Origin of the sequence: Saccharothrix lopnurensis (assembly GCF_042658445.1) — a bacterium.
GTDB classification, from domain to species: domain Bacteria; phylum Actinomycetota; class Actinomycetes; order Mycobacteriales; family Pseudonocardiaceae; genus Actinosynnema; species Actinosynnema lopnurensis.
Genome location: NZ_JBHSQO010000035.1, coordinates 1 through 57106, shown reverse-complemented (window position 1 = coordinate 57106; position 57106 = coordinate 1). Strand labels below are relative to the sequence as shown.

Genomic DNA, 57106 nt, shown 5'->3' with positions numbered 1-57106 from the left:
CCGCACCCCGTCCCGGGGTTCGCCGGAGCCGAGGGCGATCAGCAGCACCGCGGTCGAACCGGCGGCCACGACCGCCAGCCCGATCGCCCAGAGCGTGATCGCCCTGGTCGACAGCACCCGGTGCTCCACCCGTCCAGCTCAGCGAACCCCCGCGGCCGCGTCAACCACCCGTGCGGGGGTCCCGGGCGCCCGTCGCCGCACCGTGGCCGCGGCCATGCCCAGCACCACCAGGCCCGCCCCGGCCAGGCGCACCGCCGTGGTGGTCTCGCCGAGCAGCAGCCACCCGGACAGCATCCCGGTCACCGGCACCAGCAGCGCGAACGGCACCACCGCGCTCGCCTCGTACCGGCGCAGCAGGAAGTTCCACAGCCCGAAGCCGAGCAGCGTCGACACCCACGCGATGAACAGGACCGCGCCCACGCCCGTCCAGGTCAGCGCCCGCAGCGCGGCCAGGTCCGCCGCCGCGCCCTCGAACACCAGCGACAGGCCCAGCAGCGGCGGCACGGCCAGCGCGCTCACCCACACGATGAAGTTCAGCTGGTCCGGCGGCTGCGCGCGGCGGGTGGCCACGTTCGCCAGGCCCCACGCCACCGCGCCCAGCACCACGAGCAGGAACGCCGACAGCGGGCCGCCCACCCCGTAGTCCAGGGCGATGACCACGATGCCGACCGCCGCCACGGTCATCCCGACCAGCTGCGCGGGCCGCGGCCGCTCGCGCAGCAGCACGGCCGCGAACAGCACGGTGAAGAACACCTGGCTCTGGAGCACCAGCGACGACAGGCCGGCCGGCATCCCGGCGGCCATGCCCAGGAACAGCAGCCCGAACTTGGTCACGCCCAGCGCCAGCGCCACCGCCACGACCCAGCGCCACGCCACCTTGGGCGCGCCGACGAACAGCAGCGCGGGCACGGCGGCGACCAGGAACCGCAGCGCGGAGAAGAACAGCGGCGGGAAATTCCACAGGCCCACCTTGATGACGACGAAGTTGATCCCCCAGATGGTGACGACGAGGACCGCGAGGGCGACGTGGCGTGGCTTCACACCGCTCACCCTCGACGCCACGACCGTTAAGCACCAGCAATTAATCCTCACGCTTGTCGTTTAGCATCGCTGCATGTTGGATCTCGGCAGGCTGCGCGCCCTGCACGCGGTGGCCACCCACGGCTCGGTCGGCGCGGCGGCCACCGCGCTCAACTGCACGCCCTCGGCGGTGTCCCAGCAGATCGCCAAGCTGGAGCGGGAGACCCGCACCACGCTGCTGGAGCGCCGGGGCCGGGGCGTCGCCCTCACCGACGCGGCCCACCTGCTGGCCGGCACCGCCCGCCAGGTGCTGGCGCTGGTCGAGCACGCGGAGGTGGCGCTGGAGGAGCAGCGCGGCGAGGCGGTGGGCCAACTGCGCGTCGGCGCGTTCCCCACGGCCGCGCGCGGCCTGCTGCCCGCCGCGCTGGAGGCGCTGTCCCGGGACCACCCGCGGCTGGACGTGCGCGCGGTCGAGCTGGACCCGCCGGACGGGCTGGACGCGGTGGCGCGCGGCGAGCTGGACCTCGCCGTCACGCACGACTGGGTCAACGCGCCGCTGCCCGTGCCCGAGCCGGTGTCGCGGACGCGCCTGGGTGAGGACGTCGCGGACGTGCTGCTGCCCGCTTCGCACCCGCTGGCCGACCGGGCGGCGGTGACCCCCGAGGACCTGGCCGGGGAGCGGTGGATCTGCCAGCCGGAGGGCACGATCTGCCACGACTGGCTGGTCAACACCTTCCGGAGCGCGGGGCGGGAGCCCGACCTGGCGCACCGGGTCGCGGAGTACGAGACGCAGCTGGCCCTGCTGACCAGGGGGATCGGCGTGGCGCTGCTGCCGCGGCTGGGTCGGAGCGCGCTGCCGGGCACGGTGCGCGCGGTGCCGTTCGTGCCCACGCCGACCCGCCGGGTGTTCGCCGTCTGGCGCACCCGGGCGGGCCGCCGACCCGCCGTCACGGCCGCCCTCACGGCCCTGCGCGCGTGCTGGGAGCAGCGCGACACGGCGTAGAGGCGGCGTGAGGCCGTCGAGCCGGGCCGGAGCCGGTTCCGGGGCCGCCGGTCCTTCCCCGCGGCCCCGTCACGCCGGGAGTTCGGCCCCGTCACGCCGGGAGTTCGGCCTCGTCGCACCGGGAGCGCGGTCCCGTCGCGCCGGGACCGCGACCTCATCGGGTCGGCCCGCGGTCAGCCCCTGTGGCGTTCGAGCAGGTCCTCCAGGAACCCGCCCGCCTCGGCGGCGGCCCGCGCGGCGTCGCGGTCGCGCACGGCGTCGAGCAGGCCGGCGTGCGAGACGTGCTCGTCCTCGTGATCGGTCTCCACGGTGGCCGTGATGCTGGCCCGGACCGCCTCGGTCAGGCCCTGGTACAGCTCGGCGAGCAGGGTGTTGTGCGAGCACTGCACCAGCAGCACGTGGAACGCGGTGTCGCGCTCGACCAGCCGGGCCCAGTCCTTCGCGGCCAGCGCCTCGTCCCGCTGGGCCAGCAGCTCCGCCAACCGGCCGAGCTCCTCCCCGGTCCGGTGGACGGCGGCCAGGCGGGCGCCCTCGACCTCCAGCGTCCGGCGCACCTGGAGCACCTCGCGCAGCTCCGTCCCGCACATCCGGCGGACCGCGCCGGACAGCTCGCTGGTGGCGCGGACGAACGTGCCGTCACCCTGGCGGACCTCCAGCAGCCCGGCGTGGGACAGCGCGCGCACGGCTTCCCGCACGGTGTTGCGGCCCACGCCCAGGGCGGTCACCAACTCGGGTTCGGGCGGGATGCGGCGACCGACCGGCCATTCACCGGCGGTGATCGCTCCCCTCATCTGGTCGATCACCTGGTCGACGAGCCCGGCCCGCCGAGTAGTGGCCAATGGCACAGGTCCATCCTTTCATCCGAACATCCCATGTCTGCAATAGTAAGCCGCGTGACGCTCCAGCAGACCCAGCCCGACCTGTCACCGTCGATGGTCCACAGTGCCACCGAACACGGTGCCGAGGCGACGATCGCGGCCCATCCTGCTGGTGATGCTGCCGGTCCCGGGGGCCGGAGCAGGCGGGTTGCCCTGGTCGGCAGCACCCTGTTGGCGATCGGCGTAGCGCTGGCCGCCGCCAACCTCCGCCCCGCGGTCACCAGCCTGGCCTCCGTGCTCGGCGACGTGCGCGCCTCGCTGGGCGTCTCCACGGCCTGGACCAGCCTGCTGACGGCCGTGCCGACGCTGTGCTTCGGCGTCGCCGCGTTCCTCGCGCCGTGGCTCGGCCGCCGCCTGGGCATGGCCCGCGCGGTCGGCCTCTCCCTGGCCGTGCTGACCCTCGGCCTGGTGCTGCGCGTGGTCAACGGCCCGTCGACGGTGCTCGGCGGCACGTTCATCGCGTGCGCGGGCATCGCGGTCTGCAACGTGCTGATCCCGGTGGTGGTGAAGGACTCGTTCCCGACCCGCGTGGGCCTGGTGACCGGCGTCTACACCGCCGCCCTGGCCGCCGGCGCGGCGCTCGGGGCCGCCCTCACCCCCGGCCTGGAGTCCCTGCTCGGCTCGTGGCGGCTCGCCGCGGGCGCCTGGGCGACCCTGTCGCTGGCCGCCCTGCTGATCTGGCTGGCCGGCGCCCGGCACGGCCGCGAGGTCCGCGCCGCCGCCGCGCCCGCCGCGGTCGGCCGGTCCCTGCTGCGCAGCCCGCTGGCCTGGGTGATCACCGTGTTCTTCGGCCTCCAGTCGCTGCTGGCCTACACGGTGATGGGGTGGTTGCCGCAGATCCTGGTCGACGCCGCCGGCGTGGACCGCGCCACGGCCGGACTGCTGCTGGCCGTCACCATGGTGCTGGGCGTGCCGGTGAGCCTGGTCGTGCCGCCGCTGGCCGCCCGCCGGCCCGGTCAGTCCGGCCTGGTGGCGGTGCTCGGCGCGCTGTCGGTGCTCGGCGTGCTCGGCCTGGCCGTGGCCCCCGCCGCCGCGCCCGCCCTGTGGGTGGTGCTGATCGGCGTGGGCATGGGCATGTTCCCGCTCGCGCTGGTGATGATCTCGCTGCGCACCTCGTCCGGCGCGGACACCGCGCGGCTGTCGGCGATGGCCCAGAGCATCGGCTACCTGATCTCCGCGGCGGGCCCGTTCGCGTTCGGGGTGCTGCGCGGGGCGACCGGCACGTGGACGACCTCGATGCTCGTCCTGGTCGGCCTGCTGGTCCTGCTGACCGCCCTGGGCTGGGTCGCGGGCCGGCCGCGCACGCTCTAGGTGATAACGCCCCACCCGGCACGCGCGATGTGCCGGTGACGGGGGAGAGGCGGAGAGCCCGGCCGTTCGAGGGGTCTGGCCGGGCTTCCGCTCCTCAGTACTCCAGCGGCAGGTTGAGCAGCGCGTTCTCGACCACCTCGGGCATACCCGGGTGGATCCAGTACTGACCGCGCGCCACCGACCTGGCGTCCTGGCCGAAGCTCATCGCCTGGATCAGCGGCTGGATCACCGTCGGCGCCTGCGGCCCGATGACGTGCGCGCCCAGGATCTCCCCGGTGCCCGGGTCGGCCAGCACCTTCGCGAACCCGGTCGTGTCCTCCATCGCCCACCCGTACGCGATCGACGCGTACGCCTGCGACCCCACCACGTACCGCACGCCGCGCTCGGCCGCCTGCTCCTCGGTCAACCCGACCGAGGCGATCTGCGGCGAGGTGAACACCGCCGCCGGCACGTGCCGGTGGTCGGCGGCGATCGGCTCGTCCGGGTGCAGCAGGTTGTGCTGCACGACGCGCGCCTCGTGGTTGGCCACGTGCTTGAGCTGGTGCTCGTTGCTGATGTCGCCCAGCGCGTAGACGCCCGCCGCGGAGGTCCGCTGGTGCTCGTCCACGACCACCCGGCCGTCCGGGTGCAGCTCGACCCCTGCGGAGGCCAGGTCCAGCAGGTCCGAGTTGGGCGTGCGGCCGACCGCGACCAGCAGCTCCTCACCGTCCACGGACACCGAGCCCTCAGGCCCCTCCAGGTGCAGCCGCACCACGCCGTCCACGCGCTCGGCCCGCACCGCCTTGTGGCTCAGCCGCACGTCCCACTTCTCCGACGCGAGCCGGGTGAACCGCTGGGCGACCTCCCGGTCCTCGCGCCGCAGCAGCAGGTCAGACCGGGCGATCAGGGTCACCCGCACCCCGAACGACGAGAACACGTGCGCGAACTCCGCGGCCACGAAACCGCTGCCCAGGATGGTCAGCCGGGGCGGCAGGGCGTCGAGGCGCATGATCGTGTCGCTGGTGTGGTAGCCGACCGACTCCAGGTCGGCCACGTCCGGCACCACCGGGCGGCTCCCGGCCGCCAGCACGAAGCGGTCGGCCGTGATGGTCTCCCCGGTGCCCGTGTCGAGGGTCCGGGGGCCGACGAACCTGGCCGTGCCCGCGAACACGGTGACGTTGGCGTTCTCCTCCGCCCGCCACCGCCGGCCGCCCTCGGAGATCGGGTCGATGCGCCCGAAGATCCGGTCGCGCACGTCGGTCCAGCGCACCCCGTCCAGGTGGGCGTCGACGCCCAGCCGCGCGCCGGAGGCGGGCGCGGCGGCCACGTCCGCGGTGTGCACGAACATCTTGGTGGGGATGCACCCGACGTTCAGGCAGGTGCCGCCGAAGACGCCCTTCTCGACGATCGCGACCCGCTGGTCGGCGAACCTCTCGTCGAGGATGGAGTTGCCGGAGCCGGAACCGATGATGACCAGGTCGAAGTGCCTCACGTCGTGCTCCAACCCGCGGCGCGGGGGACTTGTTCCCGGCCCGTCAGTGCGCGTAGGTCGGCACGAGCAGCGCCCGCGCGAGGGTGTGGAAGGCCAGGTTGAAGCTCACCACGGCGGGCGAGGCGTCGCCGTCCACGTCCAGCCGCTCCACGTCCACCGCGTGCACGACGAAGCAGTACCGGTGCACCTGGTCGCCGGGCGGCGGGGCGGCGCCGTCGAACGCGCGCGTGCCGTAGTCGTTGCGCACGTGGAACGCGCCGTCGGGCAGCGTGTCGTCGGACTCGCCCGCCCCGGTGTCCAGGGACGTCACGGACGCGGGGATGTTCACCGCGACCCAGTGCCAGAAACCCGAGGGGGTCGGGGCGTCCGGGTCGAAGCAGGTGACCACGAAGCTCCTGGTCCCCTCCGGGAACCCGGTCCAGCTCAGCTGCGGCGAGGTGTTGCCGCCCTCGTGCACCTGGGCCTGCGGCAACGCCTGCCCGTCCTCGACGTCGGTCGAGGAGACGGTGAACGACGGCACCCGCGGCAGCAGGGCGTAGGGGTCGGGGGTGACAGGGCGCTCGAGGCTCATCGGGTCCTCCCACACGTGATCTTGTCGGACCGCACGACCCTATCCCCGCGCGAACGGCCGCGCAGGCGGCGGCCGGTCAGCCGGGTGACGCAGAACACGCGCCGGCCCCGGGCCGACGCCGGCGGGCCCGCCCCATCCCCCCTCGTCCTTACCGGTCGGTGAAGTGGTGGTGAACCCCTGGCGATCGCCGGAACACCGCCGGATCCCCGACCGAGAACCCGGTGTGGAGAAGCTGAGGTCCGCGCTGGACTTCCTCGGCGGCCCCGGGCCTGTGGCGCCGGCGATCGCGCTGCTGTTCGCGGCGCCGGTCATCGACCGGCTGTTCGTGCGCCGCAAGCGGCTCGGGTACCGCGTGCTGTACAACTCGAAGATCGGCCTCGGCCCGGAGCAGCTGCACGACGGCTCCGACCCGAACCCGCCGCAGCTGCGCGAGCTGGTCCGGGTGCTGGACCGGATGAGCATCGTGGTCATCCGGATCCGCAACACCGGCAGCTACCCGGTCCACGGCGGCGACTTCACCACGCCGCTGACGTTCACCTTCGGCGACCGGGTGGTGTGGAACGCCAGGGTGTCCGAGGCCGGCAGCGAGGAGCGGAAGGCGGAGATCCGGCGCACGCTCCAGTTCTTCGGCACGGAGGCGAGCCCGGTGCGCGCGTCGCTGCCGACCGTGCGCGAGCGGATGGCGCAGCTGGTGGCGAAGTGGGGTCGGCTGCCGGTGACCGCGGAGGTGCCAGGGGAGCCGGTCTGGCACGGCGTGCGGCTGGAGAAGCTGTCGCTGGGGCGCAAGGAGAAGTTCAAGCTGCTGGTGGTGCTGCGCGAGCCGGACGGCAACCCGGACGGCGAGCTGGGCAAGGAGGTCGAGGTCGTCGGCGACCTCGGCGGCGCCGGGATCGTGCACGACGAGCGGCCGGAGCGGCTGGTGACGCTGCCCCGGCTCACCGGCGGGCTCGCGACGGTGCTGGCGGCCGTGCTGGTGCTCGTGCTGGCGTGGCCGCCGTCGTCGACGGACGCGTCCGTGGCGTGCGGGTCGGGGACGCTGCGGGTGGAGGGGTCGAGCGTGTTCATGCCGACCGTGCGGACCATCGCCGACCGGTACCAGCGGGCGTGCCCGGACGCGCGGGTCGTCACCCGGGCGACGGGCAGCATCCAGGGCGTCCGCGAGGTGGCCGGCGGCGACGCGGACCTGGTGGTGCTGTCCGACGGCAGGCAGGACGTGCCGGGCGTGCACGCGCAGCAGTTGGCGATCGTGGTCTACCACGTGGTGGTGCACGCGTCCGTCGGGGTGGACGCGATCAGCCTGGAGCAGCTGCGCGGCGTCTACTCCGGCGCGTACACGGACTGGAGCCAGCTGCGGGGCGGCGACCCGCTGCCCATCCGGGTCGTCGGGCGCGGTGGCGAGTCGGGGACGCGGGAGCTGTTCGAGCGTCGGGTGCTCGGCGCGAGCGAGAGCGCGCTGTCGTCCAACGACTGCCGGGTGAAGGACCGGGCGCCCGACGCGCCGGTGATCCGGTGCGAGCGGGACGACAACGCCGACGTGGTGCGGGAGATCGGCGCGGTGGAGGGCGCGATCGGGTACGCCGACGCCCCGTCGGTCGCCGAGGCCCGCAAGACCGACCGGCTGACGGCCCTGTCCCTGGACGGCAAGGTCTTCGACGCCGCCGCGGGCGTGGAGGCCGGCTACCCGTTCTGGACCGTCGAGTACCTCTACACCCGCACCGAGCCCGCCCCCGGTTCCGCCGCCGCCCGCTTCATCACCTACGTCCGCCAACACGAAGCCCCGCGCCTGCACCTCAAGGACGCGGGCTACCTCCCCTGCCACACCCCCGACAACCTCCCCCTCCCCCTCTGCACCCACCGCTGACCCCGCGCGAGTCGTACGTCCAGACCCCGCGAGTCGTACGTCCAGGTCGCGCGAGTCGTACGTCCAGGTCGCGCGAGTCGTACGTTCCGGACCCCCGAGTTACACGTCCAGGACCCCCGGGCTGCACGTTCGGGGGGTCCTGAACGCTGAACTCGGGGGTCCTGGACGTACGACACGACGGGTCTGGACGTACGACTCGCGCTTGGGGTTTAGGCGGCGGTGACGGTGGTGGTGGCTGTGGTGGTGGGTTCTAGGGCCAGGGTCAGGACTTCGCTCACGTCGTGGACCAGGTGGACGGTCAGGGCGTCGCGCACCTGCTCCGGCACGTCGTCCAGGTCCGGCTCGTTGCGCTGCGGCAGCAGCACGGTGGTGATGCCCGCGCGGTGCGCGGCCAGCAGCTTCTGCTTGACCCCGCCGATCGGCAGCACCCGCCCGGTGAGCGAGACCTCACCCGTCATCGCCACGTCGGAGCGCACCGGGCGACCCGACAGCAGCGACGCCAGCGCCGTCGTCATCGTCACGCCCGCGGACGGCCCGTCCTTCGGCACCGCGCCCGCCGGCACGTGGATGTGCACCCCGCGCTCGGCCAGCTCCTCCGCGCCCGCGTCGTGCGACTTCAGGTACGACAGCGCGATCTGCGCCGACTCCTTCATCACCTCGCCCAGCTGCCCGGTCAGCACGACCCCGGCCGACCCGGTGCCCTTCGGCGCCAGCGACGCCTCCACGAACAGCACGTCGCCGCCCGCGCCGGTCACCGCCAGCCCCGTGGCCACGCCCGGCACGGCGGTCCGCTCAGCCGACTCCGGCGTGTGCTTGGGCGAGCCCAGGTACCCGCGCAGCTCCGGCACGTCCACCGCCACCGGCAGCGCCGCCTCGTCCAGCGCCACCCGGGCCGTCACCTTCCGCAGCACCCGCGCCAGCGAGCGCTCCAGCTGCCGCACGCCCGCCTCGCGGGTGTACTCGCCGGCCAGCTTCCGCAGCGCCGCCTCGCTGATCGAGACGTCCTCCGGCGCCAGCCCGGCGCGCTCGACCTGCCGGGGCAGCAGGTGGTCACGGGCGATGGTGACCTTCTCATCCTCGGTGTACCCGTCGAGCCGGACCAGCTCCATGCGGTCCAGCAGCGGGCCCGGGATGGACTCCAGCACGTTGGCCGTGGCCAGGAACACCACGTCCGACAGGTCCAGCTCGACCTCCAGGTAGTGGTCCCGGAACGTGTGGTTCTGCGCCGGGTCCAGCACCTCCAGCAGCGCGGCGGTCGGGTCGCCCCGGTAGTCCGCGCCCACCTTGTCGATCTCGTCCAGCAGCACGACCGGGTTCATCGAGCCCGCCTCGGAGATGGCGCGCACGATCCGGCCCGGCAGCGCGCCCACGTAGGTGCGCCGGTGGCCGCGGATCTCGGCCTCGTCGCGCACGCCGCCCAGGGCGACCCGGACGAACTCGCGCCCCATGGCCCGCGCGACCGACTCGCCGAGCGAGGTCTTGCCGACCCCGGGCGGGCCCACCAGGGCCAGCACCGCGCCGGACCGCCGCCCGCCGACGACGCCCATGCCGCGGTCGGCGCGCCTGCGCCGCACGGCCAGGTACTCGACGATGCGCTCCTTCACGTCGTCCAGGCCGGCGTGGTCGGCGTCCAGCACGGCCCGCGCGCCCGCGATGTCGTAGGAGTCCTCGGTGCGCTCGTTCCACGGGATGCCCAGCACCGTGTCCAGCCACGTGCGGATCCAGCCGACCTCGGGGGACTGCTCGGAGGTCCGCTCCAGCTTGTCGACCTCGGTCAGCGCGGCCTGCCGCACGTGCTCCGGCAGGTCGGCGCCCTCGACGCGGGCCCGGTAGTCCTGCTCCTCGGTGGCGGGCTTGCCGTCCAGCTCGGCCAGCTCCTTGCGGATCGCGGCGAGCTGCTGGCGCAGCAGGAACTCGCGCTGCTGCTTCTCCACGCCCTCCTTGACGTCCTTGCGGATCGTCTCGGCCACGTCCAGCTCGGTCAGGTGCTCCCGGCCCCACTCGATCAGCCGCTCCAGCCGCCGCGTGGTGTCGGGCGTCTCCAGCAGCCACACCTTCTGCTCGTCGCCCAGGTACGAGGCGTACCCGGCGAGGTCGGCCAGCGCCGACGGCTCGTCGACCTGCCGCACCGAGTCGACCACCTGCCACGCGCCGCGCTGCTGGAGGATCGACGTGACCAGCGCGCGGTACTCGCGGGCCAGCTCGTGCGTGCGCTCGTCGGCGGGCGGCACGTCGGCGATCGTCGCCTCGACCCACAGCGCCGCGCCGGGACCGGTCGTGCCGGTGCCGATGCGCACCCGCTCGGTGCCGCGCACCACGGCCGCGCGCTCGCCGCCGGACAGCCTGCCCACCTGCTCTATCACGCCCAGTGTGCCGACCTTGGCGTACTTCCCGTCCAACCGCGGCACCAGCAGCACCTTGGACTGACCACCGGCGGCGGTCGCGGCCTCGACGGCGGCGCGGGCCTCGGCGCCGGCGTCCACGCCGCTGAGCCGGATCGGCACGACCATGCCCGGCAGCACGACCACGTCGTCCAGCGGCAGGACCGGCAGCGCCAACGTCTCGCCCATGATTCCTCCAAAGTTGAGTCTGACTGGCTCAACCAAGGTGAGCGGGGAATTGTTTCCGCCGGCTGTTCGCCCAGAGCGAGCAGGCGGAGAGGGGGCAGGGGGAGGGAGAGGGAGGAGAGGGGGAAGGGCGGCGCGGGGGAAGCGGCGCGGGAAGGCGGCATGGGGGAGGGGCGGCACGGGGGAGGCGGTGAGGAGGGCAGGCGGCGGAGGTAGGCGGAGGCGGAGGCAGGCGACGAGGGAGCCGAGGTGGGACGGCCTGCGGCGGGGGCAGGCCCGAGGGCGCGGCCTGCGACGGGACGGGCCCCGAGGGCGGTGCTGCGGCTTTCGGGTGCACTTCTCCGGTTGTGATCGTGTTCACCCGCCGTCACCGGCACGATGCACGGTGTGGCTACGACGGCCGGCGGCCCGGGTTCGGCGGTGCACCGCACGATCGTGGTGGTCGACGTGGAGGGCTTCGGCGACCCGCGCCGCACCCTGCCCCACCAGCTGGGCACGCGCGCCGGGCTGTACCGGGTCGTCGAGGAGGCCCTGCGGGCGGCCGGGGTGGCGTGGGAGGACTGCTACCACGAGGACCGCGGCGACTGCGTGTTCGTCCTCGTGCCGCCGGACTTCCCCAAGGGCCCGCTGGTGGAGGTGGTGCCCGGCGCGCTGGTGGCGGCGCTGCGCACCCACAACGACGCCTGCCCGCCCGAGCAGCGGGTCCGGTTGCGGGTGGCCGTGCACGCCGGTGAGGTCGCCTTCGACGGCCACGGCGCCACCTCCACCGCGCTGACCACCGCGTTCCGGCTGATCGACGCGGCGCCGCTGAAGCGGGCCCTGGCCGGTTCGCCCGGTGTGCTGGCGCTGGTGGTGTCCCGCTGGGTCTTCGACGAGGTGGTCCGCAACTCCGCGGTGCTCGACCCGACCACGTTCCGGCCCGCGCCGGTGAGCGTGAAGGAGACCCGCGACACCGCCTGGATCGCCCTGCCCGACCACCCCTACCCGGCCGACCGGGCCGCCGCGGACCACGCCGCGCCCGACCCGGCGTCCGCGCCCCACCAGCTGCCCGCCCCGCCCTCGCCGTTCGTCGGCCGCCGGGAGGAGCTGGACCGCCTGGACGCCGCCGTGGCGAACAGCTCCACGGTGGTCGTCTCCGCGATCGCCGGCGCCGGGGGCATCGGCAAGACCTGGTTGGCGCTGAACTGGTCCCACCGCGACCTCGGGCGGTTCCCGGACGGCCAGCTGTTCGTGGACCTGCGCGGGTTCAGCCCCGACGGCGAGCCGATGGACCCCGCGGTGGCGGTGCGCGGCTTCCTCGACGCCCTGGGCGTCGACCCCGGCCGCATCCCCGTCGACCCGCACGCCCAGGCCGCGCTGTTCCGCGGCCTGGTCGGCGACCGGCGGATGCTGCTGGTGCTGGACAACGCCGCCGACACCGCCCAGGTCACCCCGCTGCTGCCCGGCGGCGACACCTGCACCGTGCTGGTCACCAGCCGCAGGCGGCTGGCCGGGCTGATCACCGCCCACGACGCCCACCACCTGCCGCTGGACGTGCTGGCCGACGACGAGGCCCGCGCCCTGCTGACCCACCGGCTCGACCCCGGCCGCCTCGCCGCCGAGCCCGCCGCCGTCGCCGAGCTGATCGCCCTGTGCGGCGGGTTCCCGCTGGCGCTGAGCATCGTCGCCGCCCACGCCCACACCCGTCCCCAGCTCACCCTGACCGCCCTGGCCGCCGAGCTGCGCGACCTCGGCCTGGACGCCCTGGACGACGACGACCCGACGGCCAGCCTGCCCACCGTGCTGTCGTGGTCCCTGCGCTCCCTGACCCCCGACCAGGCCACCGCCCTCGCCCTGCTCGGCATCGCGCCGGGCCCGGACATCGGCCTGCCCGCCGCCGCGAGCCTCACCGGCCTGCCGCCCGGCACGGCCAGGGCGGTGCTGCGCGGCCTGGTGCAGGCTTCGCTGATCGGCGAGGACGCCCGCGGTCACCACCGGATGCACGACCTGATCCGCCGGCACGCCGCCGACACCGCGGCCACCCTGCCCCGGCGGACCCGGGACGAGGCCCTGCGCCGGGTGGTCGACCACTACCTGCACACCGCCCACGCCGCCGACCGGCACCTGATGGCCGACCGCGTGCCCGCCGAGCTCGACCCGCCCGAACCCGGCACCCACCTGAACCCGCCGACCGACTACGCCGCCGCCCTGGCGTGGTTTGACGCCGAGCACCCCAACCTGCTCGTGGCCCAGCGCACCGCCGCCGCCACCGGCCGGCACCGGGCCGCATGGGGCCTGGCCTGGGCCCTGACCACCTTCCACCACCGGCGGGGGCACCTGCACGACCGGCTCGCCGTGTGGCGGATCGGGCTGGCCGCGGCCGAGTGCCTGCCCGACCCCGTCGCCCGCACCCTGGCCCACCGGTACAGCGGCCGCGCCTGCGCCGACCTGGGGCGCTACGACGAGGCGGAGGAGCACCTGCGCCAGGTCCTGGTGCTGGCCGAACGCGCCGGGGACGCCGATCGGCAGGCACGGGCCCACCAGGAGTTCACCCGGCTCTGGGCGCTGCGGGGCGACAACGCGAAGGCGCTGGAGCACGCCACCCACGCCCTGCGGCTGCAACGCGCCCTGGACGACCGGGTGGGGGAGGCGCTGTCGCTCAACCTCGTGGGCTGGTACGAGGCCCTGCTGGGCGATTACGACCGGGCCCGCGAGCACTGCCGGGCCGCGCTCGCCCTCCAGCGCGAGCACCACGCCCGCGAGGGCGAGGCGATGAGCCTGGACAGCCTGGGCTACGTCGACCACCGCACCGGCCACCACGACCGGGCCGTGGAGCACTACCGCCAGGCCCTCGCCGTGTTCCGGGAACTCGGCCACAGCTACGCCGAGGCCGACAGCCTGGAGGGCCTGGGCCACCCGTACGCCGCCCTGGGCCGGGTCGACCGGGCCCGCGAGGTGTGGCGGCAGGCGTGGGAGCTGTACCGGGGCCAGGGTCGCGACGCCGAGGCCGAGGGGGTGCGGCGGCGGCTCGACGGGCTCGACCACCCGGACGGCCCGGACGGCCACGACGACCCGGACGGCCACGACTCAGCCCACCACGGCGACCCCGACGACCAGTGCGCGCCGAGGTGAGCCGCGGACCCATCCGCTAGGTTGCCGCGAAACGGGCACGAGCGTCCGTTAGGGGTTGTGCCCGTTCGGGCGACCCACGACGATCACGCCTTCGGCTGACGAGGAGATGTGCGCATGGAGCAGGCGAGCTGGGTTCCGTCCTCGGTGGACCTGAACCGGCCGAGCGCGGCCCGGATGTACGACTACTACCTGGGTGGTTCGCACAACTTCGCGGTGGACCGCGAGGCCGCGAAGTCCGTCGAGCAGATCTTCCCGGGCATGTCGGGCGCGGCGCGGGCCAACCGCTCGTTCCTGCGCCGCGCGGTGCGCCACCTGCTGGGGCAGGGCATCGACCAGTTCCTGGACCTGGGCTCGGGCATCCCGACCGTCGGCAACGTGCACGAGATCGCCCACCAGACCAACCCGGCGGTCAAGGTCGTCTACGCCGACGTGGAGCCGGTGGCGGTCGCGCACAGCACGGCGCTGCTCGCGGACAACCCGCTGGCCTGCGCCATCCAGGCCGACCTGCGCGACCCGGACTCCGTGCTGGGCAACGAGGACGTCCGCCGGATGATCGACTTCGACCGGCCCCTGGGCCTGCTGATGGTCGCGGTGCTGCACTTCGTGCCGGACGCCGACGAGCCGCACAAGGCCGTCGCGCGCTACCGGGAGGCCCTGGCGCCGGGCAGCTACCTGGCCCTCTCGCACGCCAGCTGGGACGGGATCTCGGCGGAGGGCATCGAGGGTGGCGAGCAGGTCAACGCGATCTACCGCAAGACCGACAGCCCGCTGGTGCTGCGGCCGGGCGACGAGATCGCCTCCTTCCTCACTGGGTTCGAGGTGGTCGAACCCGGTGTCGTGCCGCTGTCGGAGTGGCACCCCGACTCCGACGACGCCTACATCAGCGCGTACGCCGGGGTCGGCCGCAAGCCCTGATCGGCGGGGACCGGGCGGGGTCACTCCGGGAGGGGCCCGGTCGGTGCCACTCCGGTCGGTGCCACCCGGGTCGGTGCCACTCCGGGCTGGGTCACACCGGGCCGGGTCACTCCGGCGGGGTCAGGCGCAAATCCGGGTCGATCGGCGGCTCGCCGTCGAACGGGCCCCTCGGCAGGCCGCCCAGCGCGTCCAGGGTGATCGCGATCTCCCGGGCGTGCGGGTCGGTGCCGGTCGGCGGCACGGTGAACCAGTCCCGCAGGTCGGCCGGGACCCGGTAGCGCTCGGCCAGCTCCCGGTAGAGCGGGCCGCGCTGCTCGGCCTGCTCGGCCAGCTGCTGGTACTCGCGCATGGCCAGCCGCATCCGGATCCAGCGGTACCGGTCGGTCCGGGCGTCCTGGGTGAACCGGGTGCGCAGCAGCCTGCCCGCCTCCTCGCCCCGCCGCGCCAGGGCGAGGATCGTCTCCGGCCGCATGAACAGGTTGGTGCCGCCCTCGTCCGGCCGGACGCGGACGTGCGCGATCCGGCCCCGGTAACCGGGCAGCGCGGACTGCGCGGTGTCGCGCCAGCCGAGCAGGGTGTCCAGGATCGCGGACGCGAAGTGCTGCACGAGCCCGATGCCGCGCCACGGCGCGCCGCTGGTGGAGGCGTCCTGCTCGGGCAGCCACACGTCCCGGTCGTCGCCCGGCGGGTACGGCTGGAGGCTCAGGCCGAACGTCGGCCAGCGGGGCAGCAGCTGGTCGAAGAAGTGGATGGGGAAGTTGCTGGTGATGCCGCCGTCGGAGAACCAGTGCACGCGGGGCTCCGGCTCGGCGCGCACCAGCGGCACGGCGGCGATCAGGCCGGGCAGCGGCGTGCTCATCCGGACCGCGAGCGCCACGGGCAGGTCGCGCGGCAGGACGTGGACCGGTTCGTCCGGGTGCCGCGGGCAGCGGTGCCCGGACTCCTCGCGGCCCAGGACCTCCACGGTCCGCCGGGGCAGCACCACGCCCAGGCACGTGCGGCAGAACAGCCACGCGTCGGCCGGCTCGGTGAACGGCAGCCGGTAGGGGCGGCCCTCGGACAGGTCCGTGGTCATCAGCACCAGGGTGGTGTTCAGGTCGGCGAAGGTCAGGTCCGGCACGCCGGACAGGTCGTCGAGCCGGTCGGCGATCCAGTCGCCCAGCGGCGGCACGCCGGTCGATCTCGGCACCCCGCAGCGGCGGTCCCAGAAGTTCGCCTCGAACCGGCCGGTGCCGGGCACCAGCCCGAAGTGGACGGTGGCCGCCCTCCGGTCGAGGAACCGCTTGGCGCTCAGGCCGAAGGTGAGCGCGATGACGCTGACCAGGGCGAAGCCCAGCACGAGCCAGCACACCGCGGCGGTGGCCGCGCTCGCCAGGCTCGGGGCGGTCCACCGGGTGGCGAGCGCGACCGGCGCGAGCGGGGCCAGGAGCAGCAGCGCGGTGCCCGCGCGCCGCAGCCGGGAACCCCCGCCCCGCACCGACAGGAGCACCACCACGACCGTCACGACGACCAGCGCCGCGGCGGCGATCGCGACCAGCACCCACGTCGGCGTCGAGCCCCACCGCACGACGCGGGACCACAGCGCGGGCCCGATCAGCCACAGGACCAGCGCCAGGGCCGGCAGCAGCCGCGCCCGCCAACCGACCGCGCCGAGCAGCGCGAGCAGCAGGCAGGTCACCGGGCTGCGCCCGGTGGTGTCCCGCCGCTGCATGGAGGCCACGACGATGCGGAACAGCTTGCGCGTGTCCTCGCCGGGTTGGAACAGCTGGGCCATCCGCCAGCCCGGCGCGGCGAACCAGTCGACCAGGTCGTGGAGCTTGCGGAACCCGCCCTGCTCGCGCCCCCGCTCGGCGGCGGCGGTGAAGGCGGCCCCGATGGCGCCGGCGGACGCGCCGCCCAGCGACCGGAAGCGGTAGTGCTCGGCCAGCTCCACCACCGCCCACGGGTACACCACGCCGCTGGTGGTGCCGCCCCGCATGGTCAGGTCGCAGTACCGGTCGTGCTCCTCCGCCATGCCCCCATGATCCACCCGCCGGGGGGACGGGGCGCTAGGCCGATCGGTGGTGCTCGGCGGCGATGCGCTCGACCTCGGCCGGCGTGCCGGTCATGATCGTGCGGGCGTGCTCGGTGATCAGCTCCACCGGCCAGTCCCACCACCGGGCGCGCAGCAGGCGGGCCACGTCCTCGTCCGGGAAGCGCCGCTTCAGCACGCGCCCGGGGTTCCCGCCGACCACCGAGTACGGCGGCACGTCCGACACCACCACGGCCCCGGCCGCGATGATCGCCCCGTCGCCGATGGTGACGCCCGGCATGACCAGGCAGTCGTAGCCGAACCACACGTCGTTGCCCACGACGGTGTCCCCGCGCGTCCCCATGTCCGCGAACAGGTCGGCCGTGTGCTCCTGCCAGGCCCCGCCGAAGATCGTGAACGGGAACGTCGACACGCCGGTGTCGAGGTGGTTCGCGCCGGCCATGATGAACCGGGTGCCGCTGGCGAGGGCGCAGAACTTCCCGATGACCAGCTTCTCCGGCCCGTACCCGTAGAGCACGTTGCGCGTCTCGAACTCGGTGGCGTGCTCGGGGTCGTCGTAGTAGGTGTACTCGCCGACCTCGACGGTCGGCGCGGTCACCAGCGGCTTGAGCAGCACCACGCGGTCGGTGTGCGCCAGCGGGTGCAGGGTGGTCGGGTCGGGGACGAAGGTCAAAGAGAACTCCTTGTCGCAACTCGTGTTGCGTTAGAGTGGCACGCACGCACCCTCAACGCAACTGGAGTCGCACTTGAGCACACGACCCGGCGGCCGGTCGGCCCGCATCCGCGACGCCGTGCTGGAGGCCGTGCACGCCGAGCTCGTCGACCGCGGCTACCTCGGGATGACCGTCGAGAACGTCGCCGACCGCGCGGGCGTCCACAAGACCACCGTCTACCGCCGCTGGGGCACCGTGGACGTGCTCATCGCCGACGCCCTGGACCGCGGCCGCGACGTCGCCTGGACCGCGCCCGACACCGGTTCCGCCGAGGGCGACCTGATCGCGCTCGCCCACGAGGTCGTCGACACCTTCACCGACCCCGTGCGCAGCCGCGTCCCCATCGCCCTGGTCGCCGCCGCCCTCCAGTCGAGCCGCGCCCGGCAGGCCAAGCACGACTACTACGCCGCCCGGCACGCCGCCGCCGCGGGCATCGTGGAGAGGGCCGTCGAGCGCGGCGAGCTGCCGCCCCGCACCGACCCCGCCGAGCTGGTGCGGCAGACCTGCGCCCCGCTGTTCTACCGGGTGTTCGTGTCCGGTGAACCGCTCGACCGCGCCACCGGCGAGCGCGCGGCGCGGGCGGCGCTCGCCGCTGCCCGCGCCGGGGTGCTCTGAGGATCGTCGGGTGCCCCGAGGACCGGGAACGGGTGTTCCGAGGGGCGGGGGACGGGGTGTTCCGAGGGGTGGCGCCGGGGTGCTCCGGGGACCGGTGGCGGAGTTCCGCAACGATCCGGCCCCGCCGCGCGATGATCGGTTGTGTCGAGGACGTTGCGGACCAACGTGGTCAAGGTGCTGGGGGCGCTGGCGTCCGCCGGCGCGCTGTGCTGGGTCTTCCTCCCGCCGGCCGTGGACGTGATCGACCGGCCCCGGACCGTGGCCGAGGGCAGCCGGCCCCTGCTGGTCTTCTCCACCGAGGGCGGCGAGACCGACCACGAGCTGCACGCGCACTTCACCGGTGACGTCGGTGGCGACATCACCGCGTGGTTCGGGGTCCGGACCGTCGACGCGGACGCCACCGAGTACGAGCAGCTCGGCGTGCGCGTCACGTTCTTCGGCCCGGACCTCCCCGGCGAGGTGACCTGTCAGGGCAAACCCGTCCCGACGGCGGCGTGGGACGACCTCGGCGCCGGGGCGAGGAGCGCGTTCGCCGCGGACCGGACGAGCCGGAAGCGGGGCGCCCACCCCCGCGGCGCGCTCGCGGAGGACCCGGTCTCCGCCTCCTTCCCCCAGTGGGCGGGCACCGTGAACACGGCGGTCAAGAGGAACACCGCGGAGGACCGGAACGCCGCGGCGCTGCACTGCGTGGTGCCCGCGGCCTGGGTCTGGACCCGGACCCCGAGGCGCCTCACCGCACTGCTGCCCCAGGTCAACTACAACGGGGTCCAGGACCGGACCGACCACCAGAGCGACCTGCTGGGCAGCGTGGCGCTGAACCGGGACCCGGACTGGGTGCTGTCCGAGTCCTACCCCGAGGCGGGCGTGGACGCCTTCTCGGTGAACCAGGAGCTCACGCAGCACTGGGTGGGCAAGAAGGGGCAGGAGCACAACTTCGGCTACCTGACGCAGCCCGACCTGCTGTTCGCCGCCCGCGGTACCGACCAGGACGACGTGCGGGCGCTGACGATCGCGGGCATCGTGCTCGGCATCGCCGGGAGCCTGGTCGTGTCGGCCCTCGCCCGGCTGGTGGACGTCGTGGCGGAACTCGTCGCCCCGGAGCGCCCCACCGGCACCTGAGGCGCGAGGGCACCTGAAGGCGCGCGCCCGGGTCGGGACGAGCCAGGACCGGTCAGGTCAGAGCGCGTCCAGGAACCCGTCCACCTCGGCCAGCGCCCGCTCGCGCACCGGCCCGGCCGACAGGAACAGGTCGTGCATCCCGTTCTCCACCGTCACCACCCGCACCCGCCGCCCGATCCTCGGCGCCCACTTCCGCATGTGCGCCACGTCCAGCACGGTGTCGGCGGTCATCGCCTCGGGCGCCCACCGCTTGGCGCGCAGGTGGCTGCGGCTCGCGCACAGCACCAGCACCGGCACCCGCACGTCCAACCCCCGGTGCAGCCGGGCGTGACCGCGGCGGACCGCGCGCAGCCACCCGGCGTGCACCGGGAACGCCTCGATCGGCTTCCACGCGACGTCGAAGTCCCACTCGCCGTGGTGGTCGCGGTGGATGCTGTGGCCGTACACCGGGCCCAGGCCGGGCTTGAGCACCAGCCGGGGCGCGATCCGGCCGACGCCCCGGACCACCGCCGTACCGACCGTGCGCAACAGCCACGACTCCGCCAGGTCGAGCCACGGGCTGTTGAGCACCAGGGCGTCGAGCACGTCGTCGTCCCGCCGCTCGTGCGCCCACAGGCTGGTGATCAGCCCGCCGGTGGAGTGGCCGACCACGACCAACCGCCGGTGGCCGTCCTCCTCGCGGATCACCCGCACCGCGGCGTCGACCTCCTCGAAGTGCTGCGTGAGGTCGGTGACGAAGTTCGCCGCCTGCCCCGGTCGCAGCGAGCGGCCGTAGGCGCGCAGGTCGAGGGCGTAGAAGTCGAAGCCCCGCGCGGTGAAGTGCTCGGCCACGTGGGTCTGGAAGAAGTAGTCCGCGAACCCGTGCACGTACAGCACCGCGCCCCGGGTCGCGGGCTCGGCGCGCCGGCGCACCAGCACCGCGCCCACGTCGCCGCCCAGCGGCAGCCCGCGTGCCTCGTAGCCGCTGCCGAGCACGTCCGCCTGCTGGGCGGCCCGGCCGCCGGTCTCGTCCACGCCGCCAGTGTGCCCGGCGGTTGTCCCGTTCGGGAACGCCGACCCGTGGCACCGTGGCACCCTGGGCCGATGGGCGAGGAAATCGAGCGGTCCACCGCACGCGTGCGCTTCCCGGGCATCAGCCCCCGGGCGTACGAGCACCCGGTGGACCGGGGGGCGTTGGCGGTCCTGCGGGCGGTGCCGGGCATCGGTCCGGTGCTCCAGGCGGTGGCGGGCGCGTTCACCGAGCGCGGTGAGCGGCTGGGCCACCTGGCGTCGAGCATCCGGGTGGGGCCGAAGCAGTACCCGGCGCTGGACCGGCTGCGCCTGGAGACCGCGGCGACGCTGGACGTCGACCCGGTGCCGGAGCTGTTCGTGCGGCGCGACCCGCTGCCCCACGCGATGACCATCGGCATCGACAAGCCGTTCATCGTGCTCACCACGGGACTGGTGGAGCTGCTCGACCAGGACGGCCTGCGCTTCACCATCGGGCACGAGATGGGGCACGTGCTGTCCGGGCACGCCCTGTACCGGACGATCCTCCAGCGCCTGGTGCAGGTGCAGTACGGGATGGGCTGGATGCCCGTCGGGTACTGGGCGATCCGCGCGGTGATCGCGGCGCTGGGCGAGTGGTACCGCAAGACCGAGCTGACCTGCGACCGCGCCGGCCTGCTGTGCGTGCAGGACCCGGCCGCCGGCCTGCGGGCGCACGTGGCGATGGCGGGCGGCATGGACCTCAGCGAGGTCGACACGGCCGAGTTCCTCAACCAGGCCCGGGAGTACGAGCAGGTCGAGGACGTGCGCGACTCGGTGCTCAAGCTGATCCGCACCTGGCCGCTGACCCACCCGCTGGCGGTGGTGCGCGCGGCCGAGCTCCAGAGGTGGGCGGCGAGCGAGGAGTACCGCACCATCCTGACCGGCGACTACGCGCGCCGCGAGGACGACCGGCCGACCACGTCGTTCACCGAGGACCTCAGGGCGGCGGCCCGCTCGTACAGGGAGTCGGCGGCCCAGTCCGAGGACCCCCTGATGAAGGTCTTCAACGAACTCGGCGACGTCGTGGTGGGCACGGCGGACAAGGTCCGTAGCAAGTTCGGTGGAAATAAGGCCGAACAGTCCAACTGACTCGCCCGTTCGGGCTAACTTCCTCCTGGGTGTCCTTGACCAGGAGGAGGGGCGATGCGGCTGGCCGCGTTGTTGATGACGTTGATGATGGCACTGGCGGGCGCCGCCACGGCGGAGGAGCTGACGCCGGGCGAGCGCGTGGTGGGCGGCGGGCGGGTGGCCATCGCGGACCACCCGTGGGTGGTCTACCTGGCCGATTCCAACGGTTACCAGTTCTGCGGCGGCACCCTGGTGGCGCCGGACAAGGTGGTCACCGCGGCGCACTGCGCGGTGAACATGACGCCGCGCAACGCGCGGGTCGTGGTGGGTCGAGAGGACAAGGAGAGCAGGCAGGGGCGGGTGGTCCGGCTGAACGAGGTCTGGGTCCACCCGGACTACGTGGCGGCGGACCGGGGCGCGGACGTCGCCGTGCTGACCCTGCGCGAGCGGGTGCCCAACCAGCCGCTGCCGCTGGCCGGTCCGGAGGACGACGAGCTGTACGCGCCGGGCACCGAGGCGCTGGTGCTGGGTTGGGGCCGCACGAGCGAGCAGGGCGCCCCGTCGCGGTACCTGCTGGCGGCGTCCGTGCCGGTGATGTCCGACGAGGACTGCGAGGCCGCCTACTTCCAGTACGACGCGGGCGAGATGACCTGCGCGGGCTTCCCGGAGGGCGGCATCGACACCTGCCAGGGCGACTCCGGCGGTCCCATGGTGGCGGGCGGGAAGCTGATCGGCGTCACGTCGTGGGGTGAGGGGTGCGCGCGCCGGGGCAAGCCCGGCGTCTACGGCCGGATCGCCACCCACTTCGACGCGCTGACCGAGCAGTTGACCGGGCAGCCCGCCGGCGCGGCGGGGCCTGCGGGGCCGGCGGGTGCTGCGGGGCCTGCGGGTGCTGCGGGGGTCGGAGGGCGCGAGGCGCGTCCGACGTTCCCGGCGGGGCCCGGCCGGCACCGGGCCCGCGCGTCAGACCACCAGGCCGATCGACATGGCCAGGAACACCGCCGCGCACACCGCGTCCAGCGCCGTGGTCACGCCGGGCCGGCGCAGCGGACCCGCGACCCGCGCCGCGGCGACCACGATGGTCAGCTCCCACAGCGCGGCCAGGCCGAGGAACACCGCGGCGAGCAGGGTGAGCTGGGGCGCGGGGTCGCCCGAGCCGATGAACTGCGGCAGGAACGCCAGCGAGAACAGCAGCATCTTCGGGTTGGTGATGTTGGTCAGGAACCCCTGCCGGAACGGTCGGGGCGCGACCGCCGACTCCCCCTCGGACGTGGGCCGCAGCAGGCCGCGCGTGATCGACACGGCCAGGTAGAGCAGGTAGGCGGCGCCGATCCAGCGCAGCGCGGTCAGCGCCGCCGGGTAGCGGGCGATCACCGCGCCGACGCCCGAGATCACCAGCGCGACCTGGAGGAGCGCCGCGGTGTGGATGCCCGCGAGCGCCAGCAGGCCGGCGCGCGTCCCGGCCCGCACCGAGGTGCGCAGCAGCAGGAAGGCGTCCACGCCCGGGGTCAGGACCACCACCGCGCAGGCGATGAGGAACGCGGGCAGTTGGGTGAGATCCAGGTGCATGGAACCTCCCTCATGTTCCGGACAGATGCTCGTGATCTGTCTCACTGGCCGTGGAATCTTCGGTATCAGGGGATTCTAACAACAGATTTTCCGGTTCCCATACCCGGATAGGGAAGTCGTGCGCGCTCCGCTACGGTCTGTGCCCGTTCATCCACGTGACGTAGGGGAGTGGTCCATGCGCATCAGCGCGCCGGTGTTCGCCGTGCTCGTCCTGCTCTTCTCCGGGCTCCCCGCGGCCGCGGTCGTCGGCGGCCGGGAGGCCCCGCCCGCGCCGTGGGTGGTGGCCCTGTTCGACCAGGCGGGCAACTTCTTCTGCGGCGGGGCGCTGATCGCGCCGGACAAGGTCGTCACCGCCGCCCACTGCACGGTCGAGCGCTCCGCCGTGGGCCGGCGCGACCGGCGGGCGGAGGAGCTGACCGCCGTCGCGGGCCGGGCCGACCTGGACAGTCGGGCGGGTCGCGGCAGCCGGGTCGCGGCGATCTGGCGGCACCCCGACTTCACCGCGGTCACCGCGGGCGACGACGTGGCGACCCTGACCCTGGTCGACCCGCTGCCCTACCAGCCGGTCCGGGTCGCCGAGCCCGGCACCGGGCCCGCCGTGGTCCGCGGCTGGGGCCGCACCGGCGAGCTGCGGCCGCCTAGCCGCGTCCTGCGCGAGGTCGACGTGCCGATCCGCGCGGACGCCGAGTGCGCGGACCTGGTGCGGGGCTACCGACCGGGCGCGATGCTGTGCGCGGGCTACCCCGAGGGCGGCAAGGACGCGTGCGAGGGCGATTCGGGCGGTCCGCTCACCGCGGCCGGCGAACTCGTCGGCGTGGTGTCCTTCGGCCACGGCTGCGCCCGCGCCGACCACCCCGGTGTCTACACCGCCCTGGCCCGGTACCGGGAGTGGCTCTGATGCGGGGTCGGTGCCGGTCGTGGCGCTGATGCTGTGGTACCACGGTGCCGTGCGCTCACCCCAGTACCCGGCGACCCTGCGTCGCCGGTGGTCGGCCGACCTGACGCCGGACCAGCTCTACCGCCTGCTCAAGCTGCGCTGCGACGTGTTCGTGGTGGAGCAGAAGGCCGTGTACCAGGACCTGGACGGCCGCGACCTGGAGCCGGGCACCCGACACCTGTGGCTGGAGGCCGACGGCTCACCGGAGCCGGTGGCCTACCTGAGGCTGCTGGAGGAGCCCGGCGGCGGGTTCCGCATCGGCCGGGTCTGCACGGCCCGCGCCGCCCGCGGCCGCGGCTACAGCCGCCGGCTGGTGGACGCGGCGCTGGCCGAGGTGGGCCGGGCCGACTGCGTGCTGGACGCGCAGACCTACGTGGTCGACTTCTACGCCTCGTTCGGCTTCGAGCCGCAGGGCGCGGAGTTCACGGACGAGGACGGGATACCGCACCGGCGGATGCGCCGGTCTCCGTGATCACCCGCACGGCCCGCTCGACGTCGGCCCCGGTGAGGTCGGCGCGGGCGGTCAGCCGCAGCCGGGAGACGCCGTCCGGCACCGAGGGCGGCCGGAAGCAGCCCACGGACACGCCCCGGGCCCGGCACTCCTCGGCCCAGCCGAACGCCGCCTCGGGCGAGGGCGCCCGCACCGACACCACCGCCGCGGTCGGCGTGCTGACCGACAGCCCCGCCTCGCGCAGCCGGAACGCCAGGTCCTGGGCCACGTCCAGGGCCCGCGCGGGCCGGTCCGGCTCCTCGCGCAGCACCTTCAGCGCGGTCAGCGCCGCCGCCGCGCCGGACGGGGCCAGGCCGGTGTCGAAGATGAACGTGCGCGCGGTGTCCACCAGGTGCTTGACCACCCGGCTCGGCCCGAGCACCGCCCCGCCCTGCGCGCCCAGCGACTTCGACAGCGTCAGCGTGGTCACCACGTCCGGCGCCTTGGCCAGGCCCGCCGCGTGCACCGCGCCGCGCCCGCCCTCGCCGAGCACGCCCAGGCCGTGCGCGTCGTCCACGACCAGGGCCGAGTCGTGCTCGCGGCAGGCCGCCAGCAGCTCGGCCAGCGGCGCGAGGTCGCCGTCCACGGAGAACACCGAGTCGGTCACCACCAGCGCCCGCCGCTTGCCGCGGGTGGCCAGCGCGTGGGCGACCTGCGGCACGTCGCAGTGCCCGGCGACCACCACGTCGGCCTTGGACAGCCGCGTGCCGTCGATCAGCGAGGCGTGGATGTGCTGGTCGGCGACGATCGCGGTGCCCGGTCCGGACAGCGCGGCCAGCGCGCCGAGGTTGGCCAGGTAGCCGGAGGAGAACACCAGGGCCGACTGGGCGCCGCAGAAGTTCGCCAGCTCGTACTCCAGCTCGGTGTGCAGCTCGGTGGACCCGGTGACCAGGCGGGACCCGGTGGACCCCGCGCCCCAGCGCAGCGCGGCCGCGGCCGCCGCCCCGGTGACCCGCTTGTCGCGGGCCAGGCCCAGGTAGTCGTTCGAGGCCAGGTCGAGGTCCGCGGATTCGGCGGGGCGGGGCCGGACGCGGCGCGCGAGGCCGGCCTTGGCGCGGGCCCCGGCGCGCGTGTCGATCCAGTCGAACACCGACTCACCTGTGCGCACACTCACGCCGGCAGTGTCGCACCCGGCGGCTACCGTGCCGGCGTGGACCTCTTCCAGCCCGGACCGGCCGACCTGCGGTCGCTGCGCGAGCGGGCGCCGGTGCACCGGGACGGGCGCACCGGGCTGTGGTTGGTCAGCCGGTACGACGACGTGCGCGCGGTGCTGGCCGACCCGCGCCGGTTCCGCCCGGACAACGCGCTGACCGCGGTGGTCCCGATCCCCGGCCCGGTGCTGCGGGAGCTGGCCCGCGCCGGGTTCTCGCTGCCGCCGACGCTGGCCAACAACGGGACCCCGACCCACGCCGCCCTGCGCCGGCTGGTCGCCCGCTTCCTCACGCCCGCGCGGGTGGCGGCGGCGGGGCCGCGGATCGCGGAGCTGACCGCGGCGCGGCTGGCCGGGCTGACCGGGGTGGTGGACCTGCACCCGGCGCTGGCCCGCGACCTGCCGGCGGTGGTGCTGCTGGAGGTGCTGGGCATCCGCGACGTGGACGTGGCCGCGCTGAAGGCGTGGAGCACCGCGTCGCTGGAGCTGTTCTGGGGCGACGTCTCGCCGGCGCGGCAGCGGGAGCTGGCCGGGCCGGCCGCCGCGTTCCACCGGTGGCTGACCGGGCGCATCGAGGTCGCCGACCCGCGCGGCGACGACCTGTTCGGCGCGCTGCGGGCCCGGGGCGTGCCGCTGCGGGAGGCGGCCGGGCTGTGCTACTTCCTGCTGATCGCGGGCCAGGAGACGACGACGCAGCTGCTGTGCGCGGCGTTCCACGCGGTGCTGCGGCACGGCGACCTGTGGTCGCGGCTGCCCGAACCCGGCCTGGCGGCCGCGTGCGTCGAGGAGGTGCTGCGCCGGGAACCACCGGTCACCACCTGGCGGCGGGTCGCGGCCGAGCCGGTCGTGCTGTCCGGCGTCGAGGTCCCGGCGGGCGCGCCGCTGCTGCTGATGCTCGCGGGCGCGGGCTCGGACCCCGGCGCGTTCGAGGACCCCGAGCGGTTCTGCCCCGGTCGCCCGAACGCCCGCGCGCACCTGGCGTTCGGCCACGGCAGGCACTTCTGCCTCGGCGCGGGCCTGGCCCGGCTGGAGGCGGAGGTGGTGCTGCGGGAGACCGCGCTGCGGTTCCCGCGCCTGCGGCTGGCCTCGGCGGACCCGCCGCCGGTGCTGGGCCTGCTGTCGTTCCGGGCGCCGCTGACCGTCGAGGTGGACCTGGGGGACCGGGACGGGCCCGCCGGCGAGGCGGCCGCCCGGCGGCTCGTGGCCCCGGGCGGGGTCGGCCGGCGGTAGCGCGTCGACAGCGCGTCGACGTCCCGGGACGCCTCCACCGGCCTGGTCCGCGGCGGTGCCGGGGGCGTGCGGCCGGTCCCGGTGTGATCGCGCTCGCGTCCCCGGGGCTTGGAGCCGCCGGCCGCAGGTGCGACGATGCCGGGGCTGTAGGGGTGCGCGAGGAAGCCGGTGCGAATCCGGCGCGGTCCCGCCACTGTGACCGGTTCACCCCGGGAGCCAGGAACTCGCCCCCCGACGTCATCGCTACCGGACCCGGGCGTGGACACCCGAGGAAGGACACCGCCGCATGGGCGCGCGTTTCCCCTTTTCCGCCGTCGTCGGACAGGACGACCTCCGCACGGCGCTGCTGCTCAACGCCGTGCACCCCGGTATCGGCGGGGTGCTCGTCCGAGGTGAGAAGGGCACCGCGAAGTCGACCGCGGTCCGCGCGCTGGCCGCGCTGCTGCCCGGCCTGGACGTGGTGCCGGGCTGCCGGTTCGGCTGCGACCCGGCGGTGGCGACCGACTGCCCGGACGGACCGCACGCGGCGGGGTCCGAGCGGCGGCCCGCGCGGCTGGTCGAACTGCCGGTCGGCGCGACCGAGGACCGGCTGATCGGCTCGCTGGACCTGGAGCGCGCCCTCACCGAGGGCGTGCGCGCCTACCAGCCGGGCCTGCTGGCCGCCGCCCACCGGGGCGTGCTGTACGTGGACGAGGTCAACCTGCTGCACGACCACCTCGTGGACCTGCTGCTCGACGCCGCCGCCATGGGCCGCGCGCACGTGGAGCGCGAGGGCGTGTCCGTGTCGCACGCCGCGTCGTTCCTGCTGGTGGGCACCATGAACCCGGAGGAGGGCGAGCTGCGCCCGCAGCTGCTGGACCGGTTCGGCCTGACGGTCACCGTCCGGGCCGCCCGGGACGTGCCCACGCGCACCGAGGTGGTCCGGCGGCGGCTGGCCTACGAGGCGGACCAGGACGGGTTCGCCGCGCGCTGGGCCGAGCAGGACGCCGCGCTGGCCGCGCGGATCGTCGGGGCCCGCGCCCGGCTGGCGGCGGTCGTGCTGCCGGACGCCGAGCTGCGCCGCATCTCCGCGATCTGCGCCGCGTTCGAGGTGGACGGGATGCGCGCGGACCTCGTGGTCGCCCGCACCGCGACCGCGCACGCCGCCTGGCGCGGCGCCGACGAGGTGGCGGAGGAGGACGTGGAGGCGGCCGTGCGGCTCGCCCTGCCGCACCGCAAGCGCCGCGACCCGTTCGACGAGCCGGGGCTGGAGGAGGAGCAGCTGGACGACGCACTCCGGCAGGGCGAGGAGGCCGCCCGGGAGCCGGACGGGCCCGACGGCGGCCCCCAGGACGGCCCTGACGGCGATCCCGACGACGAGGGACCCGACGACGGCGGCGGCGGCCCCGGCGGCGGTCCGGGGGACGACGTGCCCGACGGTGATGGTGCGGAGCTGCCGGGTCGCCCGCCCGAGCAGCCCGCCGGGAACGGCGGCGGCCCCTCCGCCGAGCGCACGCACACCCCCGCCCCCGCCTTCCGCGCCCGCCTGCTCCAGGTGCCCGGCGTCGGCGACGGCGCGCCCGGCAAGCGCTCCCGGGCCCGCGCCCGCACCGGCCGCGTGGTCCGACCCTCCACAGTGGACGGATCGGGTCTGCACCTGCTCGGCACGCTCGCCGCGGCCGCGCCCCACCAGGCCGCCCGGGGCCGCGGCGGTCCCGGCCTGGAGCTGCGCGGATCGGACCTGCGCCGGTCGGTGCGCGAGGGCCGGGAGGGCAACCTCGTGCTGTTCGTGGTCGACACCTCCGGGTCGATGGCCGCGCGGCAGCGGATGTCCGCGGTCAGCGGCGCGGTGGTCTCCCTGCTGCGCGACGCCTACCAGCGGCGCGACAAGGTCGGCGTGGTGACGTTCCGGGGCCGGGAGGCCACCGTCGCCCTGCCGCCGACCCACTCGGTGGACGCCGCGGCGGCCCGGCTGCGCGCCCTGCGCACCGGCGGCCGCACCCCGCTGGCCGACGGCCTGCTGCGCGCCCGGCGCGTGCTGGGGACCGAGCGCGTGCGCGACCCGCGCCGCCGCGCGCTGCTGGTGCTGCTGACCGACGGGCGCGCGACCGCCTCCGGCACGGGCGGCGACCCGCTGCGCGACGCCCTGCGCGCCGCGGGCCTGCTGGCCGCCGACCGGGTGGCCGCGGTGGTCGTGGACTGCGAGCACGGCCCGATCAGGCTCGGCCTGGCCGGGCGGGTGGCGGGCGCGCTGGACGCCGCGTGCCTGCGCCTCGAAGAGCTGTCCGCCGACCAGGTCGCCGGCGTGGTCCGCGCCGCCCGAGCCGCGTAGGAGCCGAAGATGCCCCAAGGCCAACCGTCCGCCGTGCCCGTCGACGGGCTCACCACCCGGCAGCGCCGCAACCGGCCCCTGGTCGTCCTGCACACCGGGGAGATGAAGGGCAAGTCCACCGCCGCCTTCGGCCTCGCCCTGCGCGGGTGGAACCAGGGCTGGTCCATCGGTGTCTTCCAGTTCGTCAAGTCCGCCAAGTGGAAGGTCGGCGAGGAGTCGGCCTTCCGCGCCCTGGGCCGCCTGCACGAGCAGACCGGCGAGGGCGGCCCCGTCGAGTGGCACAAGATGGGCGAGGGCTGGTCCTGGTCCCGCAAGCAGGGCACCGAGGACGACCACGCCGCCGCCGCGCGGGAGGGCTGGCAGGAGATCGCCCGCCGGATCCGGGACGGGCGGCACGGGCTGTACGTGCTCGACGAGTTCACCTACCCGGTGCACTGGGGCTGGGTGGACGTGGCCGAGGTGGTCGAGACCCTCCGCGACCGGCCCGGCCACCAGCACGTCGTCATCACCGGCAGGCACGCGCCCGCCGCGCTGGTCGAGGCCGCCGACCTGGTGGTGGAGATGACCAAGGTCAAGCACCCGATGGACGCGGGGCAGAAGGGCCAGAAGGGGATCGAGTGGTGAACCGGCTGGTGGTCGCCGCCCCCGCCTCCGGCAGCGGCAAGACCACCGTGGCCACCGGCCTGATGGCGGCGCTGCGCCGGGCGGGCGACCGGGTGGCCCCGTTCAAGGTCGGCCCCGACTACATCGACCCCGGCTACCACGCGGTGGCCACCGGCCGGCCGGGCCGCAACCTCGACCCGGTCATGGTCGGCGAGCACCGGGTGCCCGCCCTGTTCGCGCACGGCGCGCGCGGCTGCGACCTGGCCGTGGTCGAGGGCGTGATGGGCCTGTTCGACGGGCGGGTGGACACCGAGGGCCTGGGGTCCACCGCGCACGTCGCCAAGCTGCTGTCCGCGCCCGTGCTGTTCGTGGTCGACGCCCGGGGCCAGAGCCGCAGCCTGGCCGCCCTGCTGCACGGCTTCCGCGGCTACGACCCGACCGTGCGGCTGGGTGGCGTGGTGCTCAACCAGGTCGGCTCCCCGCGCCACGAGCAGGTGCTGCGCGGCGCCTGCGCCGAGGTCGGCCTGGAGGTGCTGGGCGCGCTGCCGCGCGACGACCGGTTCCGGCTGCCCTCCCGCCACCTCGGCCTGGTCACCGCCGCCGAGCACGGCCCGGCGGCGGTCGAGGCGGTGGAGGCCATCGCGGACTCCGTGGCCCGGCACGTCGACCTGGACGGGGTGCGCCGGCTCGCCGCCGAGGCCCCCGCGGTGACCGCGACCGCCTGGGACCCCCGGGAGGAGGCGGGCCCGGCTCACGCCCACGGCTCACCGGTGATCGCGGTCGCGGGCGGCGCGGCGTTCACCTTCGGCTACGCCGAGCACGTCGAGCTGCTGGCGGCGGCGGGGGCGGAGGTGGTCGTGCTCGACCCGCTGCGCGACGAGGCCCTGCCCGCGGGCACGGCGGGCCTGGTGCTGCCCGGCGGGTTCCCCGAGCAGCACGCGGCCGAGCTGAGCGCCAACGAGCGGCTGCGCGAGGACGTCACCCGGCTGGCCCGCGCCGGCGCGCCCGTGCACGCCGAGTGCGGCGGCCTGCTGTACCTGGCCAAGTCCCTCGACGGCGCGCCGATGTGCGGGGTGCTCGACGCGGACGGCGCGATGACGCCCCGGCTCACCCTGGGCTACCGCGACGCGGTCGCGCCGCACGACTCGGTGCTCGCCCGGCCGGGCGCCCGGATCACCGGCCACGAGTTCCACCGCACCGCGCTGAGCGTCCCGCACGGCGCGAAACCCGCCTGGCGGTGGCGCGGGCACGACCTGCGCCCGGTGGCCGAGGGGTTCGTGCTCGGCGGCGTGCACGCGTCGTACCTGCACACCCACCCGGCGTCCGCGCCGGGGGCCGTGGCGCGCTTCGTGCGGGCCTGCGCGGCCGGGGCGGCACCCGTTGAGGCCACTCGATAGTGGAACCCCCGAACGCGGTACGGTCCATGCCCACCAGCCGAACGCGTCATGGGGAGCAGTGGTGATGACTGGTCGGGTCTCCTTCGTGGGCGCCGGTCCCGGCGCCGCCGATCTGATCACCGTGCGCGGCGCCAGGCGGATAGCCGAGGCGGACGTGGTGCTCTGGGCGCCCGCCGTGGTCGAGGCCGAGTGCGTGCGCGAGCACGCCCGCCCCGACGCCGAGCTGGTCGACTTCTCCCGGGTGCCCGAGCCCGAGGTGGTGGAGCTGTACCGCCGCGCCGCGGCGGGCCGGCTCAGGGTGGTGCGCCTGCACGCGGGCGACCCGGCGCTGTGGGGCGGGCTCAACGAGCAGCGGGACGTCTGCCGGCGGCTCGGCCTCGACACCGAGGTGGTGCCCGGCGTGTCCCAGGTCTCCGCGGCGGCCGCGTCGGTCGGCCGCGAGCTGACCGCGTCGGACGTGGCGCAGTCGCTGGTGCTGGTCGGCCCCGAGACCGCCGAGCACGTCGAGGCGTTCGCCGCGCACGGCACCACGATGGCGATCTCCGCGTCCGGCGCGCGGGCCGGCCAGGTGGTCGAGCGGCTGCGCGCCGGCGGCTACCCCGACGACACGCCCGTCGTGGTCGCCTACAAGGTGTCCCTGCCGGACGAGACGGTCGTGCGGACCACGGTCGGCGGGCTGGAGGCGTGCGTCAAGGAGCACAAGCTCTACCGCACCACGCTGCTCCTGGTCGGCAAGGTGCTCGCGCCGCCCGCGCCCCGCGGCCGGTCCGCCGCGGTGGTGGTCGAGGGCGACGAGCCGGTGCGCCGGTCGCGGCCGTCGCGGTGGGCGCTGCGCGCCGGCCGGTCGGCGGGCGAGCGGTCGGGTGAGCGGACGGCCGAGCGGTCGACGGGTGACTCGCCGTCGGCGGCCGCGTGGTCGGCGGTGCACGACTGGCAGGAGACCGCGCGCAGCAAGCGCGCCGCGGCCAGGGTGCGGGACGAGCCGGTGCTGGACCTGGTGATCGGCACGGGTGAGCCGGAGGACCGGGAGGACCGGGAGGACCCGGCCGGCCCCGTCGACACCCGGGACCCCGCCGAGGACCCTACCGAGGACCCCACCGAGGACCCCGCCGTCCCGGCCGAGGACGTGGACACCGCCACCGTCGCCGGCGAGCCCAGGCCGAAGCCGGTGGTCGCCGCCGCCGCGAAGCCCAAGCCGACCACGGTCCGCGCCAGCACGACGCCGCGCACGCCGCGGACCAAGAAGAGCAAGCGCGCCCACTGACGTGGACGTCGTCGCGCTGCACCGGTTCGTGACCGGGGCGGGTCGGTCCTGGGCGGACGTGACCGCCGTCGACGCCGCCGCCGTCGGCGAGCGGCACGCGCTGAACGTGTGCCGGGCGCGCCCCGCCGTCGTGGTCTCCGGCGCCGACCCCGCCGCGCTCGGGCGCGGCCTGGCCGGGTGGCGGCCCACATCGGTGGTCGACCCGGCCGCCGGCGCCGCCACCGTGGACCCGGCGGACGCCGTGGTGCGCCGCTGGGAATCGCCGGGCGCGGTGCTCTGCCTGGCGGAGCAGGACTTCGCGCCCGCGCCCGGTGGCTGGGCGCTGCCCGACGACGAGTTCGCGCACCGCGCCGGCACGGTCGCCGCGGTCGAGGTGCGGGCCCTGGCGCTGGCCCGGCTCGCCCCGCGCCCCGGCGTGCTGGTCTGGGACGTCGGCGCGGGCCCCGGCGCGGTCGGCGTGGAGTGCGCCCGGCTGGGCGCGGCGGTCGTGGTGGTGGAGCGGGACCCGGTGCAGTGCGTGCGGATCATCGCCAACGCCTCCGCGCACGGCGTGGACGTGCGGGTGGTCGAGGCGGAGCTGGGCGAGGCGGGCGAGCTGCCGACCCCGGACGCGGTGTTCGTCGGCGGCGGTGGCCCGGAGGTGGTGCGCCGGGTCGCCCGGTCGGGCGCCCGGCGGGTCGTGGTGGCCACCCCGCGCCTGGACCGCGTGGTGCCCGCCCGGGACGCGCTGGCCGGGGCCGGCTACGAGGTCGAGGGCAGCCAGCTGTCCGCCGCCCGGCTGGTCGGCGGCTCGCTGCTGGCCACCAACCCGGTGACCGTGCTGTGGGGGAGGAAAGAACCGTGATCGGGATCTTCGCCGCGGGTGCGGCCGGCCGGCGCGCCGCGGTCGAGCTGGCCGGGTTCCTCGGCCCCGACGCGGTGGTGCCGGACGGTCCGGTCGGGCCCGCGCTGCGCCGCCTGTGGCCGCTGCTGGGCTCGGCGGTGTTCTTCCTCGGCACGGGCGCCGCCGTGCGGCTGGTCGCGCCGCTGGTGCGCGACGAGCGGTCCGACCCCGGCGTGGTGTGCGTGGACGGCGGGTTCGCCGTGGCGCTGCTGGGCGGCGCGGACGCGCTGGCCGAGCGGGTCGCGGACGTGCTGGGCCTCCAGGCGGTGGTGACCTCCGCGACCGCGGACTCCCCGCTGGACGAGCTGGTGGAGCTGCTCGACGCCACCGTGGAGGGCGACGTCGCCGGGTGCGGCGAGGCGATCCGGCGCGGTGAGCCGGTGCTGCTGGCCAACCCGCTGGGCTTCCCGCTGCCCGCGATGCCGGACAACGTCGCCGGGACCGGGACCGGCGACCACGGCCACGACCACGACCGGGCGTGGACCGTGCTGGTGGACGACCGGGTGCCCAAGGGCCCGCCGAGGGAGCGCGTGGTGCGGGTGGTGCCGCGCACCCTCGTCGTCGGCGTCGGGTCGAGCACCGGGGTGCCCGCGTCGGCCGTGTCGGCGGCGCTGGCGCGGCTCCAGGAGGAGGGCGGCCTGGACCTGCGGGCGATCCGGGCGTTCGCCACGCTCGACCGCAAGGTGGCCGAGCAGGGCATCGCGGACGCCCTGGAGGACTGGGGCTTCTGGCACGACTCGACCACCGCGCCGCTGCTGACCTACCCCGGCGCGGAGCTGGCGGTGATCCCGGTGCCCAACCCGGCGGAGCTGGCCATCGGCATCCCGAGCGTGGCCGAGGCGGCGGCGCTGCGCGGCGCGGCGGAGCTGTCCGGCGGCGGGCGGGTGGAGATCGCCGCGGAGAAGGCCAAGGGCGCCGGGGTGACGGTGGCCGCGGCGCGCGTGCTGCCGCGCGGCCGGCTGGCGCTGGTGGGCCTGGGTCCCGGCGACGCGGACGAGCGCACGCCCCGGGCCGAGGCCGAGCTGCGGCGGGCGTCGGTGGTGGTCGGCAGCGAGGAGTGCGTGGCGCGGGTGCGGCACCTGCTGCGGCCCGGCACGCGGGTCCGCGCGGACGGCGCGGTGCGGCTGGCCGAGGCCGGTGCGGCGGTGGCGTTCGTGGACGTGGGCGCCGGCCCGGTCGTTACCGGCCCGGTTCGGGCGGATGTCGTGCGTGTGACGGGTGTCACCGGTCAACTGTGAAGTCTCCGGTCCCCTTCGAAAGTTGGTTGTCCGCTTCGCCGTCTTGGTCCTAGCTGTGAGGGGTGCGCCACACCAGGCGCACCCCTGCTCGGAAGGATCGACATGGCGAAAACCCTGCATCGCCTGATCACGTCGTTGGTCGCGGCCGTGGCCGCGGTGGGCCTGATGACCACGGCCCCCGCCGCGGCGTCCACGTCCGACGGCGTCTCCCCCTACGTCGTCGGTGGGTCCCGCGTGTCCACCAGCACCTACCCGTGGGTGATCTACCTGGCCACCAGCAGCGGCGGCCAGTTCTGCGGCGGCACCCTGGTGGGCGCCACCAAGGTCGTCACCGCGGCGCACTGCGTCAGCGGCCGCTCGGCGTCCAGCACCCGCGTGGTGCACCGCCGGGACGACAAGCAGAGCACGGCGGGCACCGTCGCCACGGTGTCGCGGATCTGGGTGCACCCCAGCTACCGCACCGCCAGCTCCGGCTACGACGTGGCGGTGCTGACCCTGGGCACCAGCCTGCCCGCGCCGTACCTGCCGCTGGCCACCCCGTCGGACACCGCCCTGTACGCGGCGGGCACGAACGCGACCATCCTCGGCTGGGGCACCACGTCCTCGGGCGGCTCGGCCTCGCGGTACCTGCTCGGCGCGACCGTGCCGGTGACGTCCGACGCGACGTGCCGCACGGCGTACTCCAACTACAGCTCCACCGCCATGGTGTGCGCCGGTTACCCGCAGGGCGGCGTGGACACCTGCCAGGGCGACTCGGGCGGCCCGCTGGTGGCCGGTGGCAAGCTCATCGGCGCGACCTCGTTCGGTCGCGGCTGCGCGCTGGCCGGCTACCCGGGCGTGTACGCGCGGATCGGCGCCTACTACTCGGCGATCGCCGCGCAGCTGTAGGCGGCACCACCACCGCCGCCGGGCTGTAGGCGGCACCACCACGACGTGCCCACGACCGGGTTGCCTCCCGGTCGTGGGCACGTCGTTCGTGTTCGATGCGCGGGTGCGTCCCCCGCTGCTGGTGCTCCCCCTGCTGCTCCTGCTCCCCTTCCCGCTCCTGGCCGCCACCGCGGCGTCCGCCTCGCCGGGACCGGGCTCGCGCCCGGCCGGCCTGCACTCGTGCGGCGCCTCGGTGCGGGGCGACTCCGGCACCGGCTGGTGTTCCGGCTCGGGCGCCTTCCGCCTGGTGGTGGCCTGCGACGACGGGGAGTTCGCGCGCAGCGCCTGGCTCGACGTCCACGGCGACCGGGGCACGGTCGGCGTCTCGTGCGTGGCCGGTTCCCCGGCGGTCGGCGCGGAGATCGAGCACGGCGAACCGTGATGTGACGCACGCCCGTTGGACACCACCTGCCTGGCGTGGATGCTTCTACCCATGCACGGTGAACAGCACTACCTGGTGGGCCTGGACCTGACCGGACGCCGGGTCGTCGTCGTGGGCGGCGGCACGGTCGCCCAGCGCCGCCTGCCCAGGCTGGTCGCGGCGGGGGCCGCGGTCGAGGTCGTCTCGCCCGCGGTCACCCCGGCCGTCCAGGGCATGGTGGACGGCGGCGAGGTGGCCTGGCAGCCCCGCGAGTACGCCGACGGCGACCTGGACGGCGCCTGGTACGTGCTGGCCTGCACCTCGGACCCCGTGGTCAACGCCCGCGTCACGGCCGACGCCGAGGCGCGCCGGGTGTTCTGCGTGCGCGCGGACGTGGCGGTGAAGGGCACCGCGGTGACGCCCGCCGCCGGCGAGCACGACGGGCTGCTGCTGGGCGTGCTGGCGGGCGGTCAGCACCGCCGGTCCGCGAGCGTGCGCGACGGGCTGCTGGCCGCGCTGCGCGACGGTTCCCTGGCCGACCACCACGACCAGCCCGCGGGCGTGGCCCTGGTCGGCGGCGGACCCGGCGACCCGGACCTGATCACGGTGCGCGGCCGGCGGCTGCTGGCGCGGGCGGACGTGGTGGTGGCGGACCGGTTGGGGCCCCGGGAGCTGCTGGACGAGCTGCCGCCGCACGTGGAGGTCGTGGACGCGGCCAAGATCCCCTACGGCCGGGCCGCGACGCAGGACTTCATCAACTCGACGCTGGTGGACAACGCCAAGGCGGGCAGGTTCGTGGTGCGCCTCAAGGGCGGCGACCCGTACGTGTTCGGGCGCGGGTTCGAGGAGCTGATCGCGTGCGCCGAGGCGGGCGTGCCGGTCACCGTCGTACCGGGCGTGACCAGCGCGTTCGGCGTGCCGGCGCTGGCCGACGTGCCGGTCACGCACCGGGGCGTGGCGCACGAGGTGGTGGTGGTGTCCGGCCACGTCGCCCCGGACGACCCGAGGTCGCTGGTGGACTGGGACGCCCTGGGCCGCCTGAGCGGCACCGTGGTGATCCTGATGGGCGTGGAGCGGGCGGGGGCGTTCGCGGCGGCGCTGCGGGCGAGGCGGCCCGGCGACACCCCGGTGTCGGTGGTCCAGGAGGGCAGCACCCGGTCGCAGCGCGTCCTGTCGTCCACATTGGACTCCCTGGGCGAGGACGTGGTGGCGCACGGCGTCCGCCCGCCCGCGATCATCGTCGTGGGACCGGTCGCCGGGCTGGCGCGCGAGCTGCCGTTCCGCTCCTGAGCGACACCGCCCCGGCGGCCCGCCTAGTCTGCACGGCGTGGCGGTGTGGGTGGGGCTGGCCAGGGTGAGGTTCGCGTACTCACCGGTGTTCGAGACGGTCATGGCGGTGGACGGCCTGCGCACGCCCGGCGCGCACGCCGTGCACCTGCCGTGGGCGCACCAGGGCCCGGCTGCCGGCGCTGCTGGAGGCCCCGCGCGGCACGGCGGACCTGGCGGCGGCGCTGGCCGTGACGGCGGGGGCGGTGTCGCAGCACATCGCGGTGCTGCGCGCGGCGCGGCTGGTGACGACCAGGCGGGAGGGCCGGCACGTGTTCCACGTGCGCACCACCCGCGCCGACGCGCTGCTGGGGTGAGCGGCTAGGCGGGCGCCCCGCCCTCGGCCAGCTCACCGCCCTCCAGCCGCAGCCACCGCCGCACGCCGATCCCGGCCAGGAACCGGTCGTCGTGGCTGACGACCACGAAGGCGCCCCGGTAGGCGTTCAGCGCGCTCGTCAGCTGCTCCACGCTGACCAGGTCCAGGTTGTTCGTCGGCTCGTCCAGCAGCAGCAGCTGCGGCGCGGGTTCGGCGCACAGCACGCACAGCAGCGTCGCCCGCAACCGCTCCCCGCCCGACAGCACGCCGACCGGGAGGTGCGCCCGGTCGCCCCGGAACAGGAACCTCGCCAGCAGGTGCATCACCTCCGAGTCCGCCAGGCCCGGCGCGGACGACCGCAGGTTCTCGGCCGTGCCGCGGTCGAGGTCGAGCAGGTCCAGGCGCTGCGACAGGTGGGCCACCCGGCCCCCGGGCCGGCTCATCACCCCGCTGTCGGGGTCCTGGAGCCCGGCCACCAGCCGCAGCAGGGTGCTCTTGCCCGTGCCGTTGGCCCCGGTCAGCGCGATCCGCTCCGGACCGCGGACGACCAGGTCGACCCCGGCGCCCGCGAACAGCTCCCGCCCGCCCACCGCGACCCGCAGCCGCTGGCCGTGGAACACCGTGCGGCCGGCGGGGACCTCGGTGCCGGGCAGGGACAGCGCGATCACCGGGTCCTCGCGCGCGGCGCGGTCGGCCTCGTCGAGCCGGGTCCGGGCGGCGTCCACGCGCTGGGCGTGCTGGTCCTCGGCCCGCCCGGCGGACGCCTGCGCCCACCGCTTCAGGTTGCCCTGCGCGATGCGCGGGATGTCGGCGCCGGCCCGCGCCCCGGTGCTCGCGCGGCGGGCGGCCCGTTCCCGGGCCTGCTGCATCTCGCGCTTCTCCCGCTTCAGCTCCTGCTCGGCGTTGCGCAGGTTCTTCTCCGCGACCTCGCGCGACGCCTGCTTCGCGGCCTCGTAGGAGGAGAAGTCGCCGCCGTGCAGGCGCAGCTGCCCCGGGCTCAGCTCGGCGACGCGGTCCACCCGGTCGAGCAGCGACCGGTCGTGGCTGACCAGCAGCAGGCAGCCGCGCCAGTCGCCCACCACGGTCTCCAGCCGCCGGCGGGCGTCCCGGTCGAGGTTGTTGGTGGGCTCGTCGAGCAGCAGCACGTCCGGCCGCCGGAGCAACTGGGCGGCGAGGCCCAGGGAGACGACCTGGCCGCCGCTGAGCGTGCCCAGGCGCCGGTCCAGCGCGACGTCGCCGAGGCCGAGCCGGTCGAGTTCGGCGCGGGCGCGCTCCTCGACGTCCCAGTCGCCGCCGACGGCGGCGAAGTGCTCCTCGCTCGCGTCGCCGGACTCGATCGCGGCCAGCGCGCGGACGACCGGGGCGATGCCCAGCACCTCGGCCGCGGTCAGGTCGGCGGTCAGCGGGAGCGACTGCGGCAGGTAGCCCAGCACGCCGTCGACGACGACCGCGCCCGCGGTGGGCGCGAGTTCGCCCGCGACGAGCTTGAGCAGCGTGCTCTTGCCCGCGCCGTTGGGCGCGACCAGCCCGGTGCGGCCGGGGCCGGCGGTGAAGGTCAGGTCCCGGAAGACGGGCGTGCCGTCGGGCCAGGAGAAGGACAGGGAGGTGGCGGTGATGGAGTTCTTGGACACGTGTGGGAGCCCTCGTGCGCGGTACGGGCGGCCGCCCGTCGGGTGGAAGGGTGGACGACGGGAGCACGACCGGTAGCGGTGTCACCGCACTGCGCGGGCACCGCCGGTCGTGGTTCCGGGTATCACCCGGAGACGTCGTCTTCCGCCACCAACAAGGGCGCGAACTCCCTGGAGAACTCGTTCGGGCTGCCGAGCCTAGCAGCGCCGGCACGGCGAACGGCCGGTCCTCACCTGGGTGAGAACCGGCCGTTTCACTCGTTCGTGTAGACCCTCAGTGCTGGACTCTCAGTGCTGGACTCTCAGCGCTGGACTTCTCAGCACTGGACCCTCAGTGCTGGGCCACCCGGCGCGGGCGACCGCCCGTGCGGTCCCGGTCACGGCCCTGGTCGGAGCGACCGCCGCGGAAGCCGCCGGCGCGGCGCGGTCCGCCGACACCGCCGCCGCCACCACTGCCACCGCGACGACCCCGGACGGGGATGATCTCGGGCTCCGCCACCGGAACACCGCTGGGCACCTGGGCGCCCGTGATCCGGATCAGGTCCTCGTCACCCGGGCGCACCTTGGTCGAGGCGGGCCGGACGCCGGCGCGGGCGGTCAGGCCCTGGACGGCGCGCCGCTGGTCGTGCGTCACCATGGTGACCACGGTGCCCGACTGGCCGGCGCGGGCGGTGCGGCCCGCCCGGTGCAGGTAGTCCTTCGGGTCGGCGGGCGGGTCCACGTGCACGACCAGGCTCACGTCGTCCACGTGGATACCGCGCGCGGCGACGTCCGTGGCGATGAGCACCGGCGTGCTGCCGTCGCGGAACTGGGCCAGCACCCGCGTGCGCGCGCTCTGGGCCTTGCCGCCGTGCAGCGCGCCCGCCCGCACGCCGACCGACCGCAGCTTTTTGGCCAGGCGGTCCACGTGGTGCTTGGTGCGCACGAACATGATCGTCCGGCCCTCGCGGGCGGCGACCTCGGTCACCACGGACTGCTTGTCGTCGGCGGAGACGAACAGCAGGTGGTGCTCCATCGTGGTGACGCTGCCGGTCGGCGGCGCGACCGAGTGGACCACCGGGTCGTGCAGGTACTGGCGGACCAGCTTGTCCACGTCGCCGTCGAGCGTCGCGGAGAACAGCATCCGCTGGCCGTCCTGCGGGGTCAGGTCGAGGATGGCGCGCACCTGGGGCATGAAGCCCATGTCGGCCATCTGGTCGGCCTCGTCCAGCGCGGTGAACATGACCTCGGACAGGTCGGCCGTCCCCTGCCGCACGTGGTCGGAGAGCCGACCGGGCGTGGCGATCAGGAGGTCGACGCCGCGGCGCAGCGCGTCGACCTGGCGGGGGAACGACGTGCCGCCGACGACCGTGCGGCACCACAGGCCCAGGGACCGCGCGAACGGCGACAGGGCCTCCTCGACCTGCATGGCCAGCTCGCGCGTCGGCACGAGCACCAGCCCGCGCGGCTTGAGCGGCTTGGCCCGGCCACCGGCCAGGCGGGACAGCAGCGCCAGGCCGAACGCGAGCGTCTTGCCCGAGCCGGTCTGGCCGCGACCCAGGAGGTCACGGCCGGCCAGCGCGTCCGGCAGCGTGGCGGCCTGGATGGGGAACGGGTCGGTGATGCCCGCCTGGGCCAGGGCGCGCAGCAGCTCGTCGGCCAGGCCCAGTTCGGCGAACGAGGGCAGCGGGCCCTCGGGGAGGGTGCTCTCGACGTGTTCTGGAACGGTGGTCGTCAGCTCCGCGACGGGAGCCGGACGACGGTTGCCCTGGCCAGGGCGCCTGCTGCGGGAACCACCGCGGTACTGCGGGCGCTCGGAACGGCCTTGGGACGTATGCGGCAAAACAAACCTCCGGGACACGGCACGTCTCGGCGGATTGCTCTGCACGGGTTGAGCAGGCGCGATCGCGGGACGGGCCCGGCGCGCGGTCCGCGCCGATAGTGGTTGGGAGCACCACCGGCCACTCTGGCGGCCTGGGGCGCTTCGTGGCGCCACCGGGCGGTGCACTACCCAGTGTAGCTGATCACGGCGGGCTCCGGGGCACGACGTCCGTCCGGCGTGCTCACGGGGGTTCGGGGTCACCCGATCGGGGCGGCGGCGCACCCCACCGGGCGCACGCGCCCGACGAGGTGCGCCGGGGCGTGGCGCGCGGCCGGAACCCGCCGCGCGCCACGCGGTTCAGCGCAGGCCGGCGAGGTCCAGCAGCTCCCGGGTGACCTCGACCGGCTCGGCCAGCTCGGGCGGCAGCCCGCGCCCGGTGAACCAGCCGGTGACGTTGCGCACGTCGCGCTCCAGGAACTCCGGGCCGTGCGGGTTGGCCGCCAGGTCCACCACCTGCGGCAGGTCGATCACGACCAGCCGCCCGTCGTCGACCATCAGGTTGAACGCGGACAGGTCGCCGTGCGCCAGGCCCGCCGAGGCCAGCACGCCCAGCGCGTCCACCAGCTGCCGCCACAGGTCCAGCAGCTCGTCCGGCTCCGGCCGCAGCTGCGCGAGCCGGGGCGCGGCCGCGCCGTCGGAACCGACGAACTCCAGCAGCAGCTCGGTGCCGTCCCGCTGCACCGGGTAGGGCACCGGCGCGCCCAGCTGCCACAGCCGGGTCAGCGCGGCGAACTCGGCCACCACCCACCGCTCCGCGATGAGGTTGCGGCCGAACGCGCTGCGGTTGGCCATCGCGCGCATCTCGCGGGAGCGCCGCATCCGGCGGCCCTCCAGGTAGCCCGCGTCGCGGTGGAACATCCGGTGGTCGTTGCTGCGGTACCGCTTGGCGGCCAGCAGGCACGACCGGTCGGCGCCGGGCGTGGCGCGCTCCAGCAGGAAGACGTCCGCCTCCTTGCCGGTCTTGAGCACGCCCAGCTCGCGGTCCACCGCGGCCAGGTCGGTGACCAGCCACGACGGGTGCGGCTTGGGCCCCTGCTCGGCATCGCCCCAGGTGGACCACCGGTCGCCGTCCGGCGGGACGTCCGCGACCTGCGCGTCCGCCCGCATCTGGACGAGGCGGTCCTTGGCCTCCTCGGTGAGCCGGCCGCGGCGCTCCGGCGCGACCCCGTCGTCCCGGCGGGACCGTCGACGGGTCTTCCCGGTCCGCCAACGCACGTCGTCGGCGTGGTCGAACCCGGTTTCGAACTCGCTGTACTGATCGTGCTCGCGCACTGGTGATCGCTCCAGGTGAAGGGGGTGATCGCCCCACCCGGCGCGCGGCGTTGCCGGTTCGCGTCAGGCGGGCGGGGCGAGCGGACGGGTCGGTGCCACGTCCCGGACGGCAATGGCCATCTGGCACCTCCTCTGGTCCGCCGTGGTCTTGCCACCACCGGCGCTTCACGCGTTCACGCACAGGTTGCCCGGCCGCTCGGCGCGGGCGCAACCGGTTTTACCGCCGGTCCACCCGGTAGCCGGCGCGGTTGCCCCGCCACGCCTCGCCCAGCTCGCCGATCACCTTCGAGTCGTGCCGCAGCACGCGCTCGTCGTGCCACTGGGTGGCCAGCGGCGCGGCGGCGAGCATCCGGCGGCGGGCCGTGGTGCTGAACCCCACCAGCGCGGCCACCGCCTCGTCCACCTCGTCCCCGGCCAGCGGTGGCGGCGCGTCGTCGTCGGGCAGGCGCAGCGCGGTGTCCGCGAACGTGGCGGTGGTGCCGAGGTCGCGGGCGAGCTGGTGCTCCACCGACGCGGCGTTGCCCTGCCGCCGGTGCCACGTCTGGTCCGCCAGGGCCAGCCGCAGGCCGAGCAGCCGGGCCAGGCACAGCCCCGACCAGACCCGCTTCAACGCCTCGGGGGCGTCGAGCGCGGCGGCCTCCAGGTCCTGCGTGTGGTTCCTGAGGAGGGCCGGAGTCACCACGTCGGCGGGTGTGTCGGGGCTCACGCGGCCATTCTGGCATTCCCGTCACGAGAGGTGACAGGTCACTGCGCTCTGTCACACTTATGGCCGCTCGCCCGGAGCGGGGAGGACCGCCGGTGCTCCGTGGGCGGAATCCGCGCCGCGGCGGTGGAGTGCCGGCGCGGCACCGCCGCCGGACCACCCGCTACACCACCAGGTCGGCCGTCCGCGGCCCGGTCGGCTCCAGCCGGAACCCGGCCCTCGTCACCACCCGCGCCAACCCCCTGAGGTCGGCCGGCTCGGCCCGCGACCGCACCAGCGCGCGGGCGAGCCGTCCCTTGTGCGCCTTGTTGAAGTGGCTCACCGCGTTCCGCCGCCCCCTCTCGTCCTCGGTCACCACCCGCACCACCACCGCTCCCGGCACCCGCGCGAACGAGGTGTAGGGACTGGACCGCAGGTCCACCACGAAGTCGTCGGCGACCGCGAGCAGCGGCTCCAGCGCCGGTCGCCACAGCGCGGCGAACGGACCGGTGGCCGGCAGCGCGCTCCCGCCGGACAGCCGGTACGCCGGCACCGGGTCACCACCGCCCAGCAGCCCGAACAGCGCCGACGCGACGGCCAGCCGCCGGAACGCCCGCTCCCGCTCCACCCGCGTGAACGACCCCGGGGCGAGCGCGTCGTAGAGCACGCCGGTGTAGCGCGCCAGCGCTGGCAGGGTGGGGGAGCGGCGCAGTTCGGCGTTGCGCGCCACCTCGCCGGACTGGCGCTCGGACAACCCGAGCGCGACCAGGCTGGCGGGGACGTCGGCGGCGAGGTCGACCAGCGCGTCCACCAGCCCGTCGCGCACCGGGTTCAGCTCCGGGTGCGACAGCAGGTCGAGGTCGAGCGGCGCGCCGGACCCGCCCTCGGCCTTGGTCTCCGACGGTGGCAGCAGTACGAGCACGACGGGCGAGCCTAGTGCGGCGGCTCGGGGAGCACCCGCAGCCGGGTCACCACGGCGTAGTGGTCGGACGGCACCGTGCCGCGCACCGCCGACACCCCGGCCAGCTCGCAGCTGTCCACCTCGAACCAGCCCATCCGCTTCTCCCGCACCAGACCCGGGTCGGGCAGGCCGATCAGCACGTAGTCCAACCGCCGGCGCGGCCACGGCGTGCACGCGGCGTACGGGTTGGCGTGGTCCCACGTGTACCCGGGCTGCCCGCTGCGGGCCTGCTCCCAGCAGTCGACGAACACCGGCCCCGGCGGTTCGTCGGCCCGCAGCCCGGTGAACGCGCGCAGCTCGTCGGAGGTGGGCTCGGCGTTCAGGTCGCCCATGACGACCGGCGGCAGCGCGGCCGGCTCCCGCGACCCCAGGTGCTCCCGGATCGCGCGCACCTGCCGCAGCCGCGTCCCGCCCTCCTCCGGGCGCCACGACAGGTGCGTGCTGACGACCGGCGCCGCGCCCCACGGCGTCTCGACGTCGGCCACCACCGCCGAGCGCGGGTCGGCCGGGTCCCGGTTGAGCTCCAGCGCCCGCCACCGGCTGATGGGCCACCGGCTCAGCACCGCGTTGCCCTGCTCCAGCCCCGTGTCGCCGAGCGGCTGGGTCCAGCCCGCGCTGTGCATCCCGAGCGCGTCGGCCACGATCCGCAGCTGCGAGGTGCCGTCGCCGGCCGCCCACACCTCCTGGATCGCCAGCACGTCCGGGTCGACCACCCGCACCGTGTCGATGATGGCGGCCTCGCGCTCCCGCCACGGCCCGAAGCGCCCCCACAGGTTCCACGTCATCAACCGCAAGTCCGCGCTCCGTCCCGTGAATCGCCTCCCCGCATGGTGGCGGAAGTCCCGCCACCACGCGCAACGGGCGGGTCAGCCGGTCCGGGCCGGGCAGGACCGGTGAAGTCCCCGTGGTCCCGGGTGTCGGAGGCGATCACGCCGATCGCGGCGGTCATGCCCGGACGCGGGCGGCGACCACCGACAGGACCCGGCCGCACGGGGGCCCACCAGCGGCGCGGCCGGTCGCCGCCGGCGGAACCCGGGAGCGCGAACCGCGCCGCGTTCACTACCCTTGCCGCCAAACCCGCGCCACGAGGAGCACCCACCGTGATCACCAGGATGTCGTCGCTGTTCCTGCGCACCCTGCGCGAGGACCCGGCCGACGCCGAGGTACCCAGCCACAAGCTGCTGGTCCGCGCCGGCTACGTGCGCCGCGTCGCGCCGGGCGGGTACTCGTGGCTGCCGCTGGGCCTGCGGGTGCTGCGCAACGTCGAGCGGGTCGTGCGCGAGGAGATGGACGCCATCGGCGCGCAGGAGATCCAGTTCCCCGCGCTGCTGCCCAAGGAGCCCTACGAGGCCACGAACCGGTGGACCGAGTACGGCCCCAACCTGTTCCGCCTCAAGGACCGCAAGGGCGCGGACTACCTGCTCGGCCCCACCCACGAGGAGCTGTTCGCGCTCACCGTGAAGGGCGAGTACTCCTCCTACAAGGACTACCCGGTCACGTTGTACCAGATCCAGACCAAGTACCGGGACGAGGCGCGCCCCCGCGCGGGCATCCTGCGCGGCCGCGAGTTCGTGATGAAGGACTCCTACTCCTTCGACCTCGCCGACGAGGGCCTGGCCGAGTCCTACCGGCGGCACCGCGAGGCGTACGTCCGCATCTTCGACCGGCTGGGCCTGGACTACGTGGTCGTCTCCGCCACGTCCGGCGCGATGGGCGGTTCGGCGTCGGAGGAGTTCCTGGCCGTCGCGGAGACCGGCGAGGACACCTTCGTGCGCAGCACGGAGTCCGACTACGCGGCCAACGTCGAGGCGGTCGCCACGCCCGCGCCCGCGGAGCAGCCGGTGGAGGACAAGCCCGCGGCGCGGGTGCACCACACGCCGAACACGCCCACCATCGCCTCGCTGGTCGACTTCCTCAACGCGGCCGACCTGGGCCGCGCCTTCACCGCGGCCGACACCCTGAAGAACGTCCTGGTCAAGACCCGGGTTCCGGGTGCGGCGGAGTGGACCCTGCTGGCCGTCGGCGTGCCCGGTGACCGCGAGGTCGACCTCAAGCGCCTGGAGGCCGCGCTCGCGCCGGCCGAGGTGGCGATGCTGGAGGAGGCCGACTTCGCCCGCAACGCGTTCCTGGTCAAGGGCTACATCGGCCCGGGTGCGCTCCAGGCCAACGGCGTGGAGTACCTCGTCGACCCGCGCGTGGTGCGCGGCACGGCGTGGGTGACCGGCGCGGACGAGGCCGACCACCACGTGGTGGACCTGGTCTCGGGCCGCGACTTCACGCCCGACGGCGTGATCGACGTGGCCGAGGTCCGCGAGGGCGACCCGTCGCCGGACGGCAAGGGCGTGCTGGTCGCCGCGCGCGGCATCGAGATCGGGCACATCTTCCAGCTGGGCCGCAAGTACTCCGACGCGTTCGGGCTGGACGCCCTGGGCCCCGACGGCAAGCCCGTCCGGATCACCATGGGCTCCTACGGCGTCGGCGTGTCCCGCCTGGTCGCGGTGATCGCCGAGCAGAGCCACGACGGGCGCGGCCTGATCTGGCCCCGCAACGTCGCGCCGTTCGACGTGCACCTGGTGGTGGCGGGCAAGGACGAGGCGCTGCTGGCGGGCGGCGAGAAGCTGGCGGGCGAGCTGTCCGCGGCCGGCGTGGACGTGCTGCTGGACGACCGCAAGGCCAGCCCCGGCGTGAAGTTCGCCGACGCCGAGCTGGTCGGCGTGCCGACCATCGTGGTGGTGGGCCGCGGCCTGGCCAACGGCCTGGTCGAGGTCAAGGACCGCCGCTCGGGCGAGCGCGTCGAGGTCGCGGTGGACGACGTGGTGGCGCACCTGACCGGCTTGGTCAGGGGTTAGGGCGGTCGAGCACGGCGGCCAGCACGGCCGCCGTGTCGGAGAGGTCGGCGAGCACGGTGTGCGCGCCGGCCTCCCGCAGCTCCTCGGCGCTGCTGCGGCCCGTGGCCACGCCGACCGCGACGGCGCCGTGGCGCAGCGCGGCCTCCACGTCGTGCGGGGTGTCGCCGACGACCGCGGCGCGGAACTCGCGGGCGTGCTTGGCCGTGGCCAGCCGCACCGCCTCCAGCACCAGCTCGGGCCGGTGCTCGGACAGCTGCCCGTAGCCGCCGACCTCGAGGTCCAGGTGCCGGTCCAGGTCGAACGCGGCGAGCTTGAACCGGGCGATCTCGGGCAGGTTCCCGGTCACCAGGGACTGCACCACGTCGTCCCGCCGCGCCAGCGCCTCCACCGCGGCCCGCGCGCCGGGCAGGGCGCGGCCCAGCTCGGGCAGCCGCGCGTGCTCCCGGCCGGCGGCCGCGACCAGCTCGACGTGCAGCCGCGCCACCAGCTCCTCGGTGGGCGCGAGGTCGTGCAGGGCCAGCAGCTCCAGGGTGATCCAGCGCTCCGTGCGGCCGCCGAACGGCGGTGTGCGCGCCAGGTCCAGCCCGGTGGCCGCGCGCAGCGCCGCGCGGTACCAGTCGACCCCGACGGGTCCGGCGTCGACCAGGGTCCGGTCGATGTCCCACAGCACCAGCGTGTTCACGGCAGCCGGACGCTCCCCAGGATGCGCCGCACCTCGTCCTCGGACGGGCCCTGCGCGACGTGCGGGCCGCCCCGGGCGACGTTGACGACGAGGACGGACGTCCGGGTGCCGTTGCGCAGCGCCACCGCGGTGATCGTGGCCTTGGGCGCGTAGCAGGCGTTGGCGGCCCGGGGCGTCACCTCGACGCTGAGCACCACCCGGTCCTCGGACGAGGACTCGACGCGTGGTTCGCCCACCTCCGGCGGCGCGCCCTCGACCGTGTAGCTGTTGCGGGCCAGTTGGCCCACCAGTTCGGCGGCGACGCCCTCGGGGTCGTCGTCGACGACCGCCCCGGACACCGACTGGGCCTGCACCATGTCGCGCCCCTGGCACTCGAACGGCCGCGACACGTGGGACCCGGTGACCCGGAGGCGGCCCACCGCGCCCTTGCCCGAGCTCTCCCAGGACGGCGGCAGTTCGTAGCGCACGCCCGCCGAGTCGTCCTCCACGACCGGCCAGTCCGGTTCGGCCGGGCTCGACGTGGCCGGCGTGGCGCGGCCGTCCTCGTCGCCCCCGAGCAGCGCGAACGCCACCCCGCCGCCGACCGCGAGCACACCCGCGGCGGCGAGCGCGAGCCACAGCGGGGCCCGGTCGGGCCGCCGCGGCGGCGGGTGCGGCGGGTACGCGCCCAGCCCGGAGTAGCTCATCAGCCCAGCGGCCGGACGGAGTCGACCATGGCCTGGAGGTCCGCCTCGGCGACCGGCTTCGGCTGGGCGGGCCCGCCCTCCAGGTCGCCGTTGGCGAAGAACACGTGGTACCCGCGGTCGCCCTTGAGGACCAGGACCTTGACCATGCCCTTGGTGGCCAGGCACTCGTCGCCGGAGGTGGTGGCGGTGGAGTCGACCTGCACGCCCTCGATGTCACCGATCTTGACGGCCTTCGGCTCCCCGAGCGCGACCTCCGACCGCGGCGCGGAGCGGTAGAACTGGGTGCCGAGCTTCTGGGCGAAGTCCTTGGCCACCGCGGTCAGGTCGCTCTGCCCCACGACCACGCCGCCCGCGCCGCCGCGGGTGAAGTTCTTGCCGCCGCAGTCGTAGGCGTCGACCAGGGACAGCCCGGTCAGCCGCACGTCGGCCATGCCCTCGACCGAGGCGCCCGCCGAGGTGGGGGACCAGCCCTTGGGCAGGTCGTAGCTGTAGGACAGCGCGGGCACCGGCAGGCAGTTCCACCCCGCCTTGACGGGGTCGCAGCCGACCTCTTCGTCGGTGGGCGTGGTGGTGGTCGTCGGCCTGGGGCTGCTCGACGTGGTGGGTGGTCGTGACGAGCTGGTGGGCTGGGCGGTGGGTGAGCCGTCGTCCCTGGTGAGCAGGAACGCGGTGACGCCGCCGCCGACGAGCAGCAGCACGACCACGCCGATGGCCAGCCAGACCTTGGTCCTGCCGCCCCCGGGCGGCTCGCCGCCGCCGGAGAACACGCCGAGGCCGCCGTAGGACCCGCCGTAGTTCTGCTGCCCGTAGCCCTGGCCGTAACCCGGCTGCCCGCCCGGTTGGCCGCCCGGTTGGCCGTAGCCCTGCTCGGGGGCGCCGTAGGCGGGCTGCCCGTAACCGGGGTAACCCTGGTCGGGTCCGCCGTAACCGGGTTGGCCGTAACCGGGTTGGCCGTGCTCGGGACCGCCGAGGCCCGGCTGCGGTTGGCCACCCTGTCCCTGCGGGCCCCAGCCGCCCTGGTTGGGCCGGCCGTCCCAGCCGCTCTGCCCGTCACCTGGGTAAGTCACGGGCGAACCGTACCCTGCCGCATCCGCCGATCGGGTGGTGCGAGCCAATTCATCACGCGTTGACTTCTGGGTCCGCCGAGTCGTAGCCTTCAATTCAACACTTGATGAACAAGGGGGAACCATGATCGCGCCGCACGATCGGCCACCCGCGGTCCTCGCGGTGGCCACCGCCGTCGCGGGCGCGCTCGTCGCGCTGGTGCTCGGCCTGCTCACCTTCGGCGTCCAGGCGACGGCGCACCCGGACGGGGTGCCGCTGGCGGTCGCGGTCGGGGCCGACGCCCCGCCGCGGCTGCGCGGGATCGCCGACCGGGTGGCGAACGCGGGGTCGGCGGAGGTCTCGTGGCGGGTCTCCACGCCCGACCGGACCCGTGACCTGCTGTCCCGCCAGGAGGTCTACGGGGTGCTCGAACTCGCGCCCGGCAGCGCGACCGTCGTGCTGTCCGGCGCGGTGAACCCGTCCGGCACGCAGGCCGCCCAGCAGGTGCTGGGCGCCGTCGCGCAGGGTGCCGGCCTCCAGGCCCGGGTCGTGGTGCTCGACCCGGCGTCGGCGGCCGGGCGGACCGCGCCGTTGGCGGCGAGCGCGCTGCTGTGGATCGGCGGGCTGGTGGCCGGGGCGGCGTTCACGCGGCTCGCGCGCCGGCCGGACGTGCCGAGCCGGCTGGTGGGCATCGCGGCGGCGACCGCGCTGGGCGTCGGCGTGGTGGCGGGCCTGGTCGCGCTGTGGGACCCGGCCCTGCCGCTCGGCTGGGCCGTGCTCGGCTACCTGGCGCTGGTCGGCGCGGCGTTCGCGCTGGTCCAGGGCGCGCTGCTGCGGCTGCTCGGGCTGCGGGCGATGGCCGTGCTCGCGCCGCTGTACCTGGTGGCGCCCGCCGTGGCGGGGCAGGCGCCCGAACTGCTCGACCCGGGGTACCGGGTGCTGCTGTGGTCGTGGACGCCGTTCCGGTTCTCCACCGAGGGGCTGCGCGCGCTGTTCCAGGGCGGCGCGCCGGACGCCGCCCAGCTGTGGGTGCCCGCGGCGCTGGCCGCGGTCGGGCTGGTGGCGCTGCTGCTACCCCGCCAGGAAGCTCAGCCGGACCTTGCGGACGGGGTTGTCGACGTTGGTGTCGACGAGGCAGACCGACTGCCAGGTGCCCAGCGCGAGCACACCGCCTAGCACCGGGATCGTCGCGTGCGGCGGCACCAGCGCGGGGAGCACGTGGTCACGACCGTGGCCGGGCGTCCCGTGGCGGTGCCGCCAGCGGTCGTCCGCGGGCAGGAGGTCCTTCAGCGCGGCCAGGAGGTCGTCGTCGCTGCCCGCGCCGGTCTCCAGCACGGCCACGCCCGCCGTGGCGTGGGGGACCCAGACGTGCAGCAGCCCGTCGCCCTCCACGTCGGCGAGGAAGTCCTCGCAGTGGCGGGTCAGGTCGTGGACGACCTCTTCGGAACCGGTGCGGACCTGGATCTCTTCGCTGCGCACGAGGGGCATTGTGCCGGTAAAGGCGGTGCGCCCGCGCGCGGTGATCCGGCACGATGCCCCGTGTGATCCACACCGCCATCGTCACCGGGGCCAACCAGGGCATCGGCGCCGCGACCGCCAAGGCGCTGGCGGCCCAGGGGGTCCAGGTCCTCGTCACCTACCTGAGGTTCGTGCCCGCGCCCGACCCCAGCCTGCCGAGGGCGTACTTCACCGCCCGCGAGTCCGGCGCGGAGGAGGTCGTGGCCGCCATCACCGAGGCGGGCGGCCGGGCGCACGCCGTCGAGGCCGACCTCGCGGACGTCGGCACGCCCGCGCGGCTGTTCGACACCGCCGAGCGGGTCCTCGGTCCGGTGGACATCCTGGTCAACAACGCCTCCGGCTGGGTGCAGGACACGTTCCTGGCCACCGAGACCGACCGGTTCGGCCGGGTGCTGAGCGGGGTGACGGCGCAGACGTTCGACGCGCAGTTCGCCGTGGACGCGCGGGGGTCCGCGCTGATGATCGCCGAGTTCGCCCGGCGGCACCTCGCGCGCGGCGGCAACTGGGGCCGCGTCGTCGGGCTGACCTCCGGCGGGCCGCTCGGGTTCCCCGGCGAGGTCACCTACGGCGCGGCCAAGGCGGCGATGGACAACTACACCCTGGCGGCGGCGCACGAACTGTGGCCGCACGGCGTGACGGCGAACGTGGTCAAGCCGGGGGTCGTGGACACCGGCTGGGTCAACGACGCGGTGCGCGCCGCGCACGACGTGTCGCAGCCCGAGGACCCGGCCGGCGTGGTCGCGTTCCTGTGCTCGGACGCGGCGGCGAGGGTGACCCGGAACGTGATCACCATGTCCTGAAATTACCCATGGGTAACATGTGGCTCATGAAGGCATCGCGTCTCCGCCGGGGCATGAACCTCTGGCCGCCGTTCCTGTTCGCGGGCATCCGCGTGGTCGAGCTGTCCGACGACTACCGCTACGCGCGGGTGCGGCTGCGGATGCGCCCGTGGAACCGCAACTACGTGGGCACCCACTTCGGCGGCTCGCTGTTCGCCATGACCGACCCGTTCTGGATGCTCCTGCTGCTGCACCACCTCAAGCGCGACCACGTGGTGTGGGACAAGGCCGGCGAGATCGAGTTCGTCAAGCCGGGGCGCGGCACCGTGCACGCGGAGTTCCGGCTCACCGACGAGCACCTGGCCGAGGTCAGGTCGCTGGCCGAGGACGGCGGCAAGGCGCTGGTGTGGTTCACCGCCGACGTGGTGGACGCGGCCGGCGAGGTGGTCGCCCGCACCCGCAAGCAGGTCTACGCCCGCCGCAAGAAGTCCTTGGACGGCGGGGCGCTCCGGGCGGTGTGATGGCCCCATGAGATCGGCTTTCGGCACGACCTTCGACGTTCCGTCCGGCTACCTGAACACCGCGAGCATCGGCGTGCCGCCCACGCCGACCGCCGCGGCCGTGACCGCCGCCGCGGGGCGGTGGGCGAGCGGGCGGGACGGGCCCGACGCGGTGGACGCGTCGATCGCGGTGGCGCGGGGGGCGTTCGGCCGGCTGGTCGGCGTGCCGGTGGACCGGGTGGCCATGGGCGCCTCCGGCTCGCAGCTGGTGTCGCTGGTCGCGGCCTCCCTGCCCGAGGGCGCGTCGGTGCTGGTGGCGCGCGGCGAGTTCACCAGCCTGACCTTCCCGTTCGCGGCCCGGGGGCTGCGGGTGGTCGAGGTGGACCTGGACGAGGTGCCGGCCGCCGCCGCCGGGCACGACCTGGTCGCGGTGAGCGTGGTGCAGTCGGCGGACGGCCGCCTCGTCGACCTGGGTGCGCTGCGCGCGGCCGGGGTGCCGGTGCTGCTGGACGCCTCACAGGCGGTCGGGTGGCTGCCGCTGGACCTCGGGTGGGCGGACTGGGTGGTGGCCGTCGGGTACAAGTTCCTGATGTCGCCGCGCGGGTGCGCGTGGCTGGCGTGCTCGCCGGGCGCGCTGGAGCGGACCGTGCCGGCGGCGGCGAACTGGTACGCCGGTGACGAGCCGTGGCGCACGGTCTACGGGCTGCCGCTGCGGCTCGCGCCGGACGCGCGCCGGCTCGACCTGTCGCCGGTGTGGCTGTCGCAGGTCGGGGCGGCGGTCTCGCTGCCGTACCTGGCCTCGCTGGACATGGCCGCGGTGCGGGACCACGGCGCCGGGCTGGCCGACGCCCTGCTGGTCGGGCTGGGCCTGCCGCCGCGCGGGAGCGCGATCGCGTCGCTGGACCTGCCCGTCGCCGCGGCGGACCGGCTGGCGGCGGCCGGCGTGCGGTCCAGCGTGCGCGCCGGACGGGTCCGGGTGGCGTTCCACCTGTACAACTCGGTGGCCGACGTCGAACTGGTGCTCGGGGCGCTGGGTTGAGCGGCTTCCGTTACCGTGGGTCTTTGTGTCGGTTCCTCCCGAATCACCTGAAGAGGTGACGCAACGGATCCCGCCGATCCGGCCCTCGGACACCGCGCCGCTGTGGCGCTCCGGGATCGGGCAGCTGGACTCGCTGATGAGCCCCGCCGAGCCCCCACCACCTGGGCCGACCCGCGCGCGGCGCGGCCTCCTGCTCAAGGGGCTGGGGCTGCTCGGCGTGGCGGTGCTGTCCGGCCTGGTGTGGGTGCTGGTGAAGCCCTCGGCCGAGACCACGACGACGCCCACGTCGACGTCGGCGCCCGCCGGTCAGTTCGTCTTCACGAAGTCACCGCAGGTGCCCGACCCGCTGCGGGACAGTGACTGCGCGTCACACGCGTACGGGAAGACCAGGGACTACCTGACCAGCACGCCGTGCCGGCAGCTCACTCGCGCCCTGTACACGACCACCACCCCGGACGGGGCAACTGTGTACACGTCCGTGTCAGTGGTCCAGATGAAGACGACCGAGGACGCCACCGCCCTCAAGGACCTGACCAACCGCAACGGCACCGGCAACGTGAACGACCTGATCAAGGACGGCGCGGTCCAGGTCCAGGGCATGACCACCCTGGGCAACGGCGGCTACGCCTCGGACCAGCGCGACCGCGAGGTGATCATCATCGAGTCGGACACCGCGACCCACGGCGCCAACGAGACCGAGCACAACCACCTGATGAAGAAGATCAGCTTCGACGCCCTGCGCCTGGCCACCACCCTGACCTGACCGCGAGTCGTACGTCCAGACCCGGCGTGTCGTACGTCCAGACCCGGCGAGTCGTACGTCCAGACCCCCCGAATTCAGTGCTGAACACTCAACTCGAGGGTCCTGAACACTCAACTCGGGGTCTTGGACGTACGACTCGCGAGGTCTGTACGTACGACTCGCGGGGGGTCAGCCCACGGCGGTGCCGGGGAAGGTGATGGACAGGGGTGTCAGGCCGGCGGCCTTGCGCCACCGGGTGGCGCGGACCGCCGAGGCGGTCAGGGCGTCGAGGGCCGACCTGCGCAGGTCGGCGTCCTCGGTGCGCTCCAGCACGCCCCGCCACCCCACGCAGCAGTCCGTCTCCACCGCGATCAGCGCCGCGATCGCCGAGGCCGCGCTGTCCACGGGCTGCGGCGGCAGGTAGGCCGGCGCGGGCGGCTCCGGCGCGGCCCCCTGGTCGCGCAGCCACCGCTCGGTGGTGTCCCGACGGGCCCGGTGGGCGTTCGCGCCCTCCGCCACCGCCGCGCCCTGCTGCGAGATGAACGCGCTGACCAGCCCGTACGTCCACACCGCCGCGTGCTCGGCCCCCAACGCGCCCTGCACCGCGTCCACGCTCACGACATCGCCTCCACCAGGCTCGCGCACCCGGCCGCCACCGCGGCCACCAACCCCACCCGGTACGTCGGCACCGACGCCACCAGACCCGCCGCCTGCTCCTGCGCCGCCCGCAACGCCGCCAGCAGCTCCTCCCGCGTCCCACCCGCGGGCGGCGCGGCGGACGGCGGCGTCGAGGGCGGTGCCGACGAGCCCGGCGCCGACGAGCCCGGCACGCGCGGCGTGGCGCGGTCGATCTCCGCCCGCAACCGGTCGGCGTGCTCGGTCCGCGCCGCGGCGGTCTCCGGCGCGCCGGCGGCGGTGGCCAGGGCGGCGTCCGACCGGGCCGACCTGACCAGCTCTTCCAGGACGTCCGGCGGCGGTGGGGGCGGCGGGGGTGTGGTGCACGCGACTGCCAGCGGCGCCGTGGCCGCCGCCAGCAGCACCCCTCGCCTGCTGAACGCGGTTCTACCGATCACGCGTCCCGATCCTGCCAGAGCCGCCGCGGCGCCCCGTGGGACGTGCGACCCCGCCCGGACCAGATACGCTGGGCGACCACGGCCGGCGAGTGCAGCGTCGACCGGGGTTGCCGTGCCCTCTGCACACCAGCACGGACGAACAGGGAGTCATCAACGTGTCCAGCCCGCCGCGCGGAGAACTCGCCGCGCAGCTAACGCCCGTCGTGCGCGAGGCGGTCGAGGCCATCGGCTACGACCTGGAGTCGCTCGACGTGAACCAGGCTGGGCGTCGCAGGCTGGTCAAGGTCGTCGTGGACGGCGACGAGGGGATCGGCCTGGACGAGGTCGCACGCGCCAGCCGCACCGTGTCCGCCACCCTGGACGCGCACGAGCACCTGCTCGCGGGCCCGTACACCCTCGAGGTCACCTCACCCGGCGCCGACCGCCCGCTCACCAGGCCGCGCCACTGGAGGCGCAACCGCTTGCGCCTGGTCAAGGTCAAGCAGCCCGACCAGGTCGAGTGGTTCGGCCGGGTCGGCGACGCCGACGACACGGGGGTCGTGCTCCTGGTCAAGGGCGAGCTGCGCCGCATCGAGTACGACTCGGTCGAGCGCGCCGTCGTGGAAGTGGAGTTCAAGCAGCCGCCGGTCGAGGAGCTCGCGCTACTCGACGGCCATTCCCCGGAGGAGGAGTCGGAGTGAACGTTGACATCGCCGCTCTCAGGGCGATCGAACGGGACAAGGACATCCCCTTCGACACGGTGCTCGAAGCGATCGAGACCGCCCTGCTCACCGCCTACAAGCACACCGACGGGCACCACCCGCACTCGCGCGTGGAGATCGACCGCAAGACGGGGACGGTCCGGGTCCTCGCGCAGGAGCTGAACCCCGACGGCTCGGTCGCCGAGGAGTGGGACGACACGCCGGAGGGCTTCGGCCGCATCGCCGCGACCACCGCCCGCCAGGTCATCCTCCAGCGCCTGCGCGACGCCGAGCACGAGCGCACCTTCGGCGAGTTCTCCGCCAAGGAGGGCGAGATCATCGGCGGCGTGGTGCAGCGCGACGCCCGCGCCAACGCCCGCGGCATGGTCGTCGTCCAGCTCGGGGACACCGAGGGTGTGCTGCCCCCGGCCGAGCAGGTGCCCGGCGAGTCCTACGAGCACGGCTCGCGCCTCAAGTGCTACGTCGTCGGCGTGTCGCGCGGCGCGCGCGGTCCCCAGATCACCCTCTCCCGCACCCACCCGAACCTCGTGCGCAAGCTCTTCGCGCTGGAGGTCCCGGAGATCGCGGACGGCACCGTGGAGATCCCCGCGGTGGCACGTGAGGCAGGTCACCGTTCGAAGATCGCGGTACGCTCGGGGGTGCCCGGGGTGAACGCCAAGGGCGCGTGCATCGGCCCGATGGGCGCTCGTGTCCGCAACGTCATGAGCGAGCTGGCGGGCGAGAAGATCGATATCATCGATCACTCGGACGACCCGGCCACGTTCGTCGGGAATGCCCTCTCGCCTGCGAAGGTTGTCTCCGTGAGGGTGCTCGACGAGCGAGCCAAGACGGCCCGCGTGGTGGTGCCGGACTTCCAGCTCTCCCTCGCCATCGGCAAGGAGGGCCAGAACGCCCGGCTGGCCGCCCGGCTGACCGGTTGGCGCATCGACATCCGGTCGGACGCGGACGCCGGCGGGTCCGCTCCGGCGGGCGCGGCGACATCCGGTTCGGCTGAATAAGCAACAGGGGATAGACTTCTCAGTGGTTCAACGTCGGGGATCGGATCTCAGGCACGGCGGCCCGGTTCGCACGTGCGTAGGATGCCGCGCCCGGACGTTGCCCTCCGAGCTGTTGCGCGTGGTGGTAGTGGACGGGGCCGTGGTCCCGGACACCCGCCGAAGGTTGCCCGGTCGGGGCGCGTGGCTGCACCCCGACCAGGACTGCCTCCGCAACGCCGAGAAGCGGCGCGCGTTCCCCCGGGCCTTCCGGGTCCAGGGACCGCTCGACGTCGAGGGCGTGCGCGGGCACTTGGCGCAACAGGGGAAGGAGGTCGCGGGATCGCCCCGCGGCCGACAGGAAGCAAGGAAGCAGGTCGACCCGTCATGAGTCAGCCGTGAAGCTGAAGACATGAACGCGCGACGTTAAGACGAGGTCGACGGGACTGCCGCCGGCCTCCATCGCCAGAGGAGTGCAGTGGCAGGTAAGGCCCGCGTGCACGAGCTCGCCAAGGAGCTCGGAGTCACGAGTAAAGAACTGCTCACGAAGCTCGCCGATCAGGGTGAGTACGTGAAGTCGGCGTCCAGCACCGTCGAGGCCCCCGTGGCCCGTCGGCTGCGTGACGCGTACGCCAAGAACGACGGCAAGTCGAAGTCGTCCGGCGCCCGTCCGGCGCCCCCCAGGCCCCAGGCCGCCGCGGCCGACAACCGCGGTGCCGAGCCCCGCGCCGAGGCCCCGCGCCCCGGCGCGCTCGGCCCCCGGCCCGGTCCGCGCCCGATGCCCGGCCCGAAGCCGCAGGCCCCGCAGCCGCCGCAGCCGCAGCAACCG

Annotated in this window: 54 protein-coding genes, 1 pseudogene and 1 riboswitch (1 of these 56 cut by a window edge); of the genes and pseudogenes, 32 read left to right on the top strand and 23 right to left on the bottom strand. The window is 75.0% G+C overall.

Annotated elements, in window-relative coordinates; all coding sequences use genetic code 11:
• Together ACFP3R_RS27015 and ACFP3R_RS27010 are read right to left on the bottom strand one after the other, a co-directional pair.
• Positions 1-117: the 5' portion of a pentapeptide repeat-containing protein gene (locus tag ACFP3R_RS27015; protein ID WP_380639641.1), read on the bottom strand. The gene continues 792 nt to the left of window position 1, outside the view; the window shows 117 of its 909 coding nt (coding positions 1-117); it begins with the start codon at positions 115-117; its stop codon lies beyond the left edge, outside the window.
• A gap of 21 nt (positions 118-138) precedes the next feature.
• Complete coding sequence (locus ACFP3R_RS27010; protein WP_380639639.1) at positions 139-1041, bottom strand: EamA family transporter; 903 nt, start codon at positions 1039-1041, stop codon at positions 139-141.
• A gap of 73 nt (positions 1042-1114) precedes the next feature.
• On the opposite strand from ACFP3R_RS27010, the gene ACFP3R_RS27005 reads away from it, so the two are divergent.
• The gene (locus tag ACFP3R_RS27005) at positions 1115-2023 is read left to right on the top strand and encodes a LysR family transcriptional regulator (RefSeq protein ID WP_380639637.1); all 909 of its coding nucleotides are present in this window, start codon (positions 1115-1117) and stop codon (positions 2021-2023) included.
• A 173-nt stretch (positions 2024-2196) separates the two neighbouring features.
• Here ACFP3R_RS27005 and ACFP3R_RS27000 read toward each other — a convergent pair whose 3' ends face one another.
• A complete protein-coding gene (locus ACFP3R_RS27000) occupies positions 2197-2868 on the bottom strand; it encodes a FadR/GntR family transcriptional regulator (RefSeq protein ID WP_380639635.1) in 672 nt (223 codons plus the stop codon).
• Between the two features lie 204 nt (positions 2869-3072).
• Here ACFP3R_RS27000 and ACFP3R_RS26995 point away from each other — a divergent pair, with 204 nt between their 5' ends.
• Positions 3073-4212, top strand: a complete 1140-nt coding sequence (locus ACFP3R_RS26995; RefSeq protein ID WP_380639633.1) for an MFS transporter — start codon at positions 3073-3075, stop codon at positions 4210-4212.
• 94 nt (positions 4213-4306) lie between these two features.
• Here the strand turns inward: ACFP3R_RS26995 and ACFP3R_RS26990 are convergent, their stop codons facing one another.
• Both ACFP3R_RS26990 and ACFP3R_RS26985 read right to left on the bottom strand, forming a co-directional pair.
• A complete protein-coding gene (locus tag ACFP3R_RS26990; RefSeq protein ID WP_380639631.1) occupies positions 4307-5683 on the bottom strand; it encodes a mycothione reductase in 1377 nt (458 codons plus the stop codon).
• A 43-nt stretch (positions 5684-5726) separates the two neighbouring features.
• Positions 5727-6254, bottom strand: coding sequence for a YbhB/YbcL family Raf kinase inhibitor-like protein (locus tag ACFP3R_RS26985; protein ID WP_380639629.1), 528 nt, complete (start codon positions 6252-6254; stop codon positions 5727-5729).
• Positions 6255-6477: 223 nt separating this feature from the next.
• On the opposite strand from ACFP3R_RS26985, the gene ACFP3R_RS26980 reads away from it, so the two are divergent.
• Complete coding sequence (locus ACFP3R_RS26980) at positions 6478-8115, top strand: PstS family phosphate ABC transporter substrate-binding protein (protein ID WP_380639627.1); 1638 nt, start codon at positions 6478-6480, stop codon at positions 8113-8115.
• A gap of 209 nt (positions 8116-8324) precedes the next feature.
• Here ACFP3R_RS26980 and lon read toward each other — a convergent pair whose 3' ends face one another.
• On the bottom strand, positions 8325-10685 hold the full coding sequence (gene lon / locus ACFP3R_RS26975) for an endopeptidase La (protein WP_380639625.1): 2361 nt from the start codon (positions 10683-10685) through the stop codon (positions 8325-8327).
• A gap of 384 nt (positions 10686-11069) precedes the next feature.
• Here lon and ACFP3R_RS26970 point away from each other — a divergent pair, with 384 nt between their 5' ends.
• Positions 11070-13793 carry an ATP-binding protein gene (locus ACFP3R_RS26970; RefSeq protein ID WP_380639623.1) on the top strand — a complete coding sequence of 908 codons (2724 nt, stop codon included), beginning with the start codon at positions 11070-11072 and terminating at the stop codon, positions 13791-13793.
• 114 nt (positions 13794-13907) lie between these two features.
• A complete protein-coding gene (locus tag ACFP3R_RS26965; protein WP_380639621.1) occupies positions 13908-14708 on the top strand; it encodes an SAM-dependent methyltransferase in 801 nt (266 codons plus the stop codon).
• A gap of 106 nt (positions 14709-14814) precedes the next feature.
• Here ACFP3R_RS26965 and ACFP3R_RS26960 read toward each other — a convergent pair whose 3' ends face one another.
• Both ACFP3R_RS26960 and ACFP3R_RS26955 read right to left on the bottom strand, forming a co-directional pair.
• Positions 14815-16722, bottom strand: a complete 1908-nt coding sequence (locus tag ACFP3R_RS26960) for a patatin (protein ID WP_380639619.1) — start codon at positions 16720-16722, stop codon at positions 14815-14817.
• A gap of 34 nt (positions 16723-16756) precedes the next feature.
• Positions 16757-17413, bottom strand: a complete 657-nt coding sequence (locus ACFP3R_RS26955) for a CatB-related O-acetyltransferase (protein WP_380639617.1) — start codon at positions 17411-17413, stop codon at positions 16757-16759.
• 73 nt (positions 17414-17486) lie between these two features.
• Here ACFP3R_RS26955 and ACFP3R_RS26950 point away from each other — a divergent pair, with 73 nt between their 5' ends.
• The gene (locus tag ACFP3R_RS26950) at positions 17487-18068 is read left to right on the top strand and encodes a TetR/AcrR family transcriptional regulator (RefSeq protein ID WP_380639615.1); all 582 of its coding nucleotides are present in this window, start codon (positions 17487-17489) and stop codon (positions 18066-18068) included.
• A gap of 141 nt (positions 18069-18209) precedes the next feature.
• The gene (locus ACFP3R_RS26945; protein WP_380639613.1) at positions 18210-19187 is read left to right on the top strand and encodes a hypothetical protein; all 978 of its coding nucleotides are present in this window, start codon (positions 18210-18212) and stop codon (positions 19185-19187) included.
• 57 nt (positions 19188-19244) lie between these two features.
• On the opposite strand, the gene ACFP3R_RS26940 is transcribed toward ACFP3R_RS26945, so the two are convergent.
• On the bottom strand, positions 19245-20201 hold the full coding sequence (locus ACFP3R_RS26940; RefSeq protein WP_380639611.1) for an alpha/beta hydrolase: 957 nt from the start codon (positions 20199-20201) through the stop codon (positions 19245-19247).
• Between the two features lie 69 nt (positions 20202-20270).
• On the opposite strand from ACFP3R_RS26940, the gene ACFP3R_RS26935 reads away from it, so the two are divergent.
• Together ACFP3R_RS26935 and ACFP3R_RS26930 are read left to right on the top strand one after the other, a co-directional pair.
• Positions 20271-21305, top strand: a complete 1035-nt coding sequence (locus tag ACFP3R_RS26935; RefSeq protein ID WP_380639609.1) for a M48 family metallopeptidase — start codon at positions 20271-20273, stop codon at positions 21303-21305.
• A gap of 54 nt (positions 21306-21359) precedes the next feature.
• Positions 21360-22025: pseudogene (locus ACFP3R_RS26930) on the top strand (S1 family peptidase); the annotation flags it as partial.
• A gap of 222 nt (positions 22026-22247) precedes the next feature.
• Here ACFP3R_RS26930 and ACFP3R_RS26925 read toward each other — a convergent pair.
• The gene (locus tag ACFP3R_RS26925) at positions 22248-22853 is read right to left on the bottom strand and encodes a LysE family translocator (protein WP_380639607.1); all 606 of its coding nucleotides are present in this window, start codon (positions 22851-22853) and stop codon (positions 22248-22250) included.
• Positions 22854-23028: 175 nt separating this feature from the next.
• Here ACFP3R_RS26925 and ACFP3R_RS26920 point away from each other — a divergent pair, with 175 nt between their 5' ends.
• Positions 23029-23751 carry a serine protease gene (locus ACFP3R_RS26920; protein ID WP_380639605.1) on the top strand — a complete coding sequence of 241 codons (723 nt, stop codon included), beginning with the start codon at positions 23029-23031 and terminating at the stop codon, positions 23749-23751.
• A gap of 49 nt (positions 23752-23800) precedes the next feature.
• Positions 23801-24262: a GNAT family N-acetyltransferase gene (locus tag ACFP3R_RS26915; protein ID WP_380639603.1), complete on the top strand. Its 462-nt coding sequence runs from the start codon at positions 23801-23803 to the stop codon at positions 24260-24262.
• On the opposite strand, the gene ACFP3R_RS26910 is transcribed toward ACFP3R_RS26915, so the two are convergent.
• Positions 24213-25394 (bottom strand): 8-amino-7-oxononanoate synthase, encoded by a 1182-nt coding sequence (locus ACFP3R_RS26910; protein WP_380639601.1) that lies wholly within the window; start codon positions 25392-25394, stop codon positions 24213-24215. The two genes, ACFP3R_RS26915 and ACFP3R_RS26910, sit on opposite strands and share 50 nt — an antisense overlap.
• 36 nt (positions 25395-25430) lie before the next feature.
• On the opposite strand from ACFP3R_RS26910, the gene ACFP3R_RS26905 reads away from it, so the two are divergent.
• The 11 genes from ACFP3R_RS26905 to ACFP3R_RS26855 all read left to right on the top strand — a co-directional run bounded on the left by ACFP3R_RS26905 (position 25431) and on the right by ACFP3R_RS26855 (position 37287).
• On the top strand, positions 25431-26660 hold the full coding sequence (locus ACFP3R_RS26905) for a cytochrome P450 (protein WP_380639599.1): 1230 nt from the start codon (positions 25431-25433) through the stop codon (positions 26658-26660).
• 108 nt (positions 26661-26768) lie between these two features.
• A riboswitch (cobalamin riboswitch) is annotated at positions 26769-26906 on the top strand.
• A 40-nt stretch (positions 26907-26946) separates the two neighbouring features.
• On the top strand, positions 26947-28971 hold the full coding sequence (locus tag ACFP3R_RS26900; protein ID WP_380639597.1) for a putative cobaltochelatase: 2025 nt from the start codon (positions 26947-26949) through the stop codon (positions 28969-28971).
• Positions 28972-28980: 9 nt separating this feature from the next.
• The gene (gene cobO / locus ACFP3R_RS26895) at positions 28981-29595 is read left to right on the top strand and encodes a cob(I)yrinic acid a,c-diamide adenosyltransferase (RefSeq protein WP_380639595.1); all 615 of its coding nucleotides are present in this window, start codon (positions 28981-28983) and stop codon (positions 29593-29595) included.
• The gene (locus ACFP3R_RS26890) at positions 29589-30971 is read left to right on the top strand and encodes a cobyrinate a,c-diamide synthase (protein WP_380639593.1); all 1383 of its coding nucleotides are present in this window, start codon (positions 29589-29591) and stop codon (positions 30969-30971) included. The genes cobO and ACFP3R_RS26890 overlap by 7 nt, the downstream gene beginning before the upstream one ends.
• Before the next feature lie 64 nt (positions 30972-31035).
• A complete protein-coding gene (locus ACFP3R_RS26885; RefSeq protein WP_380639591.1) occupies positions 31036-32235 on the top strand; it encodes an SAM-dependent methyltransferase in 1200 nt (399 codons plus the stop codon).
• Between the two features lies 1 nt (position 32236).
• Positions 32237-33079: a bifunctional cobalt-precorrin-7 (C(5))-methyltransferase/cobalt-precorrin-6B (C(15))-methyltransferase gene (locus tag ACFP3R_RS26880; protein ID WP_380639589.1), complete on the top strand. Its 843-nt coding sequence runs from the start codon at positions 32237-32239 to the stop codon at positions 33077-33079.
• The gene (locus ACFP3R_RS26875) at positions 33076-34356 is read left to right on the top strand and encodes a cobalamin biosynthesis protein (protein ID WP_380639587.1); all 1281 of its coding nucleotides are present in this window, start codon (positions 33076-33078) and stop codon (positions 34354-34356) included. The genes ACFP3R_RS26880 and ACFP3R_RS26875 overlap by 4 nt, the downstream gene beginning before the upstream one ends.
• A gap of 102 nt (positions 34357-34458) precedes the next feature.
• A complete protein-coding gene (locus ACFP3R_RS26870) occupies positions 34459-35244 on the top strand; it encodes a S1 family peptidase (protein ID WP_380639585.1) in 786 nt (261 codons plus the stop codon).
• A gap of 73 nt (positions 35245-35317) precedes the next feature.
• Entirely contained in the window at positions 35318-35665 is a 348-nt protein-coding gene (locus ACFP3R_RS26865) for a hypothetical protein (RefSeq protein WP_380639583.1), read from the top strand.
• A gap of 51 nt (positions 35666-35716) precedes the next feature.
• The gene (cobA, locus tag ACFP3R_RS26860) at positions 35717-36934 is read left to right on the top strand and encodes a uroporphyrinogen-III C-methyltransferase (protein ID WP_380639582.1); all 1218 of its coding nucleotides are present in this window, start codon (positions 35717-35719) and stop codon (positions 36932-36934) included.
• 170 nt (positions 36935-37104) lie between these two features.
• Positions 37105-37287 (top strand): ArsR family transcriptional regulator, encoded by a 183-nt coding sequence (locus tag ACFP3R_RS26855; protein WP_380639693.1) that lies wholly within the window; start codon positions 37105-37107, stop codon positions 37285-37287.
• Between the two features lie 4 nt (positions 37288-37291).
• On the opposite strand, the gene ACFP3R_RS26850 is transcribed toward ACFP3R_RS26855, so the two are convergent.
• The 6 genes from ACFP3R_RS26850 to ACFP3R_RS26825 form a co-directional block, all read right to left on the bottom strand.
• The gene (locus ACFP3R_RS26850; protein WP_380639581.1) at positions 37292-38917 is read right to left on the bottom strand and encodes an ABC-F family ATP-binding cassette domain-containing protein; all 1626 of its coding nucleotides are present in this window, start codon (positions 38915-38917) and stop codon (positions 37292-37294) included.
• A gap of 328 nt (positions 38918-39245) precedes the next feature.
• Complete coding sequence (locus ACFP3R_RS26845; RefSeq protein ID WP_380639580.1) at positions 39246-40736, bottom strand: DEAD/DEAH box helicase; 1491 nt, start codon at positions 40734-40736, stop codon at positions 39246-39248.
• A 336-nt stretch (positions 40737-41072) separates the two neighbouring features.
• Complete coding sequence (locus tag ACFP3R_RS26840; RefSeq protein ID WP_380639578.1) at positions 41073-42047, bottom strand: serine protein kinase RIO; 975 nt, start codon at positions 42045-42047, stop codon at positions 41073-41075.
• Between the two features lie 217 nt (positions 42048-42264).
• Positions 42265-42753 (bottom strand): hypothetical protein, encoded by a 489-nt coding sequence (locus ACFP3R_RS26835; protein ID WP_380639577.1) that lies wholly within the window; start codon positions 42751-42753, stop codon positions 42265-42267.
• Positions 42754-42913: 160 nt separating this feature from the next.
• On the bottom strand, positions 42914-43651 hold the full coding sequence (yaaA, locus tag ACFP3R_RS26830; protein ID WP_380639575.1) for a peroxide stress protein YaaA: 738 nt from the start codon (positions 43649-43651) through the stop codon (positions 42914-42916).
• Between the two features lie 11 nt (positions 43652-43662).
• Positions 43663-44475: an endonuclease/exonuclease/phosphatase family protein gene (locus tag ACFP3R_RS26825; protein ID WP_380639573.1), complete on the bottom strand. Its 813-nt coding sequence runs from the start codon at positions 44473-44475 to the stop codon at positions 43663-43665.
• 315 nt (positions 44476-44790) lie between these two features.
• Here ACFP3R_RS26825 and ACFP3R_RS26820 point away from each other — a divergent pair, with 315 nt between their 5' ends.
• Complete coding sequence (locus ACFP3R_RS26820) at positions 44791-46539, top strand: proline--tRNA ligase (RefSeq protein ID WP_380639571.1); 1749 nt, start codon at positions 44791-44793, stop codon at positions 46537-46539.
• On the opposite strand, the gene ACFP3R_RS26815 is transcribed toward ACFP3R_RS26820, so the two are convergent.
• Genes ACFP3R_RS26815 through ACFP3R_RS26805 form a run of 3 tightly spaced genes read right to left on the bottom strand, consistent with a single transcriptional unit; the run spans position 46529 to position 48974 of the window.
• Complete coding sequence (locus ACFP3R_RS26815) at positions 46529-47221, bottom strand: HAD family hydrolase (RefSeq protein WP_380639570.1); 693 nt, start codon at positions 47219-47221, stop codon at positions 46529-46531. The two genes, ACFP3R_RS26820 and ACFP3R_RS26815, sit on opposite strands and share 11 nt — an antisense overlap.
• The gene (locus ACFP3R_RS26810; protein ID WP_380639569.1) at positions 47218-47907 is read right to left on the bottom strand and encodes a DUF8017 domain-containing protein; all 690 of its coding nucleotides are present in this window, start codon (positions 47905-47907) and stop codon (positions 47218-47220) included. The genes ACFP3R_RS26815 and ACFP3R_RS26810 overlap by 4 nt, the downstream gene beginning before the upstream one ends.
• Entirely contained in the window at positions 47907-48974 is a 1068-nt protein-coding gene (locus tag ACFP3R_RS26805) for a DUF8017 domain-containing protein (RefSeq protein ID WP_380639567.1), read from the bottom strand. The genes ACFP3R_RS26810 and ACFP3R_RS26805 overlap by 1 nt, the downstream gene beginning before the upstream one ends.
• 121 nt (positions 48975-49095) lie before the next feature.
• Between ACFP3R_RS26805 and ACFP3R_RS26800 the strand changes: the two genes are divergently transcribed.
• Positions 49096-50127, top strand: coding sequence for a YhgE/Pip domain-containing protein (locus ACFP3R_RS26800; RefSeq protein WP_380639565.1), 1032 nt, complete (start codon positions 49096-49098; stop codon positions 50125-50127).
• Here ACFP3R_RS26800 and ACFP3R_RS26795 read toward each other — a convergent pair.
• A complete protein-coding gene (locus tag ACFP3R_RS26795) occupies positions 50023-50430 on the bottom strand; it encodes a YjbQ family protein (protein WP_380639563.1) in 408 nt (135 codons plus the stop codon). The genes ACFP3R_RS26800 and ACFP3R_RS26795 overlap by 105 nt on opposite strands.
• Before the next feature lie 62 nt (positions 50431-50492).
• Between ACFP3R_RS26795 and ACFP3R_RS26790 the strand changes: the two genes are divergently transcribed.
• From ACFP3R_RS26790 to ACFP3R_RS26775, 4 genes are read left to right on the top strand one after another with little or no spacing between them, the layout of a single operon-like run.
• A complete protein-coding gene (locus tag ACFP3R_RS26790) occupies positions 50493-51269 on the top strand; it encodes an SDR family NAD(P)-dependent oxidoreductase (protein WP_380639561.1) in 777 nt (258 codons plus the stop codon).
• A gap of 26 nt (positions 51270-51295) precedes the next feature.
• Entirely contained in the window at positions 51296-51769 is a 474-nt protein-coding gene (locus tag ACFP3R_RS26785; RefSeq protein WP_380639559.1) for a DUF4442 domain-containing protein, read from the top strand.
• 7 nt (positions 51770-51776) lie between these two features.
• Complete coding sequence (locus tag ACFP3R_RS26780; protein ID WP_380639557.1) at positions 51777-52787, top strand: aminotransferase class V-fold PLP-dependent enzyme; 1011 nt, start codon at positions 51777-51779, stop codon at positions 52785-52787.
• 55 nt (positions 52788-52842) lie between these two features.
• The gene (locus ACFP3R_RS26775) at positions 52843-53550 is read left to right on the top strand and encodes a hypothetical protein (protein ID WP_380639555.1); all 708 of its coding nucleotides are present in this window, start codon (positions 52843-52845) and stop codon (positions 53548-53550) included.
• A gap of 168 nt (positions 53551-53718) precedes the next feature.
• On the opposite strand, the gene ACFP3R_RS26770 is transcribed toward ACFP3R_RS26775, so the two are convergent.
• Both ACFP3R_RS26770 and ACFP3R_RS26765 read right to left on the bottom strand, forming a co-directional pair.
• Positions 53719-54147, bottom strand: coding sequence for a ferritin-like domain-containing protein (locus tag ACFP3R_RS26770; RefSeq protein WP_380639553.1), 429 nt, complete (start codon positions 54145-54147; stop codon positions 53719-53721).
• Positions 54144-54602, bottom strand: coding sequence for a hypothetical protein (locus ACFP3R_RS26765; protein WP_380639552.1), 459 nt, complete (start codon positions 54600-54602; stop codon positions 54144-54146). Before ACFP3R_RS26765 ends, ACFP3R_RS26770 begins: the two co-directional genes overlap by 4 nt.
• Before the next feature lie 155 nt (positions 54603-54757).
• Here ACFP3R_RS26765 and rimP point away from each other — a divergent pair, with 155 nt between their 5' ends.
• The 4 genes from rimP to ACFP3R_RS26745 form a co-directional block, all read left to right on the top strand.
• On the top strand, positions 54758-55282 hold the full coding sequence (gene rimP / locus ACFP3R_RS26760; RefSeq protein WP_380639550.1) for a ribosome maturation factor RimP: 525 nt from the start codon (positions 54758-54760) through the stop codon (positions 55280-55282).
• A complete protein-coding gene (gene nusA, locus ACFP3R_RS26755; RefSeq protein WP_380639548.1) occupies positions 55279-56301 on the top strand; it encodes a transcription termination factor NusA in 1023 nt (340 codons plus the stop codon). Before rimP ends, nusA begins: the two co-directional genes overlap by 4 nt.
• Positions 56302-56323: 22 nt before the next feature.
• Entirely contained in the window at positions 56324-56668 is a 345-nt protein-coding gene (locus ACFP3R_RS26750) for a YlxR family protein (RefSeq protein WP_380639546.1), read from the top strand.
• An 87-nt stretch (positions 56669-56755) separates the two neighbouring features.
• Positions 56756-57106 (top strand): translation initiation factor IF-2 N-terminal domain-containing protein (locus tag ACFP3R_RS26745; RefSeq protein WP_380639544.1); only part of this gene is annotated, 351 nt, incomplete at its 3' end.

Excerpts from the sequence above, each read along its gene's own strand:
- ACFP3R_RS26780 (WP_380639557.1), top strand. The coding sequence starts at position 51,777 with ATGAGATCGGCTTTCGGCACGACCTTCGACGTTCCGTCCGGCTACCTG.
- ACFP3R_RS26800 (WP_380639565.1), top strand. The coding sequence starts at position 49,096 with ATGATCGCGCCGCACGATCGGCCACCCGCGGTCCTCGCGGTGGCCACC.
- ACFP3R_RS26920 (WP_380639605.1), top strand. The coding sequence starts at position 23,029 with ATGCGCATCAGCGCGCCGGTGTTCGCCGTGCTCGTCCTGCTCTTCTCC.
- ACFP3R_RS26870 (WP_380639585.1), top strand. The coding sequence starts at position 34,459 with ATGGCGAAAACCCTGCATCGCCTGATCACGTCGTTGGTCGCGGCCGTG.
- ACFP3R_RS26810 (WP_380639569.1), bottom strand. The coding sequence starts at position 47,907 with ATGAGCTACTCCGGGCTGGGCGCGTACCCGCCGCACCCGCCGCCGCGG.
- cobA (WP_380639582.1), top strand. The coding sequence starts at position 35,717 with ATGCACGGTGAACAGCACTACCTGGTGGGCCTGGACCTGACCGGACGC.
- ACFP3R_RS26985 (WP_380639629.1), bottom strand. The coding sequence starts at position 6,254 with ATGAGCCTCGAGCGCCCTGTCACCCCCGACCCCTACGCCCTGCTGCCG.
- ACFP3R_RS26825 (WP_380639573.1), bottom strand. The coding sequence starts at position 44,475 with ATGACGTGGAACCTGTGGGGGCGCTTCGGGCCGTGGCGGGAGCGCGAG.
- ACFP3R_RS26935 (WP_380639609.1), top strand. The coding sequence starts at position 20,271 with ATGGGCGAGGAAATCGAGCGGTCCACCGCACGCGTGCGCTTCCCGGGC.
- ACFP3R_RS26960 (WP_380639619.1), bottom strand. The coding sequence starts at position 16,722 with ATGGCGGAGGAGCACGACCGGTACTGCGACCTGACCATGCGGGGCGGC.
- ACFP3R_RS27005 (WP_380639637.1), top strand. The coding sequence starts at position 1,115 with ATGTTGGATCTCGGCAGGCTGCGCGCCCTGCACGCGGTGGCCACCCAC.
- lon (WP_380639625.1), bottom strand. The coding sequence starts at position 10,685 with ATGGGCGAGACGTTGGCGCTGCCGGTCCTGCCGCTGGACGACGTGGTC.
- ACFP3R_RS26965 (WP_380639621.1), top strand. The coding sequence starts at position 13,908 with ATGGAGCAGGCGAGCTGGGTTCCGTCCTCGGTGGACCTGAACCGGCCG.
- ACFP3R_RS26900 (WP_380639597.1), top strand. The coding sequence starts at position 26,947 with ATGGGCGCGCGTTTCCCCTTTTCCGCCGTCGTCGGACAGGACGACCTC.
- ACFP3R_RS26925 (WP_380639607.1), bottom strand. The coding sequence starts at position 22,853 with ATGCACCTGGATCTCACCCAACTGCCCGCGTTCCTCATCGCCTGCGCG.
- ACFP3R_RS26785 (WP_380639559.1), top strand. The coding sequence starts at position 51,296 with ATGAAGGCATCGCGTCTCCGCCGGGGCATGAACCTCTGGCCGCCGTTC.
- cobO (WP_380639595.1), top strand. The coding sequence starts at position 28,981 with ATGCCCCAAGGCCAACCGTCCGCCGTGCCCGTCGACGGGCTCACCACC.
- ACFP3R_RS26885 (WP_380639591.1), top strand. The coding sequence starts at position 31,036 with ATGACTGGTCGGGTCTCCTTCGTGGGCGCCGGTCCCGGCGCCGCCGAT.